The sequence below is a fragment of the Diaphorobacter sp. LI3 genome, assembly GCF_022807955.1.
In the GTDB taxonomy this organism is placed as follows: Bacteria; Pseudomonadota; Gammaproteobacteria; order Burkholderiales; family Burkholderiaceae_C; genus Diaphorobacter; species Diaphorobacter nitroreducens.
The window spans coordinates 110400-168070 of the sequence record NZ_CP094346.1 but is presented as its reverse complement, the minus strand read 5'-3'; the positions used below and the strand labels follow the sequence as shown (position 1 = coordinate 168070).

The window sequence follows — 57671 nt, the reverse complement described above, 5'->3', positions numbered from 1 at the left end:
GGCACCCCCTTGCGCTGTGGGCTGGAACAGCACTAGGCCGCGCCCATCCTTCTGCGCCACGCGGGCCTGCACACGCTGGCCGATGCGCACGTCTTCGGGCGCCACCCCCTCCACGCGGCTCATCATGCGCACGCCTTCATCCAGATCGATCAGCGCGACGTTGTAGTTGCCCCCCGCGTCCGCCTTGCGCGCGATGGTGGTGGCGGAATACACGGTGCCCAGGCCGCTGGCGCGCACCCAGCGCAGCGGGCTGGCGCCGCAATGCGGGCACAGCTCGCGCGGCGTGAATACGTGGTTCTTGCACTGCGGACAGTGCTGCAGGCAAAAGCGGCCGGCATCCAGCTCGGCCTGGTAGTGGGTCTGTGCGCTCAGGTGCATGGGATTCTTCGAGTCTTCGGAGTACGAGGCACAGCATGCCCCGGCCACCGCATCACTTCAATTCGACAATCTGAAAGGGCGTCTTCGCCGCGGCATCAACCCGGCGTGATCCCCGCCGTCTTGATCACCTTGGCCCACTTGTCCAGCTCGCCGCGCAGACGCTGGCGCATCTGCTCCTGCGTGCCGGGATCGGCCTCGGCGCCGGCGTCCAGCAGGCGCTGGCGCACGGCGGGGTCTTTCATCGCAGTGTTGAAGTCGGCGTTGATCTTGTCCAGCACGGCCTGGGGCGTCTTAGCGGGCGCGAACAGCGCGGCCCACGAATACGCCTCATAGCCGGGCAGGCCCGATTCCACGCCCGTGGGCACGTCGGGCAGCATGGCCGAGCGCTGGCGGCTGGCCACGCCCAGCACCTTCACGCGGCCGCTCTTGATGTGCTGCAGCGCCGTGGGTGCGTCGCTGAACATGAGCTGCACCTGGCCGCCCAGCAGGTCGTTCATCGCGGGGGCGCTGCCCTTGTAGGGAATGTGCTGCAGCTTGGTCCCCGCCTCCATGTTGAACAGCTCGCCCGCCAGGTGCGTGCCGCCCCCGTTGCCCGACGAGCCATAGGCCAGCGGCGTGCCCTTTTTGGCCAGCGCGATCAACTCCTGGATGGTGTTGGCCGGCACCGAGGGGTGGGCCACGATGAACACCGGGAACATGGCGGCAAAGCTGATGGGCGCGAAGTCCTTCTCGATGTCGTAGGGCAGCTTGCCCATCAACGAGGGGTTGACCGAGTGGTGGATGGCACCCACGAAGAGGCCGTAACCGTCGGGTGCCTCCTTAGCGGCGGCCGTGGCGCCCACCACGCCGCCCGCGCCAGCGCGGTTGTCGATGACGGTGGGCGTCTTCCAGATCTCGGACAGCCTGTGGCTGAAGACGCGGGCGGTGGTGTCCACCGGGCCGCCGGGCGGGAACGGCACGATGAAACGCACGGGCTTGCTGGGCCAGGGGTCGGCCGCGAGCGCCGCCAGCGGATGGGCGGCGGCAAGCAGGCTGCCGGCGATGAAGCTGCGGCGGGAGGGGGTGGAATGCATGGTGTGTCTCCTATCGTTCAGGTGGTCAGGCCCAAGGCCTGGTCTTTCAGGGTGCGCTTGAGCACCTTGCCGTTGGTATTGGTGGGCAGTTCGCTCAGGGCGACGATGTGGGACGGGCGCTTGTAGGGCGCGAGCAGCTCGCGCAAATGGGACTGCATGGCATCGGCATCCAGCGCGGCGCCGGAGCGCAACTCCACAAAGGCCACGATCTCCTCGTTGCCGTCCTCCACGGTGCGGCCCACCACGGCCGAGCGCTGCACGCTGGGGTGGGTGTTGAGCGCGGTCTCCACCTCGGCGGGGTAGACGTTGAAGCCCGAGCGGATGATCATTTCCTTCAGGCGCCCCACGACGAACAGCGCGCCGTCGGCATGCATCTCACCCAGGTCGCCGCTGGCGTACCAGCCACCTTCGCGCATCACCGCGGCCGTGGCCGCGGGGTCGCGGAAGTAGCCGGGCATCAGCCCCCGGCCGCGGACCCACAGCTCGCCGCGCTCGCCCAGCGGCAGCGGCTCGCCCGTGGCCGGGTCGGTCACACGCACCTCGGCCTCGGCCACGGCGTAGCCGGCACTGGTGTCGGGCCGCTGCTCGCCCAGGCGCGTGAGGTGCACCGAACCCGCGTATTCCGACAGGCCGTAGCCGTGGTGCAGCGCCTGGCCGAAGGCGGCCTCCACGCGCTGCTTGAGCGCCAGGTCGAGCGGGCCCGCTCCGGTGTAGAGGTAGCGCAGCGCCGGCGCCTCGGGCCGCTGGATGCCGCGCTCCTGCAGATGCGCCAGCAGGCGCGAGAACAGCGCGGGCGGCCCCTGTAGCTGCGACACGCCATGGTGGGCCAGCGCATCCAGCAGGTCGTCGGGATCGAACTGCGGACGCATCACGAGCTGCGCGCCGGCCAGCAGCGAGCTGATCAGCACCGTGCCCAGACCGAAGATGTGGGTCATGGGCACAAAGGCGTAGCTGCGGTCCTGCGGACCCAGCGCACGCGATGCCCCCGACACGCGCGCGAAGTGGATCAGCGCACCGTGCGTGAGCATCACGCCCTTGGGCTGGCCCGTGGTGCCCGAGGTGAAGATCAGCGAGGCGACCGTATCGCGCAGCGCACCTGCCTCGGGCTGCGCGTCCTGGAGAACTGCGCCGTGCTGCATGCCCGGCAGCGCGGAATCGACCGCCGCAAAGCGCTGGGCATGCGCGGCAGCGCTGCGCGATGCCGCAGCCGTGAAGAACACCACGCGCGCATCGGCCTTGCCGACGAAGGCGTCGATCTCGGCGGGCGCCATGCGTGCGTTCACGCCGCAGGACCAGGCGCCCACGCGGCTGCAGGCCAGGATCAGCGCAGCATGCTCGGGGCAGTTCTCGGCCACCACCAGCACGCGGTCGCCAGGGCGCACATCCAGGGCCCGCAGTTCGGCCTCGGCCGTGTCGGTGAGCGCGCCCAGGTCGACAAAACTCAGGCTGCGGCCGTCCGGCAGATGAATGAAGGGCCGCGCGGGCGCCTCGGCCAGCCAGCGGTCCAGCAGGTGATGGATGCGCTCTGCCATCTCAATCCACGGTGATGCCCTGGGTCACCGTGGCCCACATGGCGCGCTCCTGGGCGCCGCGCTCGGCCAGCTTCTGCGGCGCGCCGGTCCACTCGTCGTAGCCCAGTTCCTTGTAGCGCTTCTTCAGCTCGGGCTGCTGCAACGCGGCATTGACGGCCTTGTTGAGCTTGGCCACCAGCTCGGGCGACATGCCCTTGGGACCATAGACGCCGTACCAACCACCCACGTCGAAGCCCTTGAGGCCGTCGATGCCCGACTCGGCGAACGTGGGCACGTCCGGCAGCGAGGCATTGCGCTGCGGCGAGGTGACGGCAATGGCGCGCACCTTGCCGCTGTGGATGTAGGCGCTGGCGGTGCTGATGATGTCCAGCATCATGTTGAGCTGGCCGCCGATCACGTCCGTCATCGCCGGGGCGTTGCCCTTGTAGGGGATGTGGTTCATCTCGATGCCGCTGCGCTTGGCGAACAGCAGCGCGCCCAGATGGTTGGAGCCGCCCACACCGGCCGAGCCGTAGGCCAGCTTGCCCGGATTGGACTTGGCGGTGGCCACCAACTCGCGCACGCTCTTGTAGGGCTCGTTGTTGTTCACCACCAGCACGTTGTAGTAGCTCAGGATGGGCGCCACAGGCGTCAGGTCCTTGGCCGGGTCGAACGGCATCTTGGTCATCACATTGGGGCTGATGGTGATGGTGGGGCTGGCCGCAAACCACAGCGTCATGCCGTCGGGCTTGGAGCGCACGACCTCGCTGCCGGCAATGGTGGCGTTGGCGCCGGTCTTGTTCTCCACCATGACCGGCATGCCCAGTTCCTTGGACAGCGCCGGTGCGAACAGGCGCGCCCCCTGGTCCACGGGGCCGCCCGCGGCATAGCCCACGATGAGGCGCACGGGCTGGCCGTCCTGCGCGGCGGCAGGCAGAGCGAAGGCGAGAGGCGCCAGGGCCAGGGCGGCCGTGGCGAGACGACGGGAAGCGGGCATGGTGTGTCTCCTGATGTTGTAGGTAACGCGGGCACCGCTGGGGCGGAGGGCCAGCGCGTTGGCAGCAATGGTGCGGCCCGGTGCGCACGCTGGGAATCTGCTTTTGCCAAAGCCGGGGTTCAGGTGTCCTTAGGGCCAGGCCAACAACGCGCACGCTGGCGCGCGCCTTGCACCGCAGCCGTGCAAGGCGCCAGGCCACGCAGTCACACGCGGCGGTCTGCGGCGGAGCAGATCCACCGCTCAGTGCAAGCGCCGCGCGTCAGACGCGCTCGAACACCGCGGCGATGCCCTGGCCGCCGCCGATGCACATGGTCTCCAGGCCGTAGCGGCCCTTGCGGCGCTGCAGCTCGTGCAGCAGCGTGGCCAGGATGCGCACGCCCGTGGCGCCGATGGGGTGGCCCAGCGAGATGCCCGAGCCGTTGACGTTGAGCTTGTGCGCGATGGCATCCTGGTCCCGCCATTCCCAGCCCTTGAGCACGGCCAGCACCTGGCAGGCGAAGGCCTCGTTGAGCTCCACCAGATCCATGTCGTCGATGCGCAGGTTCAGCCGCGCGAGCAGCTTCTTCACGGCCGGCACCGGGCCGATGCCCATGTGCGAGGGCTCGCAGCCCGCGGCCGCCCAGCCCACCAGCGTGGCCATGGGCGTGAGGCCCAGCTCGGCCAGCTTGTCTTCGGCAACGATCAGGCAGGCGGCCGAAGCATCGTTTTGCTGGCTGGCGTTGCCGGCGGTCACGGTGCCGTTCGGCATCAGCACGCGCAGCTTGGCCAGGCTCTCGGGCGTGACGTCGGCGCGAAAGCCCTCATCGCGGGCAAACGTGACCGGCTCGCCCTTGCGCTGCGGCACCTGCACGGGAACGATTTCGTCGGCAAAGCGGCCCGCCTCCCAGGCGGCGGCCGCACGCTGGTGGCTGCGCAGCGCGAAGGCATCGGCCTCCTCACGCGTAATGCCATAGTCGCGCGCCAGGTTCTCCGCCGTCTCGATCATTCCGGAGATCTTGCCGAAGCGCTCCACCGGCTGCGAGCGCTCGCGCCCGCGGTCCAGGCGGTCGTAGAAGCGCACGTTGCCCGAGCGCGCGCCCCAGCGCATGTCGGTGCTGTAGTACTCGATGTTGCTCATGCTCTCCACGCCGCCGGCGATCACCACGTCGGCGGCGCCGCTCTGCACCATCATCGACGCGGTGACGATGGCCTGCAGGCCGCCGCCGCAGCGCCGGTCCAACTGCATGCCCGGCACCGACACCGGCAGGCCCGCCTGCAGCGCGGCCCAGCGGCCCACGCAGGGCACCTCGCTGTTGGCGTACGACTGGGCCATCACCACGTCGTCGATGCGTGCGGGGTCGATGCCGCTCCTCTCGACCACGGCACGCACGGTGGTGGCGGCCAGCTCCTCGACGGGCACGGGCCGCAGGCTGCCGCCAAAGGTGCCGACGGGGGTGCGGACGGGGGTGACGATGGCGGCTCTGCGCATGGTGTTGCTCCTTGAAATATGAATGAAAATGGCCGCTAGCGCTTATCTGACATGCGCTAATAGCTATCAAATTTGAAATACCGCGCCACAGCGGCGCAGCGTGTCGTGGGCCTGGCGCTCCAGGTCGGCGCGGTGTTCGGGGGCGGCAATGTCGATCAGCCGGCGCACGCGGCGCGACAGCGTCTGCCCCCGCAGGTCGGCCACGCCATGCTCGGTGACGATCAGGCCCGCGTCGCTGCGCGGCGTGCTCACCGGGCCCGAGAGCTGCGCCACGATGCGCGTCTTGCCCTTGGCGGTGGCGGGCAGCGCCACGATGGGCAGGCCGCCTTTGCTGCAGGCGGCGCCGCGCAGGAAGTCCACCGCGCCGCCCACGGCGCCCACGTAGCAGCCGGCGGCCACCTCGGCGTTGATCTGGCCGGTGAGGTCCACCTCGATGGCCGCGTTGATGGCGGTGAGCTTGTGGCTGGCGGCAAGCACCCCGGGGTCGTGCGTGTAGTCGGTGCCGCGCAGCTCGATCTGTGGGTTGCGGTGCGCCCAGCGGCGCAGCTTCTCGCCGCCCATGAGGATGCCGCCAATGCCCACGCCGGTGTCCAGGCTCTTCCTGGCGTTGGTGAGCACGCCGGCTTCGGCCAGGGCCGCAATGCCGTCGCCCACCGCGCCGCTGTGCAGGCCCAGGTCGCGGTGGCCGTGCAGCGCGGCCAGCACGGCCTCGGGCAGGTTGCCGATGCCCAGCTGCAGCGTGGCGCCGTCTTCCACCCACCGCGCCACATGCCGTGCAATGGCCTGCTCCACCGGGCCGGGCGCACTGCGGCTCTGGTCCAGCGGCGGGTGCTCGGCGTCGATGAGCAGCGCGAAGTCGCTGGCCTGCAGGTGCAGGCCGCCGTGGGTCCAGGGCACGTCGGGGTGCACCTCGGCGATCACCACACGCGCGCGCTCGATGGCGGCGGGCAGGTATTCCTGCACCAGCCCCAGGCTGTAGCGGCCCTGTGCATCGGGCGGCGACACCTGCAGCAGCACCACGTCGACCGGCAGCACCCCCGCCCGGATCAGACCCGGCAGATGGGAATAGTGGCTGGGCAGGATGTCCAGCACGCCGGCCTGGGCCAGGGCGCGGTGCGGCCCGCCCGCGGCATAGCCGAAGAAATCGATGGCGTCAGCCTGCCCGGGCTGCAGCGTGTCCGACGCGCCGATGCCCACGAACACGCGCAGCCGCCTGCCCTGCGCCAGCGCGTGGCGCTGCTGCACCACGGCGCGCGTGAGCGTCAGCGGCTCGGCCGTGGCCTGGCCCCACCACAGCGTGTCGCCGGGGCGGATCAGTGCCTGCAAGCGTTCGGCCAATGCGCCCATATCAGGCATCCATGGCGCAGCGCGCCCCCCGCAACCCATGAAACTGGCGCGCCGGCACCGGTCCGATGGCCGCGGAGCAGGCCATGCCAGCGGACGCCGTGGAGCGGGCTTCGCCCGGCCACTGGCGTCGTCCCCCTGGGGGGATGGCGCCGCAGGCGACACAAGGGGGAGTCATTTCCTGTCCCAGTCGAAGCGCAGCGGCTGCTTGTCCTTGAACCGTCGCACCGCGTCCTGGTGGTAGTCGGAGCCACGGCACACAGATTGCGCATAGGACTCCAGTTCGGCGATGGTGCGCGCGTCGCTCTCGAAGGACTGGTTCATGATGGTCTTGGCCATGCCGATGGCGGCGGTGGAGGCCTCGCCAAAACGCCGCGCCAGCGCCCGCGCGGCCTCGGTCAGCGCCGCGGCGTCGTCCACGATGTCGAACACCATGCCCAGTTGCTTGGCTTCTTCGGCATCGACGGTGCGCGCGGTGAAGACCAGCTCCTTGGCTTTTTGCTGGCCCACGATGCGCGGCAGCAGGTGCATCGCGCCCAGGTCGGGGATCAGGCCGATGCGGCCGAACACCGCGCAGAACTTGGCGCGGCGCGTGGCCAGCACGAAGTCGGCCGCCAGCGCCAGGCTCAGGCCCGCGCCGAAGGCCGGGCCGTCCACCGCGGCGATCACGGGCTTTTCGAGGTTCACGAGTTCGGGGAACCACTGGTGCAGCTCGCGCATGCCCTTGCGAAAGGCCAGGCCGGTGCGGCTGGTGTCCAGCATGGCCGAGATGTCGCCGCCCGAGCAGAACGCGCCGCCCGCGCCGGTGAGGATGACCGCGTGCACCTGCGCGTCGTCGCGCATCTGCGCGATGGCGGCGGCCAGGGCCGGACGCATGGCCTGGTTGAGCGCGTTGCGTGCCTCGGGGCGGTTCAGGGTGATGGTGCCGATGCCGTCCTGCACGGAGGTCAACACGGGGGATGCGCTCATGGCGTGCTCCGGGGTATTTGATTCAGAACGAGCTCCAGCGCTTACCTATGAAGCGCCGGCAGCTCACTTTTTGATAGCTCACGCCAGTTCGGCGAAGCCGTGGCTCAGCACCACCTTGTCGCGTTCGAGCACACGGGCGCGCAGCTGCACCTGCGCCGGCTGGCCGGGCACGCGCCAGATCTCGGTCACCAGCGTCTCGCCCGGGTACACGGGGGCGGCAAAGCGGATGTCCAGCGCCTTGAGGCGCGCGGGATCGCCGCCGCAGCACTGGCGCAGCAGCGCGTGCGCCACCAGGCCGTAACTGGCCAGCCCGTGCAGGATGGGGCGCTCGAAGCCTGCCTTGGCGGCCACGGCCGGGTCGGCGTGCAGCGGGTTGTAGTCGCCCATCAAGCGGTAGAGCAGCGCCGCCTCGGGGCGGGTGGGTTGGGTGTCGGTGAAGTCGGGCGCGCGGTCCTGCGGCGTGGGCTGCAGTGCGGGCAGCGGTGCGTCGCTGGGCTGGCCGCCGCCCTGCTGGCTGTAGCCGCCATCCCCGCGCAGAAAGGTCACCTGCTGCACGGTGGCCAGCAGCTCGCCGGCGGCGGTTTCCAGGCGCCGCTCGGTCACCATGATGGCGCCCTTGCCCTCGCCCTTGTCGGTCAGGTGCGTGATGCGGTTGTGGCCCACGACCTCGCCGCTCGCGGGCAGCGGGCGGTGCAGGCGCATGCGCTGCTCGCCATGCAGGAGCTTGACCCAGTCGATGCCCGTGTCCGGCTCGCGCGCCCAGAAGCCCGGGTAGCCCAGCACCACGGCCTGCGACGGCAGGGCGCGCAGGCCGCCTTCCAGCCCCTCGTAGACGAAGGGCAGCGCGCTGGCGTTCAGCGGATCGTTGCCCAGCCCGAGGCTGAGCGCGTAGAGCATGGTGTCGCGCTCGGTGTAGTGCTGGTGCACCGGCGGGAAAACCCGGCTTTTCAGGTGTTGGTAGTCAATAGCCATTTCGTTCCTCCATGACGCTGCGCGTCACCTGCATCGCTTGAAACTGGCGCGCCCCACACCAGGGCAGCCGAGCAAGGGCCTGGGCCTGCCGCGCCGCCCCGCAGCGAGGGCTGCGTCCCCCTTCCCGGAGCGCGCAGCGCTGCGAGAGAAGGGGGAAGGCGCGCAGCGCCTCAGGGGGTTGTTCCCTGCTTACACAGGATCCCAGGAGAACACGTCGCCCGAGCGCTCCATGGGCACGAACGAGGCCTTGAGCGCGGGCATGCCGTGCTCGGCGATGAACTCGGGCGTCCAGCCTTCGCTGCGGTGCACCGAGCGCAGGGGGCGCGGCTGGCTCATCAGGAAGATTTCGTTGTTGCGCACGGCGAAGACCTGGGCGTTCACGTCCTTGGCTTGGTCCGACAGCAGGTACACGGCCAGCGGGGCGATCTTGTTGGGCGTCATCTGCTGGATCTTGGCCACGCGCGCCTGCTGCTCGGGCGTGTCGGTGGGGATCGAGCCGATCATGCGGCTCCACGCGAAAGGCGCGATGCAGTTGGAGCGCACATGGAACTTCTGCATGTCCAGCGCGATGGACTTGGACAGCGCCACCAGCCCCAGCTTGGCCGCGCTGTAGTTGGCCTGGCCGAAGTTGCCGATCAGGCCCGAGGTGGAGGTCATGTGCACGAAGGCGCCGCTCTCCTGCTCCTTGAAATGGTTGGCGGCCGCGCGGCTCATGTAGTAACTGCCGTACAGGTGCACCTTCAGCACGGCGTCCCACTCGTCCAGGCTCATCTTGTGGAAGAACCGGTCGCGCAGGATGCCCGCGTTGTTGACCACGCCGTCGATGCGGCCGAAGTGGTCCAGCGCGCACTGGATGATGCGGCCCGCCGCGGCGGCCTCGGCCACGCTGTCCATGTTGGCCACGGCCTGGCCGCCGGCGGCCTTGATCTCCTCGACCACCTTCTGCGCGGGGCCGGCGTCGGTGCCTTCGCCCGTGGTGGAGGTGCCGATGTCGTTCACCACCACCTTGGCCCCGGCGGCGGCCAGCGCCAGCGCCATGTCGCGCCCGATGCCGCCGCCAGCCCCCGTCACCACCACCACCTTGTCCTGCACCATCTTCTGCGCCATGTCTGTCGTCCTTTGTTTGCGATAGGAAATCAATGGCTGCGAGCATGACGGCAAAGGGCCGCCCGCGCTATTCGGCAATCGCAAGGGCGGGCTTCGGCCCCATGAAAGCGGCGCGAAGACCCCGGGGGCTTCATGGGCGCCGAAGAGGCGCTTTCACAAACGCGGATTGCGCGGGTGTCGGCCAGACCGCACGATGGCGACCATGACCGAACCCACCATCGACACCGCCCAGCTCGCGCACCTGCAGACCTGGCAGGGCCAAAGCGAAACCCTGAGCGACACCCTCACGGCCACGCCCATCGCGGCGCTGTCGGCCACGCTGGACCGCGACGACCCCGCGCCCGCCCCCGGCACCACCGTGCCGCCGCTGTGGCACTGGCTGTACTTCCTGCCGCATGCGCGCCAGAGCGAGATCGGCCCGGACGGGCACCCCAAGCGTGGGGGCTTTCTGCCGCCCGTGCCGCTGCCGCGCCGCATGTGGGCGGGCGGGCGCCTGCGCTGGGAAATGCAGGGGGATGGTGCCAACCCGCTGCAGGTGGGCCAGCAGGTGCAGCGCACCTCCACCATCCAGTCCGTCAAGCACAAGGCCGGGCGCTCGGGCGAGCTGCTCTTCGTGCTGGTGGAGCACCAGTACCGCAACGCGCAGGGCCTGGCGCTCACCGAGGAGCACGACATCGTCTACCGCAGCGCCGCCCAGCCCGGCGACCCGGCGCCCACGCCGCAAAAGCCGCCGCTGGAGGGCCAGGCCGCCTGGTCGCGCACCATCGTGCCCGACGACGTGCTGCTGTTTCGCTACTCCGCGCTCACCTTCAACGGCCACCGCATCCATTACGACCGCAAGTACGTGACCGAGGTCGAGGGCTACCCCGGCCTGATCGTGCACGGCCCGCTGATCGCCACGCTGCTGCTGGACCTGCTGCGCCGCAGCCTGCCCGGCGCGCAGGTGCTCACGTTCGACTTCCGCGCCGTGCGCCCCACCTTCGACCTGCACCCGTTCAGCGTGCACGGCAAGCCGTCGGCCGACGGCAAGACCGTGGAGCTGTGGGCCCAGGACCACGAGGGCTGGCTGACCATGCAGGGCACGGCTACGTTGGCCTGAACACTACCAAATCCATAGCTGCTGGCGCTTGCTGCATCAGCGCTAAAGAGCAAAAACACTTGAAAACCACCATGATCCACCAGCCCGACCAGTACCAGGAAATCCGCGACGCCGTGCGCGCTCTGTGTGCCCAGTACCCTGACGAATACTTCCGCAAGGTCGACGAGGCCCGCGCCTACCCCGAGGCCTTTGTCGATGCCCTGACCCAGGCCGGCTGGATGGCCGCGCTGATTCCGCAGGAGTACGGCGGCTCGGGCCTGACCATGGCCGAGGCCTCGGTCATCATGGAAGAGATCAACCGCAGCGGCGGCAACTCCGGCGCTTGCCACGGCCAGATGTACGTGATGAACGCCATCGTGCGCAGCGGCAGCGAAGCGCAAAAGCAGAAATACCTGCCCATGATTGCCTCGGGCGAGCTGCGCATCCAGTCCATGGGCGTGACCGAGCCCACCACGGGCAGCGACACCACCAAGCTCAAGACCAGCGCCGTCAAGAAAGACGGCCGCTGGGTCATCAACGGCCAGAAGGTCTGGATCTCGCGCATCCAGCACAGCGATTTGATGATTTTGCTGGCGCGCACCACGCCCGCCGACCAGGTGAAAAAGCGCTCCGACGGCCTGTCGTGCTTCCTGATCGACCTGCACCAGGCGATTGGCAACGGCCTCACCGTGCGCCCCATCCTGAACATGGTCAACCACGAGACCAACGAACTGTTCTTCGACAACCTCGAGATCCCCGAGGACGCGCTGCTGGGCGAAGAAGGCAAGGGCTTCAAGACCCTGCTGGACGGCCTGAACGCCGAGCGCACGCTGATCGCCGCCGAGTGCATTGGCGATGGCTACTGGTTCATCGACCGGGCCAGCAAATACGCCAAGGAGCGCGTGGTGTTCAACCGCCCCATCGGCCAGAACCAGGGCGTGCAGTTCCCGATTGCCGATGCCTTCATCGAGCTGGAAGCCGCCAACCTGATGCGCTGGAAGGCCTGCGAGAAGATTGACGCCCACCAAAACGCGGGCGCCGAGGCCAACATGGCCAAGTACCTGGCGGCCAAGGCCAGTTGGGAAGCGGCCAACGTCTGCCTGCAGACCCACGGCGGCTTTGGCTTCGCGTGCGAGTACGACATCGAGCGCAAATTCCGCGAGACGCGCCTGTACCAGGTGGCGCCGATTTCGACCAACATGATCTACAGCTACGTGGCCGAGCACATCCTGGGCTTGCCCCGTTCGTTTTGAGATGAACAACCCCCTGAGCGGCTGCGCCGCTTCCCCCTTCTCTCGCGCTTCGCGCGGGAAGGGGGACGACGCCAGCGCGGCGGCGCGGCCGGCCCAGGCCCTTGCGCGGCGTCCGCTGGTGTGGGTCGCGCCAGCTTCGAACGTCGCGGGCAGCGCCACCGCTCGATAGAAGTCCTGAGATATGAATCCAAACATCCGCCCCCTCGACGGCATCACCGTCATCTCGCTGGAACACGCGGTGGCCGCGCCGTTCTGCACGCGCCAGCTGGCCGACCTGGGCGCGCGCGTCATCAAGGTGGAGCGCCCCGGCAGCGGCGACTTCGCGCGCGGCTACGACCAGCGCGTGAAGGGCCAGTCGTCGCACTTCACCTGGATCAACCGCAGCAAGGAGAGCCTGGCGCTCGATGTGAAACAGCCCCAGGCCAAGGCCGCGCTGCTGCAACTGCTCAAGACCGCCGACGTGCTGGTGCAGAACCTCGCGCCCGGCGCCGCCGCACGCATGGGCCTGTCGTACGAAGCCCTGAAGGCGCACAACCCCAAGCTCATCGTGTGCGACATCAGCGGCTACGGCGCCGACGGGCCGTACCGCGACAAGAAGGCCTATGACCTGCTGATCCAGAGCGAGGCGGGGTTCCTGTCCGTCACGGGCACGCCCGAGACGCCATCCAAGTCCGGCATCTCGGTGGCCGACATTGCCGCGGGCATGTATGCCTACACCAACATCCTGTCGGCCCTGCTGCTGCGCGGCAAGACAGGCGAGGGCAGCCACATCGACGTGTCCATGCTCGAAGCCATGGGCGAGTGGATGGGCTATCCGATGTACTACGCCTTCGACGGCGCGCCGCCACCGCCGCGCACCGGCGCATCGCACGCCAGCATCTACCCCTATGGCCCGTTCGTGGCGGGCGATGGCAAGACGGTGATGCTGGGCCTGCAGAACGAGCGCGAATGGAAGGCCTTTTGCGACGCCGTGCTGCAGCGCCCCGAAGTGGCCACGGACGCACGCTTCTGTTCCAACGCCCAGCGCAACGCCCACCGCGACGCGCTGCAGGCGCTGATCCTGCAAGAGTTCTCCACGCTCAGCGCCGCCCAGGTCGTCGAGCGGCTGGACCAAGCGGGCATCGCCAACGCCCGCGTGAACGACATGGCCGACCTGTGGGCGCACCCGCAACTGGCCGCACGCCAGCGCTGGAGCGACGTGGATTCCCCCGTGGGCCGCATCCCGGCGCTGCTGCCGCCCGGCGTGAACAGCGCGTTCGATTACCGCATGGACGCCGTGCCCGCCGTGGGCCAGCACAACGCCGCCATCCTGGCCGAGCTGGGCTGGAGCGCCGAGCAGATCGACGCCCTACAGGCCCCGCAACCTTTTTGACGCAAAAACCATAGCTGCTAGCGCTTGATACGCCTGCCCGGGAGCCCGAAATGAAGCAAGAAACCCAAGTCACCATCCATCCCCTGGCCCAGTTTGCCGCCACGCTGCAGTGGAGCGACGTGCCCGCACCCGTGCAGCGCCGCACCGAAGACCTGTGGGTGGACTGGTTCGGCTCCGTGCTGGCCGGCTGCCGCGCCCGGCCCGTGGCCAGCATCACGCGCTTTGCCCTGTCGCAAGGCCCTGCCAGCGGCCCGGCCGAGGTGATGGGCCACGGCGCCACCAGCAGCCCCATGATGGCCGCGCTGGCCAACGCCGCGGCCAGCCATGTGGCCGAGCAGGACGATGTGCACAACGGCTCGGTGTTCCACCCGGCGGCCGTGGTCTTTCCGCCCGCGCTGGCCGTGGCGCAAAGCATCGGCGCCAGCGGCGCGCAGCTCATGGCGGCCTGCGTGGCGGGCTACGAGGTCGGCATCCGCGTGGGCGAATTTCTGGGCCGCAGCCACTACAAGGTGTTCCACACCACGGCCACGGCCGGCACGCTGGCGGCGGCCGCTGCCGTGGGGCGCCTGCTGGAGCTCACGCCCGCGCAGATGCAGCACGCCTTTGGCTCGGCCGGCACGCAGTCGGCGGGGCTGTGGGAATTTTTGCGCACCGCGGCCGACAGCAAGCAGCTGCACACGGCCCACGCCGCCGCGGCCGGCTTGATGTCCGCCTACCTGGCCCAGGACGGTTTCACCGGCGCGCAGGACATCTTCACCGGGCCGCAGGGCCTGGCCGCGGGCATGTCCAGCGATGCCAACCCGGCCAAGCTCACCGAGGGCCTGGGCACCCGCTGGGCCACGGCCGAGACATCGTTCAAGTGGCATGCCTCGTGCCGCCATACGCACCCTGCCGCCGACGCGCTGCAGCAGGTGATGCGCGAGCACGGCCTGGCGCCCGCCGACATCGCACAGGTGACCTGCCATGTGCACCAGGGTGCCATCGACGTGCTGGGGCCGGTGGTCTCGCCCACCACGGTGCACCAGTCCAAGTTCTCCATGGGCACGGTGCTGGCATTGGCCGCACGCTTTGGCCATGCGGGTTTGACCGAATTCGACGAGCAGTTCCTGGCCCCGGACACTGTGACCTTGCGCGAGAAGGTGCGCATGGTGCTGGACCCCGAGGTGGACGCCGCTTACCCGCAGCGCTGGATCGGCAAAGTCACCGTGCAGACGACCGACGGCCGCACGCTGGCCGGGCGCGTGGAAGAGCCCAAGGGGGACCCCGGCAACACCCTCTCGCGCGAGGAACTCACGGCCAAGGCCCTGCGCCTGGCCGCCTACGGCGGCGCGGTGTCCGACGCGCAGGCCCGGGCGGCCGTGCAGCGCCTGTGGCAAGTGCAGGAGTGGCCGCGCACGCAGCATCTGCTGGGCTGACTGGCGGGCCCGCCTGCGCCGCGGCCCATGATCCCCCCAGGGGCGCAGAAGACGCCCCCTTCACCACCACCGACAAGGAGACATACGCATGACCGCACGCTTCACCCCGATTTCCCGACGCACCACCTTCGGCGCCATCGCCGCGGCCTGCGCGGCGCTGGCCTTGGGCGGCCCTGCCGCCGCCAACACCTGGCCTGAAAAGAACGTCACCCTGGTCGTGCCCTACAGCGCCGGCGGCCCCACCGACGTGGTGGCGCGCCTGCTGGCCGTGCCCATGGGCCAGTCGCTGGGCCAGACGGTGGTGGTGGAGAACACCGTGGGCGCGGGCGGCACGCTGGCGCCCGCGCGCATCGTGCGCTCCAAGCCCGACGGCTACACCATCCTGATCCATCACATGGGCATGGCCACGGCCCCGGCGCTGTACAAGAAGCTGCCCTATGACCCGCTCAAGGACTTCGAGTACATCGGGCAGGTGCTGGATGTGCCCATGACGCTGCTGTCGCGCAAGGACTTCCCGGCCAACACCTTCCCCGAGCTGCTGGACTACGTGAAGAAGAACCAGGACAAGGTGTCGCTGGCCAACGCAGGCGTGGGTGCCGTGTCGCAGCTGTGCGGCATGCTGTTCATGCACCAGGTGGGCGTGAAGCTGACCACCGTGCCCTACAAGGGCGCCGGCCCGGCCATGAACGACCTGATGGGCGGCCAGGTGGACCTGCTGTGCGACCAGACCACGCAGACCGCACCCGTGATCCAGGACGGCAAGCGCGCCAAGGTGTTCGGCGTGACCACGCCGCAGCGCCTGGCATCCATGCCCAACATTCCCACGCTGGACGAGCAGGGCCTCAAGGGCTTCGACGTGAAGGTGTGGCACGGCATGTACGCCCCCAAGGGCACGCCCAAGGACGTGATCGAGAAGCTCAACAAGGCATTGAACGTGGCGATCAAGGACGAGAACGTGAAAAAGCGCATCGCCGAGCTGAGCTCCGACCTGGTCTCGCCCGACAAGGCCACGCCCGAAGGCCTGCGCAAGCACCTGGCGGCCGAGGTGGCGCGCTGGGACAAGGTCATCAAGGCCGCCGGCGTGAGCGCGGAGTAATCTCGCCCGTTTTGCCCCGGCTGGCTCGCTGCCGGCCGGGGCGCTTGCGACACAAGGCACCCCATGATCGACCGGCTGGACCACCTCGTGCTCACCACCGCCCATGAAGCGCAGTGCGTGCACTTCTACTGCACCGTGCTGGGCATGGCGCTGCAGACCTTTGGCGAAGGCCGCAAGGCCTTTGTGTTCAACGGGCAGAAGATCAACCTGCACATCCAGGGCCGCGAGTTCGAGCCCAAGGCCCTGCACCCCCTGCCGGGCGCGCTGGACTTGTGCTTCATTGCGTCCATCCCGCTGGCGCAGGTGCAGCAGCGCCTGGCCGAGCATGGCATTGCCATCGAATGCGGACCGGTGCAGCGCACCGGCGCGCGCGGCCCCATCCTCTCGGTCTACGTGCGCGACCCGGACCACAACCTGATCGAAATCTCGGAATACGCCTGACCCGCGCTGTTCCCGCCTCCCTGCTTCCCATGCCCGACTCCGTGCGCCACGCCTGCTCCTTCCTCTTCGTTCCCGCCACCCAGCCCGAGCGGCTGCCCAAGGCCCTGGCCAGCGGCGCCGACCTGGTGATTGCCGACTGGGAGGACGCCGTGGCCCCCGCCGACAAGGAACGCGCCCGCACCGCCCTGGCCGACGCACTGGCCGCCCTGCCGGCCCCGCAGCGCGCGCGGCTGCTGGTGCGCATCAACAGCGAGGCAACCCCCTGGTTTGCGGCCGATCTGCAGGCGTTGGCACAACTCACCGCCCAGGGCTTGGCCGGCGCCGTGGTGCCCAAGGCCGAGCGCGCGCAGACCCTGCAGGCCGTGGCCCAGGCCGCCGGGCTGCACGCCGCGCTGGTGCCGCTGGTGGAAAGCGTGGCGGGCCTGGCGGCCGCCGACGCGCTGGCTGCCGCGCCCCAGGTAGCGCGGCTGGCCTTCGGGCACCTCGACTTCCAGGTGGACGCAGGCATGGCCTGCGCCGAAGACGAACAGGAGTTGCTGCCCGTGCGCATGGCCCTGGTGCTGGCCTCGCGCCGCGCGGGGCTGGCCGCGCCCATCGACGGCGTGACGGTGGACACGCGCAACCCCGAGCGCATGGGCCGCGATGCCGAGCGCGCGCGGCGCATGGGCTTTGGCGGCAAGCTGTGCATCCACCCGGCGCAGGTGCCAGTGCTGCATGCCGCATTCGACCCCGATGAGGCCGCCGTGACCCATGCGCAGCGCGTGCGGCAGGCGCTAGAGCAGGCGGGCGGCGGCGTGTGCGTGCTGGACGGCCGCATGGTCGATGCACCAGTGCTGGCGCAGGCCGAGCAGACCTTGCTGCGCCACGCGCGGGCGCTGCAGCGCCTGGCGAGGGTCTGAGTAACCGTCTTCGAAGTCAAGCGCAATGAAGCGACTTGTCCCAAGGTTTTCCAGTGCGCACCATGGCGTTGAGCGTGGTGAGCAACTTGCGCATGCAAGCGACCAGGGCGACCTTGGGCAACTTGCCAGCGGCCTTCAGACGCTCGTAGAAGGCCTTGATGGCCGGGTTGTAGCGGGTGGCCGTGAGCGTTGCCATGTACAGCACGCGGCGGATCTCGAAGCGCCCGCCTTGTACGCGCCGCCTGCCCTTGCTGCCGCCGGAGTCATTGGCCATGGGCGCCACGCCCACCAATGCAGCGATCTCGCGCCGGTTCAGCCGGCCCAGCTCTGGCAGCTCGGCAATCATCGTGGCACTGGCCACCGGGCCGACTCCCGCAGCCGACTGCAGCAGCGTGTCGAGCTCCCCAAAGTGCTCGCGCACATGCGTGACCATCTGCTCTTCGATCTCATCGAGCTGCGCCTTGATCGCCGCCTCGATGGCCTCGATGCTGGCGTGCAGCTTCTTGGGCGTGATCTGCAGCCGTTGGCGCTCCGAATGGAGCATGGTCAGCAACTGGCGCCTGCGCGTGACCAGGGCCGCGAGCCACTGCTGGCGCTCATCGGCCAGGGGGCGCAAGAAGCGCTGCAGATCGTCGCGGCGCAGCAGCACCGCTGCCAGCTCGGCCAGCGTGCGCGCATCCACCGCGTCGGTCTTGGCCAGGCGTCCCATGGATTTGGCGAAGTCGCGCGCCTGGCGCGGGTTGATGACCGCCACGGGCAGGCCTGTGGCCTGCAGGGCACACGCTAACGCGGCCTCGTAGCCGCCGGTGGCCTCCATCACCACCAGACCCACGTCCAGGGGCTGCAGGGCAGCCGCCAGCGCCGAGTGGCCTTCGGCATCGTTGTCAAACCGCTGGGCGCTGCTCTTGGCACCCAGCACACAGACATCCACGTGCGCCTTGGCCACGTCGATGCCCACCGTCACTGAGGTAACAGACATGATCTTCAGATCCCTTGCTTGTGCATGCGCGCTCAATCAAGGCGCGCGTAACCGTTCGGGCTTCACGAAGACCAGCGCGGCGGCCATGCGTTCTGTACTCAGTCACGGGCTCTATCACCCCAGCGCCTACCAAACTGCACGGGCCGGTCTGGCCGCCTCAACGGCGTTCAGACTCTACCGCGCTGGTCTGGTTTAAAGATACAAGCGCCCGCTCCGGTTTCGTGCCCGCAGCTCTGCCGCGCGCCGGCACAATCACCGGCGTGCCCCTACCGTCATTCCTCCCTTGATGAGACTCTTCCGTACACAACCGCTGTGGGTCATGCTGCTCACGCTGCTGTCGGGCTTTGCGCTGAGCCAGGCTTACCGCACCACCACCGCCATCGTGGCCCAGGGCCTGCAGGCAGATTTCGGCCTGCAGGCTTCCTCGTTGGGGGCGTTTGCCGGACTGTTTGGTTTGTCGTTCGGCATTGCGCAACTGCTGATGGGCATCGCACTGGACCGCTACGGCCTGCGCCGCACGGTGCTGGTGGCTGCGCCCCTGGGCATCGCTGGTGCGGCCCTGTCTGCGCTGGCGCCCAGCTATGGCTGGCTGATGGTCGGTCAGGTGCTGATCGGGGTGGGCTATTCACCCGCCTTCGTGGCCTGCACGCTGTTCATTGCGCGCTATTTCGCGGCCGACCGGTTTGCCTTTTTCTCGGGCCTGAGCATGGGCCTGGGCGGGCTGGGGTTGCTGTTCACCGGCACACCGCTGGCCTGGGTGGTGCAGCACTGGGGCTGGCGTGCCGGCTTTGGCCTGCTGGCAGGCCTGAGCCTGCTGTCGTGGCTGTTGATTTATGCGCTGGTGCATGAACCGGCACGTGCCGATACCGCACACCGTCCAGCCAGCAGCTGGGGGGAGGCGCTGACGGGCATGGGACGGCTCTTTACCGTGCCACACACCTGGGGCATCGTGATCCTCGGCATGTCGTGCTATGCGGCCTTTTTGTCGCTGCGCGGCCTGTGGCTGGGGCCTCTGCTGATCGACCGCTACGGTTTTTCGCTGGTGGACAGTGGCAACGTGGCGCTGGTGTTGTCGCTGATTGCGCTGTTCACCCCCGCCGCTTTCGGCCGCATGGACCCGGGCCCCGCCCGGCGCCGCACCTGGGTGGGCCGCGCTTCGCTGTCGATGGCCGGCCTGTTCGCCATCATGGCCTGGGTCAACAACGCCCACGCCACGGTGGCGCTGATGATCGCGATGGGGCTGCTGTCAGGCTACAGCATCTTGCAATATGCCGACGTGCGCTCGTCCTACCCCAACGAACAGACGGGGCGCGCCCTGTCGCTCTACACCATGGCCATGTTTCTGGGGGTGGCGCTGATGCAATCGCTGACCGGCGCCGTGGCCGCCTGGGCCACCAGCGCCGGGCTGGAGCCCTACCGCGCGGTGTTGCTGTGCATCGCCGCCTGGCTGGCGCTGGCTTCGCTGGCCTTCAGGCTGCTGCCAGCGTCCGCGCTGCTCCAGCAACGGTAACCAGGGCCGCGCGGGAGACTGCCCCGCGCAACGCGCTCAGCGCTGGCGCCACACGGCCCGCGCGCCGGACTGGCCCAGGCCTTCCATGACCGACTGCGTATGCGCGCCGGGCGCGCAGGCCTCGCCCGGCTCGTAGGCTGCACCATCAAAGCGGGGCGCGGGTGCCGCCTGTAGCACCCCCTGGCGTTCGGAATACACACCCCGCGCACGCATGTGCGGGTGCTGCGCCGCCTCGACGGGGCTGAGCACGACGCCAAAACAGGCGTCGGTGGGCTCCAGCAGCGCCTGCCAGTGCGCACGCGGCTGCGCCAGGAACAGCGCGGCCAGCCGCGCGCGGCGCACCGGCCAGGCGGCCTTGTCCCATTGCGACCCGGTGAAATCGGGGTCCTCGGCCAGCCCCAGCACCTGCAGCAGCAGGGTGTAGAACTGCGGCTCGATAGCGCCCACGGTGACGTAATGGCCGTCGGCGCAGACATAGGTGTCGTAGAAGGGCGCGCTGTCGTGGATGCTCTGGCCGCGCACATCGGCCACCAGGCCGCTCTGGCGCGCACTCAGCATCAGGTTCAGCATATGGGCCGAGCCGTCCACGATGGCTGCGTCCACCACCGTGCCGCGGCCCGTGGCGCGCGCCTGCACGATGCCCGACAGCAGCCCCGTCATCAGGTACATGGCACCGCCGCCGATGTCGCCGAGCACGGCGAAAGGCGAGACGGGCCGCGCGTCCGCCGGACTGCAGCCCCACAGCGCGCCGCTGACGGCGGCATAGTTCGTGTCGTGCCCCGCACGCGGTGCCAACGGTCCGCTCTGGCCCCAGCCCGTCATGCGCCCGTACACCAGGCGCGGGTTGACCGCCAGGCACTCCTCGGGGCCAAGACCCTGGCGCTCCATCACGCCAGGGCGCATGCCCTCGATGAGGGCATCGGCTTCGGCCACCAGGGCCAGCACCAGCTGGCGACCCTCCTCGGTCTTGAGGTCGGCAAACACCGAGCGCTTGCCGCGATTGAGCAGCGAGCCGGTCACGGCCTTGTCCTTGGTCTCGCGCACCACGGAGATCACGTCCGCGCCCAAGTCGGCCAAGTGCATGGCACAAAAGGGGCCGGGCCCCAAGCCGCCGATCTCCAGCACACGCACGCTGTCCAGTACCTTCACGTCATCTCCTTGGGTTGTTTGCTTAATGAGGGGGCCGTCAGGTCAGGCCCGAGGCGCCGAGCACGCTCTCCACCGAGCGCACCAGCGTGCGCAGGCGCGGGCCCAGGTCTGTCTCCAGCCGGGCGTACATGGGGCTGAACACCGGCACCGAAACCGCGAACACCCAGAGTTCCCCGTCCTGCGGCTGCGACATGGGCACGGCGATGGATTCGATCTCGCGGTGCAGGTCGCCGTGGCTGCGGCAAAAACCGTGGCGCGCAAAGTCGTCGCGCGCGTCCGTCAGGCGCTGCTCCAGCCACGCGGCGCGCTGCGGGTCGTTGCGCTGCAGGTCCTGCAGGTAGGCCTTGCGCTCATCCTCGGCCATGCCCAGCAGATAGGCGCGGCCCGTGGCCGTGCGCGACAGCGAGATGGGCACGCCGATTTCCTGGCGGAACACGGTGTTTCCCATGCCGTTGGCCAGCTCCACCATGCACAGCCGGCGCTTGTGGCCCACGGCCAGCTGCACCTGCCCCTCGGTCAGGTCGGCTAGCGCCTGCATGTGCGGCCGGGCGAACTGGCGCAGGGCCATGCGCGTGAGCACGGGCGAGGACAACTGCAGCAGGCCCAGGCCCGGCACGTACTTGGACAGCCGCTCCGAATAGCGCAGCAGGCCCAGCTCGCACAGCGTGTCCGTCAGGCGAAACAGCGTGGGCTTGGGCAGGCCGGTCAGGTCCATCAGCTCCTTGGCGCTGAGTTCCTGGCACTTGCTGGAGAAGCACCGCAATATGGAAACGCCACGCACCAGGGCGCTGACCAGTTTGCCGTCCGGATCTGCGTTCACGTTCACATTGACCTCAAAAAGCTTGAGATTTTCACCTGTTTCAAAGTCAGGTCTGCGGCCACTGGAAGGGCATCGGCCTTTTCTCCAGGAAGCAGCGCACGGCCTCGCGGTGCTCGGGCGTGCCCATGGCCAGGGCTTGGGCGTTGGCCTCCTGCTCCAGCAACGACGGCAGGTCGCTCACGGCCAGCGCGAGCGAGCGCTTGATCAGGCTCAGCGCCACGGGCGATGCGCCCACGAAGCTGCGCGCAATCGCCTGTGCGCGGACCTGCAGCGCATCGGGCTCTACCAGCTCGGTGGCAATGCCCAGGCGCAGCGCCTCGTCGGCCGGCACCTCACGGCCCGATAGCATGAGCTCTCGCGCACGCTGCACGCCTACCACGCGCGGCAGGGTGTAGAACGCCGCGCAGTCCGGCACCACGCCCACGCGGATGAACGACATGGCAAAGCGCGCGCGGGTGCTGGCGATGATGAAGTCCGCCGCCAGCGCCAGGCTGAAACCCGCGCCATAGGCCGCGCCATCGACGGCAGCAATCACCGGCTTGTCCAGCAGCATCAGGTCCTTGAGCCAGTCGTGCAGGCTGGTCAGGCGCTGGCGCCAGCCGCCGTTGTCCAGCCCGCTGGCGGCGATGTTGGAGAGGTCGCCGCCCGAGCAGAAATGCGCGCCCGCGCCCGTCAGCACCAGCGCGCGGATGGCCGGGTCGGCCTGCACCTGGCGCACCACCGCGGCCATCTCCCCGCGCATGGCGGGGTCGAAGGCGTTGCGCTTGGCGGGGTTGCTCAGGGTCAGCGTGGCCACGCCGTCCTGCACCTCGAAAACGATGCGCTCGTATACCTGGCTCATGCCGCGCTCCGCGGCACGTACGACGCGCGCATGTCGCGCCCGCCGCGTAGCGACGATCCGCCGTCCACCGGGATGACGGCGCCCGTCACGTAGCCCGCCTGCGGCGACGAGAGGAACAGCGCCATGTTCGCAATGTCATCGAGCGTGCCCATGCGCTGCAGCGGCACGGTGGCTAGGGCATTCGCCAGCGCCTCGGGCGTGGGCGCCAGGCGCCGCATGCCCTCGGTGTCACCGATCGGGCCGGGCGCGATGGCGTTCACGCGCACACCCACCTCGCCCCACTCCATGGCCAGAACGCGCGTCATCATGTCGATGCCGGCCTTGGCGGCGCAGGCGTGCACCTGGTACATGGTGGGGTTCACGCCCTGCGGCGCCGAGATGTTGATGACGCTGGCGCCCGGTTTCTTGAGCATCGGGTACGCCAGGCGCAGCACGTGGAAGCTGCCGTTCAGGTCGATGTCGATCACGGTCTTGAAGCCGTTGGGCGACAGGTCGGCCGCGGGCGCGATGAAGTTGCCCGCTGCGCCGGAGATCAGCGCGTCGATGTCACCGAACTGCGCATGCGCCTGGCGCAACGCGGCGTCCACCGCAGCGGGGTCGCGCACGTCGGCGCTGATGCCCAGCGCCTGCGCACCCAGCGCGCGCAGGCCTTCGGCCGCCTGCTGCACCTTGTCGGGCGAGCGGCTCATGACCACCACGTGGGCGCCCGCGCGTGCAAACGCCTGGGCGATGCCGAGGTTGATGCCGCTGGTGCCGCCGGCCACGAAGACGTGGCGGCCTGCGAAGGAGGAGGACTCAGCCATGGCGCCCTCCTTTCAGTCCAGCTGCAGCTTCTGGCTGCGGATCAGCGCGCCCCAGTCCTGCCGGTCGCGCTCCACCATCTGCGAGAACTGCTCGGGCGGCATGCCGCCGGGGCGGCCGCCCAGCTCGCGGTAGCGTTGGACCACGGCCGGGTCCTGCAGCACGGCGATGAGGTTGTCGGTGAGCTTCTTCACGACGGCCGGCGGCGTCTTGGCGGGCACGAAGAAGCCCATCCAGCCCACCTTGTCGAAGTCCTTCATGCCCAGTTCGGTCATGGTGGGCACGTCGGGCAGCTCGGGCTCGCGCGTGGCGCCGGTCACGGCCAGCGCACGCAGCTTGCCATCCTTCACATGGCCCAGCGACCCCGTGAGGTTGTCGAACATGAACTGCGTCTCGCCAGCCACGATGGCCATGGTGGCGGGTGCGGAGCCCTTGTACGGCACGTGCACCACGTCCACCCCCGCGCTCTGGCGCAGCAGCTCGCCCATCAGGTGCGTGGTCTGGCCCACACCCGCGGACGAAAAGGCCAGCTTGCCCGGCTCGCGCTTGGCCGTGGTGACAAGCTCCTTCAGGCTCTTGATGGGCGATTTCACCGGCACGACCAGCACGTTGGCGAACGAGATCATGTCGGTCAGCGCCACGAAGTCCTCCGCCTTGTAGGGGAGCTTCTGATAGGCGGTGTAGTTGATGGCGTTGGAGCCAGTGTTGCCCACCAGCACGGTGTAACCGTCGGCCGGCGCGCGCGCCACAAGGCTGCCGCCCAGCGAGCCGCCCGCGCCGGGCTTGTTGTCCACCACGATGGGCTGGCCCAGCCGCTCGCTGAGTTTGTGTGCCATGAAGCGCACAGGCGTGTCGGTGGTGCCGCCGGCCGCGCTGGGCACGACGAAGGTGATGGGGCGTGTGGGCCAGGCGGCGTCGGCCCGCGCGGGCTGCGACGCCGTCAGGGCGGCCAGGCCCAGCAGGGCGCTGGCGCCCGCCAGGCGCAGCGCGTGGCGGCGGTGAGGGAATGGCATGGTGGTGTCTCCTGGGGTCCTTGCGGCACTGCGGCCGCTTTTGCTATGAATTAAATAGCTATCAGCGCTGGATGGAAGGGCGTCAACGCCTCTTTTTCCTTCAAGCGCCCTTCCAGACCGGCGCGCGCTTCTCGGCAAAGGCCGCAGCGCCCTCGCGCGCGTCCTGCGAGGCGAATACCGGCGCGGTGATGGCGGCCTGGCGCTCGAACATCTCGGCCTGCGACCAGTCGGCCGACTCCTGCGCCACGCGCTTGCTGGCGATCAGGGCCAGCGGCCCGTTGGCGGCCACGGCCTGGGCCAGCTCCAGGGCGGCGTCCAGCGCTTGGCCGGTCTCGACCAAGCGGTTGACCAAGCCATGGGCGTGCGCGCGCTCGGCGCTGAACATCTCGCCCGTGAGGATGGCTTCCATGGCCACGTGGTAAGGCAGGCGCCTGGGCAGGCGCAGCAGCCCGCCGGCCGCGGCGGCCAAGCCGCGCTTGACCTCGGGAAGGCCGAATTGGGCCGTCTTGGCGGCGACGATCAGGTCGCAGGCCAGCACCAGCTCGAAGCCACCGGCCAGCGCGTAGCCCTCGACGGCGGCGATCAGCGGTTTGCGCGGCGGCTTTTGCGTGAGGCCACAAAACCCCCGCCCGGCGATGCTCGGGCGCTTGCCCTGCAGAAAGCCCTTCAAGTCCATGCCCGCACAGAAGGTGCCACCCGCGCCGGTGACGATGCCCACCTGCAGCGCCGGGTTGCTGTCCAGCGCATCGAGCGCGGCCACCATGGCTTCGGCCATCTCCAGCGTGGCGGCATTGCGTGCCTCGGGGTTGCTCAGCGTCATGATCTGCACGTTGCCGCGCACTTCGACCCATACCGTGGATGTCATTAAAAAATTCCTTTCAGTTCTTGATCGCGCTGCATGGCCCACACTGCATGCAACCGGCGCGACCTGAGGCCCGGGCAGCCGAGCAAGGGCCTGGGCCGGCCGCGCCGCCCCGCAGCGAGGGCTGCGTCCCCCTGCCCGCGTAGCGCAGCGAAGCGAGAGCGGGGGGAAGCGGCGCAGCCGCTCAGGGGGGTGTCCTGATCACCTAGGCGCCATGCGGATGGCCCCATCCAGGCGGATGGTTTCGCCGTTGAGCATGGGGTTCTCGAGGATGTGCAGCGCCGTCATCGCGTACTCGCTGGGGTGGCCCAGGCGCGCGGGGTTGGGCACCGATGCGCCCAGCGACTGGCGCACGGCCTCGGGCAGCTTGGCCAGGATGGGCGTGTCAAACAGACCGGGGGCAATGGTGCACACGCGGATGAACTTGGACGCCAGGTCGCGCGCGGCCACGATGGTCATGCCGATCACGCCCGCCTTGGACGACGCATAGGGAATCTGGCCGATCTGCCCCTCGTAACCCGCCACCGAGGCGGTGAGCACGCACACGCCGCGCTCGCCGTCGATGGGCTCGTTCTTCGCCATGGCAACGGCCGCCAGGCGCAGCGTGTTGAAGGTGCCGATCTGGTTCACGCGGATGATGTTGATGTACTTCTCCAGCGAGCCGGGGCTGCCGTCCTTTTCGATCAGGCGCACCGGGCCGCCGATGCCCGCGCAGTGCACCAGCGCGCGGAAGTTGCCGAAGGCCTCGGCCGCGGCGATGGCCTGCTGCATCTGGCCTTCGTCGGACACGTCGGCCTTCACATAGCGCAGGCGGCCGGCGTATTGCTGTTCCATGGCCTGGCCGCGCTCGTCGTTCAGGTCCACGGCCACCACGTTCAAACCACGCTCCAGCAGCGCGATGGCCGAGGCCTCGCCCAGGCCCGAGACCCCGCCCGTGACGAGGGCGGTCATTCCTTGTTGCAGCTTCATGCTTCTTTCCTCATTTTGGCTTCCAGCGCCCGTCCATCAAGCGCCAGCAGCTATCAAATCAATAGTTACAGACGTTCGATGATGGTGGCGTTGGCCATGCCGCCGGCCTCGCACATGGACTGCAGGCCGTAGCGCTGGCCGCTGTCTTCCAGCGCGTGCAGCATGGTGGTCATCAGGCGCAGGCCCGAGGCGCCCAGCGGGTGGCCCAGGGCAATGGCACCGCCGCGCGGGTTCAGGCGCTCACCGTCGGCCTTCAGCTCCTTCTGCCAGGCCAGGGGCACGGAGGCGAAGGCCTCGTTGATCTCGTAGTGGTGGATGTCGTCCAGCTTCATCTTGGCCTTGGCCAGCACGCGCTGCGTGGCCGGGATGGGCGCGGTGAGCATGTACAGCGGGTCGTCGCCCACCACGTCGAAGGCCACGAAACGCGCACGGGGACGCAGGCCCAGCTGCTGGGCACGCTGCTCGCTCATGATGAGCATGGCGCTGGCGCCGTCGGTCATCTGCGAGGCGTTGCCGGCCGTGGTGGCCCACTGGATCTGCGGGAACCGCGCGGACAGCTCCGCGTTCTCGAACACGGCCTTCAGGCCGGCGAGCTTTTCCACCGTGGTGCCGGCGCGGATGGTCTCGTCTGCCGTCACGCGGCCGGCGGGGGTGTCGATGCCCACGATCTCGCGCGCAAAGCCTCCGCTGGACTGCGCCGCGTGGGCACGCTGGTGCGAGCGCGCGGCATAGGTGTCCAGCGCGGTACGGTCCAGGCCCCATTGGGCGGCCACCAGGTCGGCCGAGACACCCTGCCCCACCAGGCCGGGGGCGTAGCGGGCGTCAAAGCGCGGGCCGGTGGTGTTCTTGCCCATGCGCGAGCTGCCCATGGGCACGCGGCTCATCGACTCCACGCCGCAGGCGATCACGATGTCCTGCGTGCCCGCCATGATGGCCTGCGCCGCGAAGTGCACGGCCTGCTGGCTGGAGCCGCACTTGCGGTCGATGGTGGTGGAGGGCACGTGCGCAGGCAGGCCCGCGGCCAGCCAGGCCAGGCGCCCGGGCGTGCCCGCCTGCTCGCCGGCTTGGCTCACGCAGCCGCAGATCACGTCGTCCACCGTGCCGGGATCCAACTGGTTACGGGCGACCAGTTGCTCCAGCACCTGCGAGAGCAGGTCCACAGGATGCACCTCGGCCAGTGCGCCATCGGGCTTGGCCCGGGCCATGGGGCTGCGGATGGCATCGACGATGACGGGAATATTCATGCTGACTCCATGTGTTTATGAGACAAATGATCCATTAAAAATGATTTTCAGCCGGTTTGAATGTGCTGAAGACCGTGTTTACCCGATGTGTTTTGGTCTGTACGCCTGAAAAAATCGTCTCACACAACATTTTTGTGAGACATGCATTTCGCATTTTTGGGTGACTCCAGTCCCCATGGCGGCGCACCGAGGAGCAACGGGTGATAGGTATGCAGGACTTCTTTGGCCGCGCGGCGGCAGCTCCCGACCGGGTGGTACTGGTCATGGCCGAGACAGGCGCGCGCTTCAACGCCGGCGAAGTGGCGCAACGTGCCCTGGCGATGGCGCAGTGGCTCCACACCCAGGGCCTGCAGGCGGGCGAGCGCTTCGCGGTGGTGCTGGAAAACCGCGTCGAGATCCTGGCGCTGGCGCTGGCGGCCCGGCAGGCCGGTCTGTATGCCGCCGTGCTCAGCACACACCTGACACCGGCCGAGGTGGCCTACATCGTGCAGGACTGTGGCGCGCGGCTGGTGGTGGCGTCCGCCAAGACCCTGCCCCAGCTGGCCGAGTTGCAGGCCCACCATCCCTTGCCCAGCTGGACGGTGGACGAGGCCCCTGCGCAAGCCGCGTCAGTGCAGGCCCCATCGCTACAGGCCGCGCTCGACGCCCTGCAGGGGGCGCCTGCGGACTTCGCCGACCGACCGCTGGGGCGCGATCTGCTGTATTCCTCGGGCACCACGGGCCGGCCCAAGGGCGTGCTCAAGCCCCTGTGGCCCGCCCACCTGCGCGGCCAGACCGACCCCGAAGCACTGGGCACGGCGCGCATCATGGGCATGGGCGAAGACACCGTGTACCTCTCGCCCGCGCCGCTGTACCACGCCGCGCCGCTGCGCTACACGCTGCGCGTGCTGGAGCTGGGCGGGCAGGCCGTGATCATGGAGCGCTTTGACGCCGAGACCGCCCTGGCCCTCATCGAGCGCTACCGCGTCACCCACAGCCAGTGGGTGCCCACCATGTTCGGCCGCATGCTCAAGCTGCCCGAGGCCGTGCGTCGGCGCTACGACCTGTCCAGCCACCGCGTGGCCATCCACGCCGCCGCGCCCTGCCCCGTGGATGTGAAGCACGCCATGCTCGACTGGTGGGGCGACATCCTGATGGAGTACTACGCGGGCTCCGAGGGCTGCGGCACGACGATGATCAACTCGGCCGAGTGGCGCCGGCGCCCCGGCTCGGTGGGCCGCCCCACCACGGGCCGGCTGCACATCGTGGGCGACGACGGGCAGGAGTTGCCCGCGGGCGAGATCGGACAGGTGTACTTCTCGGGCGGCGGACAGTTCAGCTACCTCAACGACGAGGAGAAGACGCGCCAGGCCATCAACGAGCGTGGCTGGATCACCTATGGCGACATCGGCCATGTGGATGCCGAGGGCTACCTTTACTTAAGCGACCGGCGCGCGGACCTGATCCTCTCGGGGGGCGTCAACCTGTACCCGCAGGAGATCGAGAACGCCCTGATGCGCCACCCCGACGTGTACGAGGTGGCCGTGGTGGGCGTACCCCACCCCGACTTCGGCGAGCAGCCCCTGGCGGCCGTGGTGCTGCGCCACGGCGCGCAGGCCTCGCTGGACACGGCCCACGCCATTGCCGCCCAGGCGGCCGAGGTGCTGGCGCGCATGAAGCTGCCCCAGCGCGTGGTGTTCGTCGATGCGCTGCCGCGCCTGGAGACCGGCAAGCTGCTGCGCCGCAAGCTGAAGGAGCGCTTTCGTGACGAGCCGCAGGCGGGTTTTGCCCTGCGAGACTCCTGAAACCATAGCTACTAGCGCCTACTAGATAAGCGCCAAAGCCCATTTTGACATTTAGACCCTGAGACACCGACCATGCAAGACCTGATCCAGCGCACCGTTTTCCGTGAAGACCATGAACAGTTCCGTGACGCCGTGCGCCACTTCTTCGACAAGGAAATCGTGCCGCACCTGGCCGACTGGGAGCGCAACGGCATCGTGCCCAAGGAAGTGTGGCGCAAGGCCGGTCGCGAAGGGCTGCTCAACACCATGCTGCCCGAGCCCTACGGCAGCGGCGGTGACTTCGGCCATGCGGCCGTGTTGATCGAGGAGGTAGGCCGCACCAACGCCACGGCGCTGGGCTTTCCGCTGCACTCGGACATCGTGGCGCCCTACATCTACGCCTACGGCAACCAGGAGCAGCACGACCGCTGGCTGCCCAAGATGGCCGCCGGCGAAATGATCGGCGCCATTGCCATGACCGAGCCCGGCGCGGGCAGCGACCTGAAGTCCGTGCGCACCACCGCCAAACTGGTCAAGAGCAGCGAAGGCGACCACTACCTCATCAACGGTGCCAAGACCTTCATCACCAACGGCATCAATTCCGAGATCGTGATCGTGGTCTGCAAGACCGCGCCCGACCTGGGCGCCAAGGGCGTGTCGCTGATCGTGGTGGAAGACGGCACGCCGGGTTTCAGCAAGGGCCGCAAGCTGGAAAAGATCGGCCTGATGGGGCAGGACACCTCCGAGCTGTTCTTTGACAACGTGAAGGTGCCCGTAGGCAACCTCCTGGGCGAGGAGAACATGGGCTTCAAGTACCTGATGCAGGAGCTGGCCCAGGAGCGCCTGGTGGTGGCGGTGCGCGCGGCCCGCTGCATCGAGTCCTTCCTGCAAAAGACCATCGACTACACGCGCGAGCGCAAGGCCTTCGGCCAGACCGTGTTCGAGTTCCAGAACACGCGCTTCAAGCTGGCCGAGGCCAAGGCGCAGGCCACCATGCTGCGCACCTTTGTCGACGAATGCATGAAGCTGCACATGCAGCGCAAGCTAACGCCCGAGCGCGCCGCCATGGTCAAGCTCAACGCCACGGCGCTGCAGAACAAGCTGCTCGACGAGTTCCTGCAACTGCACGGCGGCTATGGCTACATGACCGAATACCAGGTGGGCCGCGCCTGGACCGATGCCCGCATCGGCCGCATCTACGGCGGCAGCGACGAGATCATGAAGGAAATCATCGCCCGCACGCTGTAGCACGAGCCATTCCCTTTCTACATAAAACCCAAGGAGACAACACCCATGGCATTCACCCGGCGCAAGACCCTGGGCCAATGGCTGCCCCTGATCGCCCTGGCCGCCACGTGCGGCGTGGGCGCCGCACAGGCGCAGGACCATTACCCGAGCAAACCCATCCGCGTCATCGTGCCCTATCCGGCCGGCGGCGGCACGGACATCATTGCCCGACTGATCGGCACGCAGCTGTCCCAGCGCCTGGGCCAGGCCGTGGTGGTGGAAAACAAGCCCGGGGCCAGCGGCATCCTGGGCAACGACACCGTGGCCAAGGCGCCCGGCGACGGCTATACGGTGCTCATGGGCATCACCACCGTGGTGCAGATCCCGGCCCTGTACAAGAAGGTGCCCTACAAGCTGAGCGACCTGGCCCCGGTGTCGCAGGTGGCCAAGTCGGCCGACCTGCTGATGGTGCCGCGCAGCTCGGGCGTGACCACGCTGCAGCAGTTCGTGGACAAGGCCAAGGCAGCCCCCGGCACGCTCAACTTCGGCAGCTACGGCAACGCCACCTCGTCGCACATGAACGGCGAGCGCTTCAAGCAGAAGGCCGGCATCGACATCACGCACATTCCCTACCAGGGCTCGGGCCCCGAGATGGCGGCCATGCTGGGCGGGCAACTGTCGCTGGCCTTCGTGGACGCCACGGCCGCCTACCCGCACATCCATTCGGACAAGATCAACGTACTGGCCGTCACGGGCGCCCAGCGCCACCCGGCGCTGCCGCAGGTGCCGACCATGACCGAGGCCGGCTACCCCGGCCTGGAAGCCAACGGCTGGTTCGGCATGTTCGTACCCGCCACCACGCCCAAGGCCATCGTGGACAAGCTGGGCAGCGAGGTGAGTTCCATCGTCAAGTCGCCCGAGCTGAACAAGCGCCTGACCGAGATGGGCCTGATCCCCGTGGGGTCCCTGCCCGACGACTTCAAGGCCCAGATCGACAAGGACGCTGCCCACTGGAAGGCCGTGGCCGAGGCCGCCAAGATCTCGATGGACTGAGATGAAACGACGCCCCCCGAGTCGCTTCGCGCCTGCCCCCCGCTCTCGCATTTCTGCCGTGCGGGCAGGGGACGCAGCCCTCGCTGCGGGGCGGGGCGGAGCGGCGCGGGCCTAGGCCGGCATAGGCCCTTGCTTGGTGGCGGCCCTGGCTTGGGGTGCGCCGGTTGCATGGGCTGCGGGCGGTGCGTAGCGCTATGGATAACTGAGAGGCCATACAGGCAAAGGATACGCGCGATGAAACACGAAGCCCACCCCTTGGATGGAACCGGCGCCACCTGCTGGCCCTGGCCGCCGCAACCACGGCGGGAGGCCCGCTGGGCGCACGGGCGCAGACCGCGCCCACCGGCTTCGCCACCCGCCCCGTGCGGGTGGTGGTGCCCTTTGCCGCCGGCGGCGCCACCGACGTGATCGCCCGCATACTGGGCGAGCGCATGGCGCAGCGCTTTGGCCAGTCGGTGGTGGTGGACAACAAGCCCGGCGCGGCCGGCCTGATCGCCGGCGAGATGGTCGCCAAGGCGCCGCCCGACGGCATGACGGCGCTGCTGGGCACCACCTCGTCGATGCTGACCAACAAGTACCTGTACAAGAAAACGCCCTACGACCCGCTGACCGAGCTGACCCCGCTGGTGCGCGTGTGCCTGGCGCCGATCGCCCTGGTGGTCACCGCCGACACGCCGGCGCAGAACCTGCAGGACTTCATGGCCTGGATCCGCTCCCAAAAGGGCAAGCTGACCTATGGCTCCTACGGCATCGGATCGCACGGCCAACTGGCCTGCACCACGCTCAGCGAGGTGGCCGGCGCCGACATGACGCATGTGGCCTACAAAGGTGAGGCGCCGATGGTGCAGGACCTGCTGGGCGGACAGATCAAGATCGGCATGGGCAGCCTGCTGTCGCTCAAGGCGCACGTCGACGCGGGCAAGCTGCGCGCGCTGGCCGTGACCGGCCCGCGTCGCGTGCCGCTGCTACCCGAGGTGCCCACCTTCACCGAGGCCGGCTACCCACAGGATGCGCTGTCGATTGTGGGTTGGTTGGCGATTGCCGGCCCCAAAGCCATGCCGGCCGACGTGGCGCGGCAATGGGCCCAGGCCGCCAACCACGCCGTGGCCAGCCGCGAGGGCCTGGCACGCATCATCGCCGCCGGCTTCGTACCGGTGGACGACGACACGCCCGAGAAGTTCGCCCGCCTGTGGGCCCAGGAAGCCCCTGTCTGGGGCCGCCTGCTGCAAGCTGCAGGCGTTCAACCCAGCTGAGCAGCCCCGCTGGCGCCTAGGCGCTGGCGGATGCAGTGGAGCGGGCGATCAGCTTGAAGCTGCCCGTCGCCATGGCCACCAGCGTGCCGTCCTCGGCGCGCACTTCGCCGCGCACGAAGCTGATGGAGCGGCCGCGCCGCTCGCAGCGCGCGGTGGCAATCAGATCGCCCGTGCCCGCGGCGACGTAATGCAGCGTCAGGTCGATGGTGGCCACGCCATAGGCAGCCGGGTCGTGCGCGCGCGCGGCCGCAGCCAGCGTGCAGTCCAGCAGCGTAGCGATCGATCCGCCATGGACCTCGCCACGGCTGTTGGCCTGGTCCGCCTGGAAGCCCATGCGCACCTGGGCCATGTCGTGGCCGATGCGCTCACCGCGCAGCGCCATGGCGCGGGCCATGGCCATGGGCAGGCCAAAGAACATGTCGGGGGCTTCGCCGGCGAAGGGGCTCAGGGGAATGTCGGCGGTGATGGAAGACGGTTGTTGCATGAAGGGGATTGTCAGTGGTTCATGGTGCACCCGCACGGCAGGGCCCAGGCACGGGCGGCCGCGCAAGCGGCCTATGCCGGCCGCGCCGCGCTGGCGCAACCGCGAGCGGGGGAAACGGCGCAGCGGCTCAGGGGGTGTCAATCCACTCTTGCCCCCGTGGACTTGACCACGGCGGCCCAGCGCGTGATCTCGCGCTCGATGTGCGCCTGCAGCGCCTCGGGGGTGGAGCCCACGGGCTCGTAGCCGCCGGCGGCCAGTTGGGATTGCAGCTGGGGCTGGCGCAGCGCGGCGGCGATCTCGCGGCTCAGGCGCTGGGTGATCTCGGGTGGCGTGCCGGCTGGCGCGATCAGCGCATACCAGCCGGTCACGTCAAAGCCGGCCATGCCCTGCTCCTGCACCGTCGGCACCTCGGGCGCCAGGGCCGAGCGCTGCGGGCTGGTGACGGCCAGCGCATGCATTCGCCCGCTGCGGATGTGCGGCATGGAGGTGGAGATGCTGTCGAACGTGAGGTCGATGTCACCCGCCAGCATGGCGTTGACCACGCCGGCGCTGCCTTTGTAGGGCACGTGCGTCATCTTGACCCCGGCGATGCTGCTGAAGTATTCCGCCGCGAGGTGCCCGGTGTTGCCGTTGCCGGCCGAGCCAAAGGTAAGCTTGCCCGGCGCCGCCTTGGCGGCCTGGATCAGCTCATGGATGTTTTTTGCAGGCAGCTTGCCGCTGGCCGCCACCACCATGGGCAGGTTGGCCACCAGCGACACGGGGGCGAAGTCCTTGCGCGTGTCGTAGGGCAGCTTGGGATAAAGGCTGTCGTTGATGGCATGCGCGGCCAGCACCATGAACACGGTGTAGCCATCGGGCTTGGCCCGCGCCACATACTGCGAGGCCAGCGTGCCGCCCGCCCCGGGTTTGTACTCCAGCACCACGGGCTGGCCCAGCTGCTGCTGCAACTGCATCGCCAAGGGGCGCCCCAGCAAGTCGGCGCTGCCACCAGGCGGGTAGGGAATCACGAGCTGGATCGGCTTAGCGGGCCAGGCGTCCGCGGCGTAGGCAACGGGCGCCAGCAGGGCGCTGGCGGTCAGGGCCATGCTGGCGAGCAAGGCGCGGCGCAGCCGCGAGGGACGAGGCAGTGACATGGCAGTCTCCGGGTGGTGAGAGGAAAGTCAGCCGGCGATGGGCGCCGCTTGCAGGTACTGCTCGCGCAGCGTGCGCTTGAGCACCTTGCCGATCTCGCTGCGCGGCAGGCGTTCGACCAGCCGCAGGTCGGCCACGCGCTGGGTCTTGCCCACGCGGGTGTTGAGCCATTCGCGCAATTCTTCTGCGGTGGGCTGTGAGCCCGAGCGCCCCACCACATAGGCCACGGGTGTCTCGCCCCACTGCTCGGAGGGCACGCCGACCACGGCGCACTCGGCCACCTGCGGGTGCTGGCACAGCACAGCCTCGATGTCGCTCGGGTAGACGTTGAAGCCGCCCGTGATGATCATGTCCTTCTTGCGGTCGCCCAGCACGATGAAGCCGTCCGCGTCCAGCCGGCCCACGTCGCCGCTGCGGATGTAGCGCCGGCCTTCCGCATCGAACCACTCGGCCTCGCGCGTCTTGTCCGGCAGGCGGTAGTAGCCGCTCATCATCCCGGCCGAGCGGCCGACGATCTCGCCCTGCTCGCCCGCAGGCAGTTCGCGCCCCTGCTCGTCGATGAACCGGATGTCGGCGCCCTCGCCTGGGCGGCCCACGGTGTGCAGCTTGTGCGGAAAGTCATGGCAGTGCAGCTCGCAGCGCACGCCGCCTTCGGTCATGCCGTAGTACTCGATGAGCCGGCCCGGCCAGCGCCGCAGCACCTCGGCCTTGAGCGCGGCACTGAAGGGCGCGCTGGTGCAGAACTTGTGTTGCAGCCGGCTCAAGTCCGTGCGGTCGAAATCCGGGCAGGCCATCAGTCGCTGGTACTGCACGGGCACCAGCATGGTGTGGGTGGCGCCGTGCTGCTGGGCCAGCGCCAGATAGCGCGTGGCATCGAACTTGCGCATCAGCACCAGCGTGCCGCCCAGCGCCAGCGTGGGCAGCGCCGCCACCAGCGTGGTGTTGGAATACAGCGGCGTGGCGCACAGCGAGACGGCATCAGGCCCGTAGCCGTTGGTGACTGCGCGCCGCACATGCGCCCAGCGCATGGCCCAGGACTGCACGATGCCCTTGGGCACGCCCGTGGTGCCCGAGGAATAGATCACGTTGAACGGCCAGTCGGGCGCGGGCGTGATCGGTGCCGGTGCGCCGTCGCCCTGGACCAGCCATTGCGACCAGGGCTCGCCCGCTTCGGGCGCATCGTCCAGGGCCACGCAACGCAGCGCAGCGCCCGCATGCAGCGGCCATTGCGCGGCCACCTCGCGGTCGCGCAGCACCAGGCGCGCGCCGCAGTTGTCCAGCATGGCGCTCAGGTGCTCGGCCGTGGCCGAGGGCGCCAGCGGCGCCACGGCCACGCCGGCGCGCAGAGCGCCCAGGTAGGCCAGCACATATTCGACCGAGGTGCCTGCGCAGATGGCCACCACATCGCCGGGTTGCATGCCGTCACGCTGCAGGCTGCGCGCCACGCGGTCCATGCCGGCGTGCAGCGCGGCGTAGTCCAGCCGCTGGCCCTCCAGGACCAGGGCGGTGTGGCCAGGGCGGTGCGCGGCCTGGCGTTCAATCAGTTCGGGCAGCGAGCCGAAGGGCTGGGCCAGCAGGTGTTCGATGTCTGGATGCATGGAATCGGGAGAGCAGTGAAAAGAGGGGGCGCGCGCTCCGCCCGGGTTATTCGAGGGACAGGCCCGCCGCCTTGACGATCTGTGCCCAGCTCTTGCGTTCCTGGGCGATGAAGGCGTCGTACTCGGCCGGCGTCTCGCCACCGGGCACGCCGCCCAGTTCGGCAAAGCGCTGGCGCACCTCGGGCGTTTGCATGGCCTTGCGCGCCGATTGCTGCAGGCGCTCGACCACCGCATCGGGCGTGCCGGTCGGCGCCAGCAGGCCGAACCAGGCCGTGACCTGCATGGGCACGCCGGCCTCGGCCATGGTCGGCACATCAGGCAGTTGCGCCGAGCGCTCGGCGCTGGTGATGGCCAGCGCGCGGAACTTGCCGGCCTTGATGTGCGGCATGGAGCTGGGCAGGTTGTCGATCATGAAATCCACCTGCTGCCCCAGCAGCGCCGTGACGGCAGGCGCCGCGCCGGGATAAGGCACCAGGGTCACTTCGATGCCGGACTTCTGGCGGAACATCTCCGAGGACATGTGGGGCGACTGCCCCACGCCCGAGGTGGACACATTGAGGCGGCGCGTCTTCGCCAGGCTGACCAGTTCCTGCGCACTGCGCACGGGGGAGTCGGCATGGACCACGAGGATGTTGGGCACGGAGATCACGTTGGTGATGCCGCGCAGGTCGCTTTCCTTGTAGCTGAGCTGCTTGTAGAGGCTGAAGTTGATCGCCACCGGGCCGATGTTGCCCATGAGCAGCGTGTAGCCGTCGGGCTTGGCGCGCGCCACCTGCGCAGTGCCGATGCTGCCGCCGCCGCCACCTTTGTTCTCCACGACGATGGAAGTGCCCAGGTCCTTGGCCATCTTTTCGGCCAGCACGCGCGCCGCGATGTCGGTGGTGCCGCCCGCAGCGGCTGGCACGACGATGGTGATGGGACGCTCGGGCCAGGCAGCCCAGGTGGCCAGCGGAAGGGCGGTCAGGCAGAGGGCAAGCAGATGGCGGCGCAGGGGCATGTCGTGTCCTTGTCGTGTGCAATGGGGTTCACCACACGATAAGGGCAGGCTGACGGCGACGGCTCAGGGTTTCATGGGAGACACGCTTCGTGATTCAGCAACCCATGCTTAGGCAGGTTGAAAGGACGGCGGGGACGCGTGTACACGTGGTGACTGCGGCCGCCGGCCGCACACGCCTGTCAAGCCGTGGCACGCTGCACGAATCGCGCAAGACGCTCCACGCCCTCACGCAGTCTGGCCCCGTCGGACACCGCGTGGCACCAGCGCAGCCAGCCTTCACCCTCGGGGCCGAAGGCCGCGCCCGGCGCCAGGCCCAAGCCGACCTCGCTCACCAGATGTTTGGCAAGCGCCAGGGAGTCGTCAAAGCCCGCCAGGCGGAAGAACACGTACATCGCCCCGCCGGCATCGGGCACTTCCACACCCGGCACGGCACGCAGCGCTTGCACCAGCAGCCGGCGGCTTTCCACGAGGCCCGCGCGCAGCTGCGCCACATGCGCCTCGCCCTGCTGCAAAGCCACCGTTGCGGCGCGCTGCACAGGCTCGAAGATGCAGGAAAAGTTGTATTCAATAACCTTGCCCAGGTCGGCCTCCAGCGCCTCGGGCACCACCATCCAACCCGCGCGCCAACCCGTCATGCACCACGCCTTGGAACAACTGTTGACCGAGATGATGCGGTCGCCCGGTGCGTAGTGGCGCAGGAAAGAAGGTGCGCTGGCCAGCTGCGGGTCGTATACCAGACGCTCGTACACGTCGTCGCTCAGGATCCAGATGCCATGGCGGCGGCAGTGCGCGAGGATCGCCACCAGGCTTTCCTCATCGATGGTCCAGCCCGTGGGGTTGTTGGGTGAATTGAGGATGAGCATGCGCGTGCCCGGCGTGAGCGCATCCAGCAGCCGATCCAGCGCAAGCGTCCAGCGCCCGCCCCGCACCGCCAGCGGCACGCGTTCAACCTGCGCGCCCAGGATGCGCGGCATCTCCAGCAGGTTGGGCCACAGCGGCGTGACGGCCACCACGCGGTCGCCCGGCGACAGCAGCATCTGGCAGGTAAGCATCAGCCCGGTATCGCCCGAGGCCACAGCGCCGATGCGCTGGGCGGACACCTCGCGTCCGTGCAGGTCCGACAGATATTGCGCGATGGCCTCGCGCAGGTAGGGCCGGCCCAGATTCTGCGAATAGAACGTCTCGCCCGAACCGAGCGACTGCGCCGCCGCATCCCGGATGAACTGCGGCGTGGGCCGGTCGGACTCGCCAAACCAGAAGGGCAGCACGTCCGCACGGCCCATGCCGGTGTTGGCGACTTCGCGGATCAGCGATCCGCCCAGGCTCTGGATGGCGGGCCGCGCCAGGGCGGGCAGGAGGGTATCGGTGGGCGAAGCGGGGTTGTGCATGCGGGCCAGGGATGGAAAGCGAAAAGGTATGGGAAACAGGGCGCTACGGGTCGTAGCGCGTCAGCACTCCACGATGTTCACCGCGAGGCCACCGCGCGAAGTCTCCTTGTACTTGGTCATCATGTCCGCGCCGGTCTCGCGCATGGTCTTGATGACCTGGTCCAGGCTCACATGGTGCGTCCCGTCGCCATGCAGCGCCATGCGCGCGGCGTTGATGGCCTTCACCGAAGCCAGGGCGTTGCGCTCGATGCACGGGATCTGCACCAGCCCGCCCACCGGGTCGCAGGTCAGGCCCAGGTGGTGCTCCATGCCGATCTCGGCGGCGTTCTCCACCTGCGCGGGCGTACCGCCCAGCACGGCGCACAGGCCCGCCGCAGCCATGGAGCAGGCCACCCCCACCTCGCCCTGGCAACCGACCTCGGCGCCCGAGATGGAGGCGTTCTCCTTGTACAGGATGCCGATGGCGCCAGCCGTGAGCAGGAAGTCGACCACGCCAGCCTCGGTAGCGCCGGGAATGAAGCGCCAGTAGTAATGCAGCACTGCTGGCACGATGCCCGCCGCGCCATTGGTGGGGGCCGTGACCACGCGCCCGCCGGCGGCATTCTCCTCGTTCACGGCCAGGGCGAACAGGTTCACCCAGTCGATCACCTGCAGCGGGTCCTGCTGGGTGTCGGGCGCGTTCTGCAGCGCCTGGTGCAGCGCGGGCGCACGCCGGCGCACTTGGAAGCCGCCGGGCAGCACGCCGCCCACGCTGCAGCCGCGCGCCACGCAGTCCTGCATGGCGCGCCAGATGGCGAGCAGGCCGGCGTCGATCTCGGCGTCGGTGCGCCAGTGGCGTTCGTTCAGGCGCATCACCTGCGCGATCGATCCGCCCTGCGCCGCGGCCTGCGCCAGCAGCTGTTCGCCACTGTGAAAGGGCAGCGGCAGCACCTCGGTGTCGGGCGCGATGGCGGCCTGGCGCTGTGCGTCGGCGGCCGCCTCCTCGCTCACGATGAAGCCGCCGCCCACCGAGTAGTACACCTGCGCGGCCAGCGTGCCGCCCGCCGCATCGAAAGCCTCGAAACGCATGCCGTTGGCGTGCAGTGGCAGCGTGACGTCGGGCACCAGCAGCAGGTCGGCCGCCTCGTCGAATGCCACTTCGGGGCCGTCGGCCAGCGGCAGGCGGCGCCGGCTGCGGATGCGGGCGATGAGCGGCTCGATGGCGTCCACCTCCACGGTGTCCGGCGCATGGCCGGCCAGGCCCAGCAGTACGGCGCGGTCGCTCGCGTGCCCGCGCCCCGTGGCGCCCAGCGAGCCGTAGAGCGTGCTGCGCACGCGCGCCACCTGCGCCAGCACCCCCTCGCGCGCCAGCCGCTGCGCGAACAGCCGCGCAGCGCGCATGGGCCCCACGGTGTGCGAACTGGACGGCCCGATGCCAATCTTGAACAAGTCGAAAACGCTGACGGCCATGGGCAAGACTCCAGAGGGCAAGGGTTACGGTCGTGCGCCATGCTGGCGCGGTCGCGATGGCAAGGGAATCGGGTGTTTCGCCCTAGCCAGGCCCCGTCGGTGCCGCAAGCGGCGCCGGCTGCACGCGCAGCGCCAGGCAGAAGGGCTGCACGCAGGGTGCGCGGCCTTCGTAGGGGCAGCCGGGCGCGCTGCAGGGGGGCTCGGCCGCACGGTCGTGTTCTTGCACACGCGACTGGCCGCTGGCCTGCAGCGCGGCCAGGGCCAGCCAGGGGTCGGTGCGCGCCTGCAGCGGGTCGCGCCCGTACACCACGGCGGCCGCACCGGGTGCCGGCGCCAGGTCCAGCGACAGCCACCCGCTGGTGCGCTGGCCCGCGGCGCCCGGGCCTTGCAGCACCAGCGCGAACAGTCCGGGCGCCAGCGCCTGTGGCGGTCCGGCAAAGCCCACCGACAGGGCCGCTGGCGCGGTGGGCGCAGACGGCAGCGCAGGCATTGCGGCAGCAGGCAGGCGCAGCGTGAGCGTGAAGCCGCGCGCACCGTCGGGCGTGTACACCATGCCTTGCGCCACGCGCGCAATCTGCAAAGCCGGCAGTCCGGTGCCGCCGGCCGCCGGGTCGGTGCCGGCGGGCCACGGCTGGGCCGCCAGCACACGCGGCGCCGCGCCGCCTGCCGGGCCGAGTTGCTGCACCAGCGTATTCAACAGCCGCAGCAGCGGCGCCCCCACACCCTGGGCAGGCCACGGCGCAGGGATGGCCGCGGCGCGCGCAGAAGCGCCCTCGTCGGCCACGGCATCGGCGGAAAGAGCCGCCGGCCCGTGGGATGCGGCCGCTGCCCTGGACGGTGCAACCGCGCCGCCAGCCATCGCCTGCAAGCCCTGGCGTGCCTGATCGGAAAGGCTTACCCGCTCACGGCCTGCCGGCACGGCAGGCATGGGGGGCAGCGCCGTCGGCAGCAGGTTTGGCGAAAACGGCACAGGGGGAGCGTCGGTCGGCGCGGAGCCTGCTGGCGCGGCGCCCGCCGGGGTGGGCGCTGCCGGCGCGGCCAGCAGCCAGTTCTGCCGCTGCAGCGCAGCCTCGGCCAGCACGCGCACGGTGGGTGCCAGCGGCGGACGGGGCGGGTCGATGGAGGAGGCCATGGCGCCCCAGTGTCGCAGAGCGCGAGCCCCGCGCCAACGGTGGCGGCCTCCCGAGGGGAGGCTTTTTGCTACTCAATTAATAGCTTCTACCGCTTACTGGATAAGCGCTAGAGGCAATTTTGTTTCAAAACCCTGCGCGGAGCCTCATCCCTTGAGGCCCAGCCGCCGCGCGAGCTTGTGCAGGTTGCTGGGGTCCACGTCCAGCGTGCGCGCGGCCTGCGCCCAGTTGCCGCCGTGCGCCACCAGAGCGGCATTCAGGACCTGGCGCTGGCAGGCATCCACCGCGTCGCGCAGCGTGCCCGTGGGCGCGGCCAACGACAAGGCGCCGCCTGCCGCGGGTGCCATGGGGGCATCGCTGCGGGGCGTGGCCACGGGTTCGTCCAGCGCGTCCAGGTCCAGCAGGCCGGCCTCCAGGGTGACGATCTCGTTGCGGTCCACGCCGCGGCTCAGGGCCTTGAGCGCGGCGCGGCTGATCACGTGTTCCAGCTCGCGCACGTTGCCCGGCCAGCGGTAGCGGCGCAGCGCGGCCTGCGCGTCAGGCGACAGGCGCAGGCTGCGCAGCCCCAGGCGGGCACGGTTGAGCTCCAAAAAGCGCCCGGCCAGCACCAGCACGTCGTTGCCCCGCTCGCGCAGCGGGGGAATGGGCACGGGGTAGACCGAGAGGCGGTGGTACAGGTCGGCGCGGAAGGCCCCGCTGGCCACCTGCTCGCGCAGGTTGCGGTTGGTCGCCGCAATCACGCGCACGTGCACGCTGCGCGGGCGGTCGGCGCCCAGGCGCTGGATCTCGCCGTTTTGCAGCGTGCGCAACAGCTTGGCCTGCACGGACAGGGGCAGCTCCCCCACCTCGTCCAGGAACAGCGTGCCGCCCTCGGCGGCCTCGAAGCGGCCCGCGCGGTCACTCACCGCGCCCGAGAACGCGCCGCGCACGTGGCCGAACAGCTCGCTCTCGGCCAGCGACTCGGGCAGCGCCGCGCAGTTCACGTGCACCAGCGGGCGGGCGCGCCGCGGCGACTGGTGGTGCAGCAGCCGCGCGAACAGCTCCTTGCCCACGCCGGTCTCGCCCAGCAGCAGCACGGGCAGCTCGGACGCGGCCACCACGCTCAGCTCATGCAGCAGCCGCTTGAGGGCCGGGCTTTCGCCCACGATCTCCAGCTCGCCAGCGCCGCCGCGCTCGGGCGTCGCCAGCGCCAGGTCGCCTTCGGCCGGGCCGGTCGCGGCCATGCGCAGGGTGCGCAGTTCCTGCTCCAGCCGCGCCACGCGCACCACGGCCTCCACCAGCGGCACCCACTGGCCCAGCCGCTGGCGCGCGGCGGGTCCGAAAGTGCCGGTGGCCAGGGCATCCAGCGTGAGCACGCCCCAGGGCCGCCCCTCCACGTGCAGGGCCACACCCATGCAGTCGTGCACGGGCAGCGGCTCGCCCACCAGGGTGTCGAGCAGGCCGTCGTAGGGGTCGGGCAACTGGCTGTCGTGCTCGAAGCAGGTCACCTCGCGCCGCGTGAGGATGGCCGCCAGCCGTGGGTGCTGGCCTACGGCAAAACGCCGGCCCAGGGCGTCGCTCACCAGCCCGGTGACGGCCACGGGGCGCAGGCGCTCCTCCTCCAGCCGCAGCAGGGCCACGGCCCCGCAGCCGAACTGCGTGCGCAGCAGGTCCACCAGGCGCTGCAGGCGCACGGCCTGGGGCAGCTCGGCCCCCAGGTCGGCGCACAGCAGCAGTGCGGAGGTGGCGGCCGCGGGCGATGCCTCAACAGTGGTCATAAAAACCCTTTAAAGGTGTTTTTTACCCAAATTGACATGGGTCTATTTTACCCACGATGGTGTAAACCCTTGATTTTTCATGGCAGAGCCGCTGGCCCAGGGATTGCGAGAGGGGAGGCATCTCTTACCGCGACTGTTCGACCATGCATCGTTACTCCCCCTCCCCCACGGTGTGCCGGGCCCGGCCCGCGCACCCTTGCGAGGGCGCAAGGAAAGTCCCCCCACCCTTCGCCCCGCTGCACCGCTTGATAAACACAATGACGGAGGCCCAACATGGGTAAGTACGCCAAGTATTGGTACACGCTGATAGGCGTGTTGATTGTCACCTTCAGCCTGCTGGGCTTCTACGGCGCAGAGGTCTACCGCACCGCGCCGCCGATCCCGGGGCAGGTGCTGGTGCAGGGCAGCGACAAGCCGCTCTACACCAAGGACGGCATCCTCGACGGCCAGACCGCCTGGCAGTCGGTGGGCGGCATGCAGCTGGGCTCCATCCTGGGCCACGGTGCCTACCAGGCGCCCGACTGGACGGCCGACTGGCTGCACCGCGAGCTGACAGCCTGGCTCGAACTGGCCGCGCAGAAAGACCATGGCAAGGCGTTTGCCGATCTGGACGTGGGCCAGCAGGCAGTGCTGCGTGACCGGCTCAAGACCGAGTACCGCACCAACACCTACGACAAGGCCACGGACACGATGGTGATCTCGCCGCTGCGCGCCGAGGCCATCGCCATGACCGCCCAGTACTACGACAAGCTGTTCAGCAACGATCCCTCGTTGCAGAAGACGCGCGAGAGCTACGCCATGAAGGAGAACACCCTGCCCAGCGCCGAGCGCCGCGCGCAGATGGCCGGCTTCTTCTTCTGGACCTCCTGGGCCGCCTCCACCGAGCGTCCCGCCGACAACGGCGGCACCGGCGCCACCTACACCAACAACTGGCCGCACGAGCCCCTGGTCGGCAACCAGCCCACCGGTGAGAACTTGGTCTGGTCGGTGATGAGCGTGGTGGTCATGATGGCCGGCGTGGGCTTCCTCGTGTGGGGCTGGGCCTTCCTGCGCAAGCACGACGAGCAGGACCCCACCCCTCCCCAGCACGACCCGCTGTCCCGCGTGGCCCTGACGCCTTCGCAGCGCGCCCTGGGCAAGTACCTGTTCCTGGTGGTGGCGCTGTTCACCGCACAGGTGCTGCTGGGTGGTTTCACCGCGCACTACACGGTGGAAGGCCAGACGTTCTACGGCGTGGAAATCTCCCAGTACCTGCCCTACTCGCTGGTGCGTACGTGGCACTTGCAGGCCGCACTGTTCTGGATCGCCACCGGCTTCCTCGCCGCAGGCCTGTTCCTTGCACCCGTGATCAACGGCGGCAAGGATCCCAAGTACCAGAAGCTCGGCGTGGACGTGCTGTTCTGGGCACTGGTCGTGGTCTGCGTGGGGTCGTTCATCGGCAACTACTTCGCCATCGCGCAGATCATGCCGGCCGAGTGGAACTTCTGGCTGGGCCACCAGGGCTATGAGTACGTGGACCTGGGCCGCCTCTGGCAGATCGGCAAGTTCGCCGGCATCGCCTTCTGGCTGGTGCTGATGGCCCGCGCCATCTTCCCCGCCCTGCTGGCCCCCAACGGCCAGGACAAGAACCTGCTGGCACTGCTGACCTCCTCGGTGGTGTGTATCGGCCTGTTCTACGGCACCGGCCTGTTCTACGGCGAGCGCACCCACATCTCGGTGATGGAGTACTGGCGCTGGTGGGTGGTGCACCTGTGGGTGGAAGGCTTCTTTGAAGTGTTCGCCACCACGGCACTGGCCTTCATCTTCTCGACCCTGGGCCTGGTGTCCTACCGCATGGCCACGGCTGCCAGCCTGGCATCTGCCTCGCTGTTCATGCTGGGCGGCGTGCCCGGTACCTTCCACCACCTGTACTTCTCGGGCACCACCACTCCGGTGATGGCCGTGGGTGCCTCCTTCAGCGCGCTGGAAGTGGTGCCGCTGGTGGTGCTGGGCCATGAAGCCTGGGAGCACTGGAGCCTGCAGCACAAGGCCACCTGGATGAAGAACCTGAAGTGGCCGCTGATGTGCTTCGTCGCCGTGGCCTTCTGGAACATGCTGGGCGCCGGTGTGTTCGGCTTCATGATCAACCCGCCGATCTCGCTGTACTACATCCAGGGTCTGAACACCACGCCGGTGCACGCCCACGCCGCACTGTTCGGGGTGTATGGCTTCCTGGCCCTGGGCTTCACGCTGCTGGTGCTGCGCTACGTGCGTCCCCAGATGGTGTTCAACGAGCGCCTGATGAAGACCGGCTTCTGGTGGCTCAACGCCGGCCTGGTGCTGATGATCGCGACCAGCCTGCTGCCGATCGGCCTGTTCCAGTTCCACGCCAGCGTGGCCCACGGCACGTGGTACGCCCGCAGTGAGGAATTCCTGCAGCAGCCGTTCCTGGAGACCCTGCGCTGGGTGCGTACCTTCGGTGACCTGGTGTTCATCACCGGCGCCCTGTGCGTGACCTGGCAGGTGGTGAGCGGCGTGCTGTTCGCCCCCCGCGCCCCGGCCGCCCCGAGCACCGGAGCCCTGGCAGGCGCCAACCGCTGACGCACCGCGGATACCGGGTGCGCCGCCCCGCGCGGCGCGCCCGGTCCCACCCTCGGACCTTTTGAAGAACTGCCATGAACATCGACCGCTTCAAGCACGAGCACCGGGACATCCTGGGCCAGATCGCCACCCTGCGCCAGCTGGCACACAGCGGCGTGGAGCACAACGCGACGGCGATTGCGCAGGGCATCGTGGCCATGAGTTCCACCATCAAGCTGCACCTGGCCGTCGAGGACCGCCTGCTGTACCCCGCGCTGCGCCAAGGCGCCGACGCGGAACTGGCACGCCTGGGCGAACAGTTCCAGCGTGAGATGGGGGCGATTGCCGCGGCGTACATGGACTTCGCACGGCGCTGGAACACGCCGGAGCGCGTGCGCACGGACGCCGAGGGTTTCCGTGCAGATGCCAACACCGTGCTGCGCCATGTGTACGAACGCATGCAGCGCGAAAACCGCGACTTCTACCCGCGCATCGAGGCCGAGGAGGCCCTGGCGCATTAAGGTTCGCTCTATTTTTCATAGTTGTAAGCGCTTACCTGTAGAGCGCTGCAGCTCGAAAACGTTTCCATCGGCAAGGCCTTAGGGGCACCTTGCTTTTCAGCCGGCCTTGTGCCGGCTTTTTTTTCGCCGCGCGGGCCCCTCCGCGGCTGCCGGCGGGCTTGTCGTTTTTGTGGGGCGATCGCCCGCACAATCACGGCCGTGATGTAACGTCTGCCTACATTTGCACGGGTACCGCGTCCACGCGCCCCTGGCATCGACCCACCACCACGCCGCACATGATGCACCCCGCCCACCGCCAGGAGTTCCGCCAGTCCCTCATCTGGTTCGCCGTGCTGCTGGTCAGCCTGTGGCTGTTGAAGACCCTGCCCGCGCCGGATGCCGCGCGCGGCATGGCGGGCTACCTGCCGCTGCACACCGCGATGGAGGTCGTGTCCATCGGCGTGGCGGCAATGGTGTTCAGCATCAGTTGGGCCACGCAAAGGTACCGGCCCAACGGGCGGGTGCTGGTACTCGGCCTGGGACTGCTGGGCGTGGCGGTGCTGGACCTGACCCACAGCCTGTCCTACGCCGGCATGCCGGACTTCGTGACCCCCAGCGACCCGGAAAAGGCCATCAACTTTTGGCTGGCCGCGCGCGCGCTGGCGGCGCTGGCCCTGCTGTGGGCCGCGTTATGGCCCCACCGCTGGAATGAATGGCTGGGCCGCCGCTCGCGCTACGCGGGGCTGTTGTGGGTGGCGCTGCTGGTGGGCGCGGTGCACTACGTGCTGCTGGGGCATCCGCAGTGGCTGCCCCGCACCTTCACGCCCGAGGCAGGGCTCACGCCCTTCAAGGTCCGTTTTGAATACGCGCTGGCAACCGCGTACGTGCTGGCGGGCGTGGGCTTTCTCACGCAACTGCGCCATGCGCGCGAGTTCGGTCTGTCGCACCTGGCGCTGGCATCGTTCACCATGGCCATGAGCGAGATCTTCTTCACGCTCTACGCCAACGTGACCGATGTGTACAACGTCGCCGGCCACTTCTACAAGATCCTGGCCTATGGCTTCCTGTACCGCGGCCTGTTCGTGGAAACGGTGCAGATCCCGTACCTGGACCTGCGCGCCGCCGAGGCCCGGCAGCGGGCCACGCTGAACACGCTGCCCGACCTGCTGTTCGAGGTGGACCGCAAGGGGGCGTACCTCGCGGTGCACGCCAACGAGACCAGCAAGCTCATGACCCCGCTGCCCCAGTTGCTGGGAAAGACGCTGGACGAAGCGCTGCCGCCGCCGGCGGCCGCGCAGTGTTTCGAGGCACTGGCGGAGGCTGAACGCACGGGCATGAGCCGCGGCCAGCGCATCACGTTGCCGCTGCCCCTGGGCGAGCGGCATTTCGAGCTGTCCGTCTCCCGCAAATCCGCGGTCGCGGGCCAGCCCGACACCTTCCTGATGCTGTCGCGCGACATCACGCCCACCGTGGAGAACGAGGAGCGCATTCGCTCCGAGGCCGGCCTGAACGCCGCCCTGCTGGACCTGCAGCAGCACGACATCCACCAGCCCGAGGCAGACCTGCTGCGCCGCGGCCTGGCGCATGTCCAGACCCTGACCGGCAGCGCGCTGGCCGTGCTGTACTTCGTGCACGACGACGCACGCGGCACCTCACTGGCCGCCTGCTCGCACGAGAACGCCCCGCCCGACATGCCGCCGTGGGAAACCGCCCTGCGCGAACGCCGCGCCGTGGTGACGAACGCGCCGCACGATGCGGCGGCTGGGCGCGCACCGGGCGGCGCGACGGCCCGCTGGGCTTGCGTGCCCGTAGTGGAAGGCGGCAGGCCGCGCCTGCTGCTGGGCGTGGCCGGCAAGGCGCGGGACTATCACCCACGCGACGCACAGGCGCTGCAGACCGTGGCCGACGCCTCTGGAAACACACGGCCCAGCGCCGCCAGGAGGCCGTCATCCACCGCCTGTCGGAGGCGCTGGACCAGAGCCCCAGTCCGGTGGTCATCACCGACATCGACGCCAGCATCGTCTACGTCAACAAGGCCTTCAACGAAGTCAGCGGCTACGGCGCACAAGAGGTGCTGGGCCGCAACCCGCGCGTGCTGCAGTCGGGACTGACGCCGCAGACCACCTATGCCGATATGTGGACCAAGCTGCCGCGCGGCCTGCCCTGGCAGGGGGAACTCATCAACCGCCGCAAGAACGGACAGGTCTATACGGAAAACGCCTCGCTTTACCCCGTTCGCGACGTGTTCGGCGAAGTGACGCATTACGTCGCGCACATGGAGGACATCACGCAGCGGCGCGAGGCGGAGGAGCGCATCCGCGCGCTCTCCAACTACGACACGCTGACCGGCCTGCTCAACAAGAAAGCCTTCGACGAACAGTTGACGCAAGCCATCGACCGCGCCGACGCAAGCCACGAACGGGTGTCGGTGCTGTGGTTCGACCTGGACAACTTCAAGCTGGTGAACGAAACCCTGGGCCACGCAGCCGGTGACGAGTTGCTGTTGGAGATGGGCAACCGGCTGCGCGCCTGCCTGGCGCCGCACATTCCCGTGGCGCGCTATTCGGGCGACGCGTTCACGGCCATCGTGCCCCTGGCGGACCAGGCGGCGGTGGCGCTGCTGGCGCAGGATGCGCTGGCGCAGCTGCAGACCACACTGCAGATCCACGGCCATGCCGTGTCGGTCAGCGCGTCGGCCGGCATCGCCGTCTACCCCGACGACGCGCGCACCGCCAGCACCTTGGCGTCCGCCGCGGAAGTGGCGATGTACCGCGTCAAGCAGGACGGGCGCAACGGGCTGCGCTTCTTCGCACCCGAGATGCAGGCGCACACGCAACGTTCGCTGGAGCTGGCCGCCGGCCTCAAGGACGCGGCGCACCGCGGCGAGCTGTTCCTGGTGTTCCAGCCCCAGCGCAAGCTGGGCAGCGGCGCGCTGGCGGGCGCCGAGGCCCTGCTGCGCTGGCGCCATCCGCGCTGGGGGCTGGTGTCTCCGGCCGAGTTCATCCCGATCGCCGAACAAAGCGGCTCCATCGTGGCCATCGATTTCTGGGTGGTAGAGCAGGTGGCGCAGCAGTTGCGCGCCTGGGATGCCGCGGGCCTGCCGCCGCTGGTGGTGGCAGTGAACGTATCGGCTGCGCAGTTCGCGCGGCCGCACTTCGTCGAGGAGCTGGTGCGCATCCTGCAGCGCATGGACGTTTCACCCCAGCGCATCGAGGTGGAGCTGACCGAGGCCGTCGCGCTGAAAAACCCGGAACAGGCCGAGACCACCATCCGCCGCCTGCATGAGGTGGGCTTTCGCGTGGCGCTGGACGACTTCGGCACAGGCTATTCCTCCATGAGCTACCTCAAGCGCTACGCCATCGACAAACTCAAGATCGACCAGTCCTTCGTCCGTGAACTCGCCCACCAGGCCAGCGACCAGGCCATCGTGACGGCCATCATCAAGATGGCCCACAGCCTGCGCATGGCCACCATTGCCGAAGGCGTGGAGACGGCCGAGCAGGCCGCGTTGCTGCAGGCCTGCGGCTGCGACGAAATGCAAGGCTACTGGTACAGCCGGCCGCTGGAGCCCGTCGCGTTCGAGGCCTTTGTGCGCAATGCGCAGGCCGGCGTCGAGTTGGCCTGACACGCGTCGCGCCGCACGCAACCCGGTTGCTACTGTTTTAATAGCTTCCAGCGCTTACCCCTCCAGCGCCAGAAGGCCAAACGGCGTCAAACCCTCCACGGCGCCCCCATCCCCCGCCCAGCCTCTCGGGCGCGGGCCTGCTGCGGCCCCACCCCGTGGCGCTCGGGCCACAAGCCGCGCACCGCAGCCCCCCTCTGCACAGGCCCTTTTCTGCCCTGCGGTTTGTGCCTGATCAAACTACCTATAGTGTTTGATAGGTATGGTGAACACTATATGTAGTGTTTAAGGGTTGCCATGACACCACCATCTCCGATCGTCGCCAGCCTGCCGCGCGACGTCATCCAACGCAACGGCGAGCGCACGCCTTTCGATGCTGCGCGCATCCAGTCGGCCATCGCCCGGGCCGGCCAGGCCACGGGCGAGTTCGGCGAGGACGAGGCCCGTCTGCTCACGGCGCAGGCCACCAAGGTGCTGATCCACCGCTTCCATGGCGAGGCACCGACCATCGAGCAGATCCAGGACGTGGTGGAGCAGACGCTGATCGCCGCCAACCATCTGCAGACCGCGCGCGCCTACATGGCCTACCGCCAGCGCCACGCCACCCTGCGCGCCGACCGGCAGACGCTGGTGCATGTGGAAAGCTCCATCAACGAATACCTCACGCGCGCCGACTGGCGCGTGAACGCCAACGCCAACCAGGGCTACTCGCTGGGCGGGCTGATCCTGAACGTGGCAGGCAAGGTGACGGCCAACTACTGGCTCTCGCACGTCTACGCACCCGAGATCGGCGAGGCGCACCGCAATGGCGACATCCACATCCACGACCTCGACATGCTCAGCGGCTACTGCGCGGGCTGGTCGCTGCGCACGCTGCTGCACGAGGGGCTCAACGGCGTGCCGGGCAAGGTGGAGGCGGGGCCGCCGAAGCACATGAGCTCCGCCGTGGGGCAGATCGTGAACTTCCTCGGCACGCTGCAGAACGAGTGGGCGGGTGCGCAGGCGTTCTCGTCGTTCGACACCTACATGGCGCCCTTCGTGCGCAAGGATGGCATGGACTACGCCGCCGTGCGCCAGTGCATCCAGGAGCTGGTCTACAACCTCAACGTGCCCTCGCGCTGGGGCACGCAGACGCCGTTCACCAACCTCACCTTCGACTGGACCTGCCCTGAGGATCTGCGCGAGCAGGTGCCGGTAATCGGCGGCGTGGAGATGCCGTTTTGCTACGGCGAGCTGCAGGCCGAGATGGACGTCATCAACCGCGCCTACATCGACGTGATGACCACGGGCGATGCCAAGGGCCGCGTGTTCACCTTCCCCATCCCCACCTACAACATCACGCCCGACTTCCCGTGGGAGAGTGAGAACGCCGTCGCCCTGTTCGACATGACGGCCAAGTACGGCCTGCCGTACTTCCAGAACTTCATCAACTCCGAGCTGTCGCCCAACATGGTGCGCTCCATGTGCTGCCGCCTGCAGCTGGACCTGCGCGAGCTGCTCAAGCGCGGCAACGGCCTGTTCGGCAGCGCCGAGCAGACCGGCAGCCTGGGCGTGGTCACCGTCAACTGCGCGCGCCTGGGCTATCTGCACGCGGGCGACGAGGCAGCCCTGCTGGCGGCGCTGGACCGCCTGCTGGAACTGGGCAAGCAGAGCCTGGAGGTCAAGCGCAAGCTCATCCAGCGCCTGATGGACCAGGGCCTGTTCCCGTACACCAAGCGCTACCTGGGCACGCTGCGCAACCACTTCAGCACGCTGGGCGTCAACGGCATCAACGAGATGGTGCGCAACTTCACCGGCGACGCGCACGACATCACCAGCGACTGGGGTCACCAGTTCGCCCTGCGCCTGCTGGACCATGTGCGCGCGCGCATCGTGCAGTTCCAGGAAGAGACCGGCCACCTCTACAACCTGGAAGCCACGCCCGCCGAAGGCACCACCTACCGCTTTGCCAAAGAAGACAAGAAGCGCTGGCCCGCCATCCTGCAAGCCGGCACCGAGGCGCAACCCTACTACACCAACAGCTCGCAGCTGCCCGTGGGCTTCACCGACGACCCGTTCGAGGCGCTGCAGCGGCAAGAGGCGCTGCAGGGCAAGTACACCGGCGGCACGGTGCTGCACCTGTACATGGGCGAGCGCATCTCCAGCGGCGCGGCCTGCCGCGAGCTGGTGAAACGGGCGCTCACCCACTTCCGCCTGCCCTACATCACCGTCACGCCCACCTTCTCCATCTGCCCCACGCACGGCTACCTGGCCGGCGAGCACAAGTTCTGCCCGCGCTGCGACGAGGAGCGCCTGGCCGCCAAGCGCGCGCGGCTGGCGGCGTGACTTGAATGAAATCAGCCTCTAGCGCTTATGCAGCAAGCGCCAACAGCTATTGTTTTTGAAGTTCTTCCACCACCAACCAAGGAGCTTGTCATGACCCACTTTTCCGCCACCGAGAACACCGCCCTGGCCACCGCCGTGCAGCTGACCGACGCCGAGCGCCAGCCCTGCGAGGTCTGGACGCGCGTCATGGGCTACCACCGCCCCGTGGCCAGCTTCAACACCGGCAAGCAGGGCGAACACAACGAACGCCAGTTCTTCGCCGAGCCGGGCCGTGCCTGCTAGGACCAGCCACACCGCCGCCGAGGCGCTGCGCGTCGGCGGCATCACGCCGCTGACCACCATCGACTTTCCCGGCAGGCTGGCCGCCGTGGTGTTCTGCCAGGGCTGCCCCTGGCGCTGCGGCTATTGCCACAACGCCGGGCTGCTGGACGCGGCCGCGCCCGCGCCGCACCGCTGGAGCGAAGTGGAGCAACTGCTGCACACGCGCCGCGGCCTGCTGGACGGCGTGGTGTTCTCGGGCGGCGAGCCCACGCTGCAGGCCGCCCTGCCCGACGCCCTCGCGCGCGTACGCGCCCTGGGCTTTGCCACCGGCCTGCACACGGCCGGCATGTACCCCGAGCGGCTGCAGGCCCTGTTGCCGCTGCTGGACTGGGTGGGCCTGGACATCAAGGGGCCGCCGGCACATTACGACGCCATCACCCGCACGCCGGGCAGTGGCGACCGCGCCTGGGAGTCGCTGCGCTGCGTGCAGGCCAGCGGTGTGGATTACGAGTGCCGCACCACCTGGCACGCGGGACTGTTCGACACGGCGGCCCTGCAGGCGCTGGCCGAAGACCTGGCCGCACAAGGCGTGCGCCAATGGGTGCTGCAGGAATGCAGCACGCCCGCCAGCGTGCCCTGGGCCCGGACGGCGCCGCCCACGCAGTGGCCGCTGCCCACCAGCCTGCGGTGCGCCTGATCAGCCGGCCGCGGCCCCGGCGCCGCACACCCGCAGCACTTCGGCGCCGTACGCCTCCAGCTTTTTCGCACCCATGCCGCTGATGCCCTGCAGATCCTCCAGCGTGGCCGGGTTGCGCTCGGCAATGGCGGCCAGCGTGGCGTCGTGGAAGATCACGTAGGCCGGCAGGTTGTGCTCGCGCGCCACCTCGGCGCGCCAGGCCTTGAGGTTGATGAAACGCACCTGGGCATCCTGTCCCAGGTTGGCCGCTGCCACCGGCGGGGCGCTGGCGCGGCGCGGCTTCTTGGGCCCGGCTGCGGCCGTGGCCTCGCGCAGCAGCACGCTCTGCTCGCCGCGCAGCACGGGACGCGAACCCTCGGTCAGCGCCAGCGTGTCAAAGCTGTGGCCGCCCTCGGTCGTGACCTTGTGCAGCCCCACGGCGCCGGCGGCCAGCAACTGGCGCAGCACGCCGCGCAGCTGCGCCTCGGAATACTGTGCGCCCAGGCCGAAGGTGGAGAGTTTTTCATGGCCGAACTGCTGGACCTTGTCCGTGGCCTTGCCGCGCAGGATGTCCATGATGTGGCCCGTGCCGAAGGTCAGACCGCTGGCCTCGTGCACGCGGTAGATGGTGGACAGGAGCTTGCGCGCGGCATCCGTGCCGTCCCACACGGCCGGCGGATTCAGGCAGTTGTCGCAATTGCCGCAGGGTTCGGACGCCTCTCCGAAGTAGCCCAGCAGCCGCACGCGCCGGCAGTCCGTGGCCTCGGCCAGGGCCAGCAGCGCATCCAGCTTGCCGCGCATCACGGCCTTGAACTCCTCGCCCGCGGGGCTCTCGTCGATCATGCGGCGCTGGTTCACCACGTCCTGCAGGCCGTAGGCCATCCACGCGTCGGCGGGCAGACCGTCGCGGCCCGCGCGGCCCGTCTCCTGGTAGTAGCCCTCAATGTTCTTGGGCATGTCCACATGGGCCACAAAGCGCACATCGGGCTTGTCGATGCCCATGCCGAAGGCGATGGTGGCCACCATCACGATGCCGTCCTCGCGCAGGAAGCGGTCCTGGTTCTGCTGGCGCACCTCGGCGGGCAGGCCCGCGTGGTAGGGCAGCGCCGTCAGGCCCGCATCGCACAGCGCCTGGGCCAGTTCCTCCACGCGCTTGCGGGACTGGCAATAGACCACGCCGGCCTCGCCCAGGTGCTCGCGGTCGATGAAGCGCATGAGCTGCGTGAGCGGCTCCTTCTTTTCCTCGATGCGGTAGCGGATGTTGGGCCGGTCGAAGCTGCTGACGAACTGCCGCGCCTGCTGCAGCCGCAGGCCCTGCACGATGTCCTCGCGCGTGAGCGCGTCCGCCGTGGCCGTGAGGGCAATGCGCGGCACGCCCGCATAGCGCTCGTGCAGCACCGCGAGCTGGCGGTATTCAGGCCGGAAGTCGTGGCCCCACTGGCTCACGCAATGCGCCTCGTCGATGGCGAACAGCCCCAGCTGCCCGCGCGCATGCAGACCGTCCAGCAGCGTGAGAAAGCGGTCGGTGGTCACGCGCTCGGGCGCGGCGTACAGCAGCGTGATCTCGCCGCGCGCCAGGCGCCGCTCCACGTCCTGCGTCTGCTGCCAGTCCAGCGTGGAGTTGAGGAAGGCCGCCTCCACCCCCGCCTCGTGCAGCGCGCCCACCTGGTCGTGCATCAGCGCGATCAGCGGCGAAACCACCACCGTCACGCCCAGCCCCGCATCGCGCCGCACGATGGCCGGCACCTGGTAGCACAGGCTCTTGCCGCCGCCCGTGGGCATCAGCACCAGCGCGTCGCCGCCGGCGATCACATGGTCGATGATGGCCTGCTGCGGGCCACGGAACTGCTCGTAGCCAAAGACGTCGTGCAGGACGAAATGCGCGGGGGACAAACCGGTAGACTCTCTTTTTGATAGCTGTCAGCGCTTATTGGATAAGCGCTAGAGGCACTTTTGGCCTATAAAACGCGGCCATGCGGATGGCCCCACCATGGCGCAAAGCCCGTTATTGTGCGCCCGCCACCGCGGGCGGCGCCGGCTTCCTACAATCGGCCCCATGACCCTGCCCCACTACACCCGCGCGCAAGCGCTGCCCGCCATCCTGGAACAACGCATCGCCATCCTCGACGGCGCCATGGGCACGATGATCCAGCGCTTCAAGCTGACCGAGGCGCAGTACCGGGGCGAGCGCTTCAAGGACTTTGCGCGCGACGTGAAGGGCAATAACGAGCTGCTGAGCCTCACGCGCCCCGACGTGATCCGCGACATCCATGAAGGGTATCTCGCGGCCGGCGCCGACCTGATCGAGACCAACACCTTCGGCGCGACCTCGATCGCGCAGGACGACTATGGGCTAGCCGAGCTGGCCTACGAGATGAACCTGGAGAGCGCCAAGCTCGCGCGCGCGGCCTGTGACAAATTCAGCACGCCCGACAAGCCGCGCTTCGTCGCCGGCGCCCTCGGCCCCACGCCCAAGACCGCCAGCATCAGCCCCGACGTGAACGACCCCGGCGCGCGCAACGTCACCTTCGAGCAACTGCGCGCGGCCTACCACGAGCAGGCGCGCGGCCTGATCGAGGGCGGCGCCGACGTGCTGCTGGTCGAGACCATCTTCGACACGCTGAACGCCAAGGCCGCGCTGTTCGCCATCGACGAGGTGTTCGAGGAAACCGGCGAGTGCCTGCCCATCATGATCAGCGGCACGGTGACGGATGCGTCCGGCCGCATCCTCTCGGGCCAGACGGTGACGGCTTTCTGGCACAGCGTGCGCCACGCGCGGCCGCTGTCCATCGGCCTGAACTGCGCGCTGGGCGCGGCGCTGATGCGCCCCTACATCCAGGAGCTCAACCGCGCCGCGCCCGACACCTTCATCAGCTGCTACCCCAACGCGGGCCTGCCCAACCCGATGAGCGACACGGGCTTCGACGAAACGCCCGAGGTCACCAGCCGCCTGGTGCACGAGTTCGCCGCCGAGGGGCTGGTCAACATCGTGGGCGGCTGCTGCGGCACCACGCCGGACCACATCGGCGCCATTGCGCGCGCCGTGGCGCCGGTGGGCACGCGCCGGCTGTTCCAGACCGAAGCAGCCTAGAGCGCACGCCGCATGCGCCCAGCCACCGACTGAGAGGACCCGGCGACATGCAACCCACCCCTCGCACTTCTTTCCCGGCAACTCCCCGCCGGGCCACCGCCACGCTGGCCCTGTGCGTGGCCGCGTGCGTTGCCGTCACCGGCTGCGCCACGCCACCCCCGCCTCCGGTGGCGCCCGACCCCGCCGTCGATGCGCGCGCCCGTTACGACGCCGACCTGCAGGACTGCCGCGACCGCGCGCAGCAGGTGGGCGTGCTCAGCGAGACGCTGGACGCCGTGGTCCAGGGCGCGCTGGTGGCGGCGTTTCTCGCCTGGGGACTCGGGCGCAGCGACACCGGCGTGCGCGACTGGGCTCTCACGGGCGGCGCACTCGCGGGCGGCTCGCAGGGACTGCAGGCGCTGGAGCGGCGGCGCCAGCTGGTCGCGCACTGCATGGCCGTGCGGGGCCACCGCATCAGCCCGCTGGCAGTGGCCGGGCCGCAGCCGGGCGCGGCGCCGTCCGTGCCGGTAGCACCGGAGGCGCCCCCGCGGCCCACGGGTGCCGATGCCTACAGCGCCGAGCGCCTGGCACGCGAGCAAGCCTGCCATGCCCAGCCCGTGGCCGCGCTCGCCGCCAAGGGGCCGGGCTTTGAGACCTACAGCGTGCCGTGCAGCAACGGCGACGCGCTGGCGATCCGCTGAGAGTTCGGCAACTGCCGCGTGCTGCGCTGAGAGAACTCCTGTTTTCATAGCTGTTCGCGCTTGCCAGTTGGGCGCTATGGGCCTATTTGGCTTTGAACGTCGCCCTCTTCCGCGCTCACCCTCTTACCCGGGCGGCGCAAGGCTCCTAGACTGGTCCCACGACAACACGGAGGCCACGCACCATGGACTGGACCACCCACCAGGTCTTCAACCAATACCCCGAGCTGAACGACTACCACCCGCTGGCCACCGACGCGGCGCTGTGCGAGGCGCTGGAGCGTGCGGGCGCCGACTGGGCGCGCCCGGCGCTCGACGCCTACGCCGCACGGCTGGGCATGGCTGAGACCTACGCCCTGGCCGAGCAGGCCAACCGCCACACGCCGCAGTTGCAGCGCTTTGACACGCGCGGGCGGCGCATCGACGCGCTGGAGTTCCACCCCGCGTGGCACCAGCTCATGGCGCTGTACCGCGGCGAGGGGCTGATCTCCCGGCCCTTCCAGGACGAGCGGCCGGGCCGCTGGGCCGCATGGGCGGCGGGCTTTTACCTGCACGGCCAGGTGGAGCAGGGCACGCTGTGCCCCGCCACGATGACACAGGCCGCCATCCCGCTGCTGCGCAAGGAGCCCGCGCTGTGGCAGTCGCTGCAGTCCCGGCTCTACAGCACCGCCTACGACCCGCGCGACCTGCCCGTGGCGGACAAGGCCAGCATCTGGCTGGGCATGGGCATGACCGAGAAGCAGGGCGGGTCGGACGTGCGCGCCAACACCACCGTGGCGACACCCATCGGCACGGGCGGGCGCGGCGGCGAATACCGGCTGCGCGGACACAAGTGGTTCTTCTCGGCGCCACAGTGCGATGCGCACCTGGTGGTGGCGCGCACCGGCGAGGGCGGCCCGTTCGCCTGCTTCTACGTGCCGCGCTGGCGCCCGGACGGCAGCCGCAACGCCGTGCGCGTGCAGCGCCTGAAGGACAAGGTGGGCAACCGCAGCAACGCCAGCAGCGAGGTGGAGTTCGAGGATGCCTGGGGCCTGCTCATGGGCGAGGAAGGCCGTGGCATTCCCACCATCATCGAGATGGCCAGCTACACGCGCCTGAACTGCGTGGTGGGCAGCGCCGCCATCCTGCGCCAGGCCACCGTGCAGGCCATCCATTACGCGCGCCGGCGC

At 69.1% G+C, this 57671-nt stretch carries 49 protein-coding genes (2 of these 49 cut by a window edge); 22 read left to right on the top strand and 27 right to left on the bottom strand.

The features are described 5' to 3' along the window. From MRB47_RS00770 to MRB47_RS00730, 9 genes are all read right to left on the bottom strand, one after another. Positions 1–378, bottom strand: the 5' portion of a protein-coding gene (locus tag MRB47_RS00770) for a Zn-ribbon domain-containing OB-fold protein (RefSeq protein WP_252101625.1). The gene continues 6 nt to the left of window position 1, outside the view; the window shows 378 of its 384 coding nt (coding positions 1–378); the start codon lies at positions 376–378; the stop codon falls past the left edge of the window. 95 nt (positions 379–473) lie between these two features. Then, positions 474–1451 carry a tripartite tricarboxylate transporter substrate binding protein gene (locus MRB47_RS00765; protein WP_011803596.1) on the bottom strand — a complete coding sequence of 326 codons (978 nt, stop codon included), beginning with the start codon at positions 1449–1451 and terminating at the stop codon, positions 474–476. 17 nt (positions 1452–1468) lie between these two features. Then, positions 1469–2983 (bottom strand): class I adenylate-forming enzyme family protein, encoded by a 1515-nt coding sequence (locus tag MRB47_RS00760; protein WP_252101624.1) that lies wholly within the window; start codon positions 2981–2983, stop codon positions 1469–1471. Position 2984: 1 nt separating this feature from the next. After that, complete coding sequence (locus tag MRB47_RS00755) at positions 2985–3959, bottom strand: Bug family tripartite tricarboxylate transporter substrate binding protein (RefSeq protein WP_252101623.1); 975 nt, start codon at positions 3957–3959, stop codon at positions 2985–2987. 259 nt (positions 3960–4218) lie between these two features. Beyond that, a complete protein-coding gene (locus MRB47_RS00750) occupies positions 4219–5427 on the bottom strand; it encodes an acetyl-CoA C-acetyltransferase (RefSeq protein ID WP_252101622.1) in 1209 nt (402 codons plus the stop codon). Between the two features lie 66 nt (positions 5428–5493). Then, positions 5494–6774 (bottom strand): acetyl-CoA hydrolase/transferase family protein, encoded by a 1281-nt coding sequence (locus MRB47_RS00745; RefSeq protein WP_252101621.1) that lies wholly within the window; start codon positions 6772–6774, stop codon positions 5494–5496. A gap of 171 nt (positions 6775–6945) precedes the next feature. Beyond that, on the bottom strand, positions 6946–7740 hold the full coding sequence (locus MRB47_RS00740; RefSeq protein WP_252101620.1) for an enoyl-CoA hydratase/isomerase family protein: 795 nt from the start codon (positions 7738–7740) through the stop codon (positions 6946–6948). Between the two features lie 78 nt (positions 7741–7818). Next, the gene (locus MRB47_RS00735) at positions 7819–8712 is read right to left on the bottom strand and encodes a MaoC family dehydratase (RefSeq protein WP_252101619.1); all 894 of its coding nucleotides are present in this window, start codon (positions 8710–8712) and stop codon (positions 7819–7821) included. Between the two features lie 189 nt (positions 8713–8901). Next, on the bottom strand, positions 8902–9819 hold the full coding sequence (locus MRB47_RS00730; RefSeq protein ID WP_252101618.1) for an SDR family NAD(P)-dependent oxidoreductase: 918 nt from the start codon (positions 9817–9819) through the stop codon (positions 8902–8904). A 193-nt stretch (positions 9820–10012) separates the two neighbouring features. On the opposite strand from MRB47_RS00730, the gene MRB47_RS00725 reads away from it, so the two are divergent. From MRB47_RS00725 to MRB47_RS00695, 7 genes are all read left to right on the top strand, one after another. Beyond that, a complete protein-coding gene (locus tag MRB47_RS00725; RefSeq protein ID WP_252101617.1) occupies positions 10013–10918 on the top strand; it encodes a MaoC family dehydratase N-terminal domain-containing protein in 906 nt (301 codons plus the stop codon). Between the two features lie 71 nt (positions 10919–10989). After that, positions 10990–12150, top strand: coding sequence for an acyl-CoA dehydrogenase family protein (locus MRB47_RS00720; RefSeq protein WP_103736894.1), 1161 nt, complete (start codon positions 10990–10992; stop codon positions 12148–12150). A gap of 181 nt (positions 12151–12331) precedes the next feature. Next, complete coding sequence (locus tag MRB47_RS00715) at positions 12332–13522, top strand: CaiB/BaiF CoA transferase family protein (protein ID WP_252101616.1); 1191 nt, start codon at positions 12332–12334, stop codon at positions 13520–13522. Positions 13523–13572: 50 nt separating this feature from the next. Then, entirely contained in the window at positions 13573–14937 is a 1365-nt protein-coding gene (locus MRB47_RS00710) for an MmgE/PrpD family protein (protein WP_252101615.1), read from the top strand. An 88-nt stretch (positions 14938–15025) separates the two neighbouring features. Beyond that, a complete protein-coding gene (locus MRB47_RS00705; RefSeq protein ID WP_252101614.1) occupies positions 15026–16033 on the top strand; it encodes a tripartite tricarboxylate transporter substrate binding protein BugD in 1008 nt (335 codons plus the stop codon). A gap of 63 nt (positions 16034–16096) precedes the next feature. After that, entirely contained in the window at positions 16097–16474 is a 378-nt protein-coding gene (locus MRB47_RS00700) for a VOC family protein (RefSeq protein ID WP_196994643.1), read from the top strand. 29 nt (positions 16475–16503) lie between these two features. Continuing rightward, entirely contained in the window at positions 16504–17373 is an 870-nt protein-coding gene (locus MRB47_RS00695; protein WP_252101613.1) for an HpcH/HpaI aldolase/citrate lyase family protein, read from the top strand. 16 nt (positions 17374–17389) lie between these two features. Here MRB47_RS00695 and MRB47_RS00690 read toward each other — a convergent pair whose 3' ends face one another. Further along, positions 17390–18352 carry an IS110 family transposase gene (locus MRB47_RS00690; RefSeq protein ID WP_011804582.1) on the bottom strand — a complete coding sequence of 321 codons (963 nt, stop codon included), beginning with the start codon at positions 18350–18352 and terminating at the stop codon, positions 17390–17392. A gap of 286 nt (positions 18353–18638) precedes the next feature. On the opposite strand from MRB47_RS00690, the gene MRB47_RS00685 reads away from it, so the two are divergent. After that, the gene (locus MRB47_RS00685; RefSeq protein ID WP_252101612.1) at positions 18639–19862 is read left to right on the top strand and encodes an MFS transporter; all 1224 of its coding nucleotides are present in this window, start codon (positions 18639–18641) and stop codon (positions 19860–19862) included. Positions 19863–19898: 36 nt separating this feature from the next. On the opposite strand, the gene MRB47_RS00680 is transcribed toward MRB47_RS00685, so the two are convergent. The 8 genes from MRB47_RS00680 to MRB47_RS00645 form a co-directional block, all read right to left on the bottom strand. Next, positions 19899–21011 (bottom strand): CaiB/BaiF CoA transferase family protein, encoded by a 1113-nt coding sequence (locus tag MRB47_RS00680; protein WP_252101611.1) that lies wholly within the window; start codon positions 21009–21011, stop codon positions 19899–19901. A 37-nt stretch (positions 21012–21048) separates the two neighbouring features. After that, a complete protein-coding gene (locus MRB47_RS00675) occupies positions 21049–21837 on the bottom strand; it encodes an IclR family transcriptional regulator (protein ID WP_088887938.1) in 789 nt (262 codons plus the stop codon). A gap of 40 nt (positions 21838–21877) precedes the next feature. Further along, positions 21878–22672 (bottom strand): enoyl-CoA hydratase/isomerase family protein, encoded by a 795-nt coding sequence (locus MRB47_RS00670; protein WP_252101610.1) that lies wholly within the window; start codon positions 22670–22672, stop codon positions 21878–21880. Beyond that, on the bottom strand, positions 22669–23475 hold the full coding sequence (locus MRB47_RS00665) for an SDR family oxidoreductase (protein ID WP_252101609.1): 807 nt from the start codon (positions 23473–23475) through the stop codon (positions 22669–22671). The genes MRB47_RS00670 and MRB47_RS00665 overlap by 4 nt, the downstream gene beginning before the upstream one ends. A gap of 12 nt (positions 23476–23487) precedes the next feature. Then, positions 23488–24486, bottom strand: coding sequence for a Bug family tripartite tricarboxylate transporter substrate binding protein (locus MRB47_RS00660; RefSeq protein WP_252101608.1), 999 nt, complete (start codon positions 24484–24486; stop codon positions 23488–23490). Positions 24487–24586: 100 nt separating this feature from the next. Next, the gene (locus MRB47_RS00655) at positions 24587–25351 is read right to left on the bottom strand and encodes a crotonase/enoyl-CoA hydratase family protein (protein ID WP_252101607.1); all 765 of its coding nucleotides are present in this window, start codon (positions 25349–25351) and stop codon (positions 24587–24589) included. Between the two features lie 198 nt (positions 25352–25549). Next, on the bottom strand, positions 25550–26317 hold the full coding sequence (locus MRB47_RS00650) for an SDR family NAD(P)-dependent oxidoreductase (protein WP_088887943.1): 768 nt from the start codon (positions 26315–26317) through the stop codon (positions 25550–25552). Positions 26318–26382: 65 nt separating this feature from the next. After that, a complete protein-coding gene (locus tag MRB47_RS00645; protein ID WP_123675367.1) occupies positions 26383–27561 on the bottom strand; it encodes a thiolase family protein in 1179 nt (392 codons plus the stop codon). A gap of 209 nt (positions 27562–27770) precedes the next feature. Here MRB47_RS00645 and MRB47_RS00640 point away from each other — a divergent pair, with 209 nt between their 5' ends. From MRB47_RS00640 to MRB47_RS00625, 4 genes are all read left to right on the top strand, one after another. Further along, entirely contained in the window at positions 27771–29345 is a 1575-nt protein-coding gene (locus MRB47_RS00640; RefSeq protein WP_252101606.1) for an AMP-binding protein, read from the top strand. A gap of 72 nt (positions 29346–29417) precedes the next feature. Next, positions 29418–30572 carry an acyl-CoA dehydrogenase family protein gene (locus MRB47_RS00635; protein WP_252101605.1) on the top strand — a complete coding sequence of 385 codons (1155 nt, stop codon included), beginning with the start codon at positions 29418–29420 and terminating at the stop codon, positions 30570–30572. Positions 30573–30617: 45 nt separating this feature from the next. Continuing rightward, a complete protein-coding gene (locus MRB47_RS00630) occupies positions 30618–31604 on the top strand; it encodes a Bug family tripartite tricarboxylate transporter substrate binding protein (RefSeq protein ID WP_252101604.1) in 987 nt (328 codons plus the stop codon). Positions 31605–31966: 362 nt separating this feature from the next. Then, a complete protein-coding gene (locus tag MRB47_RS00625) occupies positions 31967–32857 on the top strand; it encodes a Bug family tripartite tricarboxylate transporter substrate binding protein (protein WP_252101603.1) in 891 nt (296 codons plus the stop codon). Between the two features lie 16 nt (positions 32858–32873). Here the strand turns inward: MRB47_RS00625 and MRB47_RS00620 are convergent, their stop codons facing one another. From MRB47_RS00620 to norR, 8 genes are all read right to left on the bottom strand, one after another. Beyond that, positions 32874–33341: a PaaI family thioesterase gene (locus tag MRB47_RS00620; protein ID WP_088887948.1), complete on the bottom strand. Its 468-nt coding sequence runs from the start codon at positions 33339–33341 to the stop codon at positions 32874–32876. 137 nt (positions 33342–33478) lie between these two features. After that, positions 33479–34474, bottom strand: a complete 996-nt coding sequence (locus tag MRB47_RS00615; RefSeq protein ID WP_252101602.1) for a Bug family tripartite tricarboxylate transporter substrate binding protein — start codon at positions 34472–34474, stop codon at positions 33479–33481. Between the two features lie 27 nt (positions 34475–34501). Further along, positions 34502–36070 (bottom strand): class I adenylate-forming enzyme family protein, encoded by a 1569-nt coding sequence (locus tag MRB47_RS00610; RefSeq protein WP_088887950.1) that lies wholly within the window; start codon positions 36068–36070, stop codon positions 34502–34504. A 46-nt stretch (positions 36071–36116) separates the two neighbouring features. Further along, on the bottom strand, positions 36117–37067 hold the full coding sequence (locus tag MRB47_RS00605; protein WP_012655220.1) for a Bug family tripartite tricarboxylate transporter substrate binding protein: 951 nt from the start codon (positions 37065–37067) through the stop codon (positions 36117–36119). Between the two features lie 179 nt (positions 37068–37246). Further along, complete coding sequence (locus tag MRB47_RS00600; protein ID WP_252101601.1) at positions 37247–38455, bottom strand: pyridoxal phosphate-dependent aminotransferase; 1209 nt, start codon at positions 38453–38455, stop codon at positions 37247–37249. 60 nt (positions 38456–38515) lie between these two features. Further along, positions 38516–39904 carry an L-serine ammonia-lyase gene (locus tag MRB47_RS00595; protein WP_088887953.1) on the bottom strand — a complete coding sequence of 463 codons (1389 nt, stop codon included), beginning with the start codon at positions 39902–39904 and terminating at the stop codon, positions 38516–38518. A gap of 82 nt (positions 39905–39986) precedes the next feature. Further along, entirely contained in the window at positions 39987–41036 is a 1050-nt protein-coding gene (locus MRB47_RS00590) for a hypothetical protein (RefSeq protein WP_252101600.1), read from the bottom strand. Between the two features lie 144 nt (positions 41037–41180). After that, complete coding sequence (gene norR, locus MRB47_RS00585; RefSeq protein WP_252101599.1) at positions 41181–42791, bottom strand: nitric oxide reductase transcriptional regulator NorR; 1611 nt, start codon at positions 42789–42791, stop codon at positions 41181–41183. A gap of 273 nt (positions 42792–43064) precedes the next feature. Between norR and MRB47_RS00580 the strand changes: the two genes are divergently transcribed. The 7 genes from MRB47_RS00580 (at position 43065) to MRB47_RS00550 (ending at position 52755) form a co-directional block, all read left to right on the top strand. Further along, positions 43065–45371, top strand: a complete 2307-nt coding sequence (locus MRB47_RS00580; RefSeq protein WP_252101598.1) for a nitric-oxide reductase large subunit — start codon at positions 43065–43067, stop codon at positions 45369–45371. Between the two features lie 74 nt (positions 45372–45445). Further along, positions 45446–45871, top strand: a complete 426-nt coding sequence (locus tag MRB47_RS00575) for a hemerythrin domain-containing protein (protein WP_047350136.1) — start codon at positions 45446–45448, stop codon at positions 45869–45871. Between the two features lie 275 nt (positions 45872–46146). Next, entirely contained in the window at positions 46147–47961 is a 1815-nt protein-coding gene (locus MRB47_RS00570) for an MASE3 domain-containing protein (protein WP_252101597.1), read from the top strand. Next, complete coding sequence (locus tag MRB47_RS00565) at positions 47847–49475, top strand: putative bifunctional diguanylate cyclase/phosphodiesterase (protein ID WP_252102658.1); 1629 nt, start codon at positions 47847–47849, stop codon at positions 49473–49475. Before MRB47_RS00570 ends, MRB47_RS00565 begins: the two co-directional genes overlap by 115 nt. A gap of 294 nt (positions 49476–49769) precedes the next feature. Next, a complete protein-coding gene (locus MRB47_RS00560) occupies positions 49770–51797 on the top strand; it encodes a ribonucleoside triphosphate reductase (RefSeq protein ID WP_252101596.1) in 2028 nt (675 codons plus the stop codon). A gap of 90 nt (positions 51798–51887) precedes the next feature. After that, the gene (nrdD, locus tag MRB47_RS00555) at positions 51888–52079 is read left to right on the top strand and encodes an anaerobic ribonucleoside-triphosphate reductase (RefSeq protein WP_011803556.1); all 192 of its coding nucleotides are present in this window, start codon (positions 51888–51890) and stop codon (positions 52077–52079) included. After that, a complete protein-coding gene (locus tag MRB47_RS00550; protein WP_252101595.1) occupies positions 52069–52755 on the top strand; it encodes an anaerobic ribonucleoside-triphosphate reductase activating protein in 687 nt (228 codons plus the stop codon). Before nrdD ends, MRB47_RS00550 begins: the two co-directional genes overlap by 11 nt. Here the strand turns inward: MRB47_RS00550 and recQ are convergent, their stop codons facing one another. Continuing rightward, the gene (gene recQ / locus MRB47_RS00545) at positions 52756–54627 is read right to left on the bottom strand and encodes a DNA helicase RecQ (RefSeq protein ID WP_012655211.1); all 1872 of its coding nucleotides are present in this window, start codon (positions 54625–54627) and stop codon (positions 52756–52758) included. 163 nt (positions 54628–54790) lie between these two features. On the opposite strand from recQ, the gene MRB47_RS00540 reads away from it, so the two are divergent. The 3 genes from MRB47_RS00540 to MRB47_RS00530 all read left to right on the top strand — a co-directional run. Further along, on the top strand, positions 54791–55825 hold the full coding sequence (locus tag MRB47_RS00540; RefSeq protein ID WP_220638269.1) for a homocysteine S-methyltransferase family protein: 1035 nt from the start codon (positions 54791–54793) through the stop codon (positions 55823–55825). Between the two features lie 47 nt (positions 55826–55872). Continuing rightward, positions 55873–56505 carry a glycine zipper family protein gene (locus tag MRB47_RS00535; RefSeq protein ID WP_252101594.1) on the top strand — a complete coding sequence of 211 codons (633 nt, stop codon included), beginning with the start codon at positions 55873–55875 and terminating at the stop codon, positions 56503–56505. Between the two features lie 182 nt (positions 56506–56687). Then, positions 56688–57671, top strand: partial view of an isovaleryl-CoA dehydrogenase gene (locus tag MRB47_RS00530; protein ID WP_252101593.1) — the 5' portion only. Its footprint extends 672 nt past the window's final position; only the first 984 of its 1656 coding nucleotides appear in the window; its start codon is at positions 56688–56690; its stop codon lies beyond the right edge, outside the window.

Coding starts and splice junctions, on each gene's coding strand:
- MRB47_RS00765 (WP_011803596.1), bottom strand. CDS start 1,451: ATGCATTCCACCCCCTCCCGCCGCAGCTTCATCGCCGGCAGCCTGCTT.
- MRB47_RS00760 (WP_252101624.1), bottom strand. CDS start 2,983: ATGGCAGAGCGCATCCATCACCTGCTGGACCGCTGGCTGGCCGAGGCG.
- MRB47_RS00755 (WP_252101623.1), bottom strand. CDS start 3,959: ATGCCCGCTTCCCGTCGTCTCGCCACGGCCGCCCTGGCCCTGGCGCCT.
- MRB47_RS00750 (WP_252101622.1), bottom strand. CDS start 5,427: ATGCGCAGAGCCGCCATCGTCACCCCCGTCCGCACCCCCGTCGGCACC.
- MRB47_RS00745 (WP_252101621.1), bottom strand. CDS start 6,774: ATGGGCGCATTGGCCGAACGCTTGCAGGCACTGATCCGCCCCGGCGAC.
- MRB47_RS00740 (WP_252101620.1), bottom strand. CDS start 7,740: ATGAGCGCATCCCCCGTGTTGACCTCCGTGCAGGACGGCATCGGCACC.
- MRB47_RS00735 (WP_252101619.1), bottom strand. CDS start 8,712: ATGGCTATTGACTACCAACACCTGAAAAGCCGGGTTTTCCCGCCGGTG.
- MRB47_RS00730 (WP_252101618.1), bottom strand. CDS start 9,819: ATGGCGCAGAAGATGGTGCAGGACAAGGTGGTGGTGGTGACGGGGGCT.
- MRB47_RS00725 (WP_252101617.1), top strand. CDS start 10,013: ATGGCGACCATGACCGAACCCACCATCGACACCGCCCAGCTCGCGCAC.
- MRB47_RS00720 (WP_103736894.1), top strand. CDS start 10,990: ATGATCCACCAGCCCGACCAGTACCAGGAAATCCGCGACGCCGTGCGC.
- MRB47_RS00715 (WP_252101616.1), top strand. CDS start 12,332: ATGAATCCAAACATCCGCCCCCTCGACGGCATCACCGTCATCTCGCTG.
- MRB47_RS00710 (WP_252101615.1), top strand. CDS start 13,573: ATGAAGCAAGAAACCCAAGTCACCATCCATCCCCTGGCCCAGTTTGCC.
- MRB47_RS00705 (WP_252101614.1), top strand. CDS start 15,026: ATGACCGCACGCTTCACCCCGATTTCCCGACGCACCACCTTCGGCGCC.
- MRB47_RS00700 (WP_196994643.1), top strand. CDS start 16,097: ATGATCGACCGGCTGGACCACCTCGTGCTCACCACCGCCCATGAAGCG.
- MRB47_RS00695 (WP_252101613.1), top strand. CDS start 16,504: ATGCCCGACTCCGTGCGCCACGCCTGCTCCTTCCTCTTCGTTCCCGCC.
- MRB47_RS00690 (WP_011804582.1), bottom strand. CDS start 18,352: ATGTCTGTTACCTCAGTGACGGTGGGCATCGACGTGGCCAAGGCGCAC.
- MRB47_RS00685 (WP_252101612.1), top strand. CDS start 18,639: ATGAGACTCTTCCGTACACAACCGCTGTGGGTCATGCTGCTCACGCTG.
- MRB47_RS00670 (WP_252101610.1), bottom strand. CDS start 22,672: ATGAGCCAGGTATACGAGCGCATCGTTTTCGAGGTGCAGGACGGCGTG.
- MRB47_RS00665 (WP_252101609.1), bottom strand. CDS start 23,475: ATGGCTGAGTCCTCCTCCTTCGCAGGCCGCCACGTCTTCGTGGCCGGC.
- MRB47_RS00660 (WP_252101608.1), bottom strand. CDS start 24,486: ATGCCATTCCCTCACCGCCGCCACGCGCTGCGCCTGGCGGGCGCCAGC.
- MRB47_RS00655 (WP_252101607.1), bottom strand. CDS start 25,351: ATGACATCCACGGTATGGGTCGAAGTGCGCGGCAACGTGCAGATCATG.
- MRB47_RS00650 (WP_088887943.1), bottom strand. CDS start 26,317: ATGAAGCTGCAACAAGGAATGACCGCCCTCGTCACGGGCGGGGTCTCG.
- MRB47_RS00645 (WP_123675367.1), bottom strand. CDS start 27,561: ATGAATATTCCCGTCATCGTCGATGCCATCCGCAGCCCCATGGCCCGG.
- MRB47_RS00640 (WP_252101606.1), top strand. CDS start 27,771: ATGCAGGACTTCTTTGGCCGCGCGGCGGCAGCTCCCGACCGGGTGGTA.
- MRB47_RS00635 (WP_252101605.1), top strand. CDS start 29,418: ATGCAAGACCTGATCCAGCGCACCGTTTTCCGTGAAGACCATGAACAG.
- MRB47_RS00630 (WP_252101604.1), top strand. CDS start 30,618: ATGGCATTCACCCGGCGCAAGACCCTGGGCCAATGGCTGCCCCTGATC.
- MRB47_RS00620 (WP_088887948.1), bottom strand. CDS start 33,341: ATGCAACAACCGTCTTCCATCACCGCCGACATTCCCCTGAGCCCCTTC.
- MRB47_RS00615 (WP_252101602.1), bottom strand. CDS start 34,474: ATGTCACTGCCTCGTCCCTCGCGGCTGCGCCGCGCCTTGCTCGCCAGC.
- MRB47_RS00610 (WP_088887950.1), bottom strand. CDS start 36,070: ATGCATCCAGACATCGAACACCTGCTGGCCCAGCCCTTCGGCTCGCTG.
- MRB47_RS00605 (WP_012655220.1), bottom strand. CDS start 37,067: ATGCCCCTGCGCCGCCATCTGCTTGCCCTCTGCCTGACCGCCCTTCCG.
- MRB47_RS00600 (WP_252101601.1), bottom strand. CDS start 38,455: ATGCACAACCCCGCTTCGCCCACCGATACCCTCCTGCCCGCCCTGGCG.
- MRB47_RS00595 (WP_088887953.1), bottom strand. CDS start 39,904: ATGGCCGTCAGCGTTTTCGACTTGTTCAAGATTGGCATCGGGCCGTCC.
- MRB47_RS00590 (WP_252101600.1), bottom strand. CDS start 41,036: ATGGCCTCCTCCATCGACCCGCCCCGTCCGCCGCTGGCACCCACCGTG.
- norR (WP_252101599.1), bottom strand. CDS start 42,791: ATGACCACTGTTGAGGCATCGCCCGCGGCCGCCACCTCCGCACTGCTG.
- MRB47_RS00580 (WP_252101598.1), top strand. CDS start 43,065: ATGGGTAAGTACGCCAAGTATTGGTACACGCTGATAGGCGTGTTGATT.
- MRB47_RS00575 (WP_047350136.1), top strand. CDS start 45,446: ATGAACATCGACCGCTTCAAGCACGAGCACCGGGACATCCTGGGCCAG.
- MRB47_RS00570 (WP_252101597.1), top strand. CDS start 46,147: ATGATGCACCCCGCCCACCGCCAGGAGTTCCGCCAGTCCCTCATCTGG.
- MRB47_RS00560 (WP_252101596.1), top strand. CDS start 49,770: ATGACACCACCATCTCCGATCGTCGCCAGCCTGCCGCGCGACGTCATC.
- nrdD (WP_011803556.1), top strand. CDS start 51,888: ATGACCCACTTTTCCGCCACCGAGAACACCGCCCTGGCCACCGCCGTG.
- MRB47_RS00540 (WP_220638269.1), top strand. CDS start 54,791: ATGACCCTGCCCCACTACACCCGCGCGCAAGCGCTGCCCGCCATCCTG.
- MRB47_RS00535 (WP_252101594.1), top strand. CDS start 55,873: ATGCAACCCACCCCTCGCACTTCTTTCCCGGCAACTCCCCGCCGGGCC.